The following is a 57,671-nucleotide window of genomic DNA, read 5'->3' on the forward strand; positions in this document are numbered from 1 at the left end:
TGTTAATTTGTCTATTATTTAGCCCATCAATCGACTTCAAACCGATTTAATCCCAATTCCAAGTCAGGTCAAAAAATAAAACCCTGACTAAATCCAAATTTAATCAGGGTTTGTCAATAATCTGAAAAGCCTCTTACGAGGCTTTTTTTATTTATTCAGGTTTTAAATGACGAGGTCTAAAGCCTGTGAGCAACAAACCAATGGCATATGCCAAAGCACCTGCTATACACAATGCTCCTAATTCAACAATTTTCATCCATGTCGACAAATGACCACTATAAAGATGTAGACCATACGCCAAAGCAGCGATCATACAAATATTGGCAATCGCATATTGGCTAAAGATTTTTTTCCAGTGCGCACCAAAACGGTAAATATTGCGTTTATGCAGGTAATAATACAGCATTCCTGCATTCACAAAAGCCGAGCCAGACGAGGCAATTCCCAGCGCCATATGCTCTGCTTCCCAATGAATCAATTTAAAGAAGCTAATTAAAATCACGTTTAAAATCGCATTGGCTGCAACCGCCATCAATCCAACCCGCACGGGCGTTTTGGTGTCTTGCTGTGCATAGAACCCTGGAGCAAAGACTTTAATCAACATAAATGCCAGCACACCACCACTCATACATTGCAATGCCAATGCCGTCATGCGTGTATCTTCTGCGGTAAATTCACCACGTTCAAACAAGGTCTGGATGATCGGTGTGGAGAGCATAAACAGTGCCACACTTGCAGGTACACCCACCATAATGATGACCCGTGCAGCCCAGTCAATCATGCCACGAAAGCGTTCTAAGTCTTGCTCGGCATGACGGGCAGAAAGTGACGGTAAAATCACCGTACCAATCGCTACACCAATTAAACCCAATGGTAACTCTGTCATGCGTTCGGCACTGTATAACCAAGACACCGAGCCACTTTGCATGAACGATGCCCAAATGGTATTTAACAATAAATTAATTTGCGTTACCGATACCCCGAATAATGCAGGCAGCATCAGTTTAAGAATACGCTCTACCCCTTCATGCTTAAAGTCGACACGTGGTGGAATCAGCAATTTTTTACGCCATAATTCAGGAATCTGAATGGCAAGCTGAATGATCCCTGCGGCAAGCACCGCCCACCCTAAAGACATAATCGGTGTTTGCAGATAAGGTGTTAACCACCATGCCCCTGCAATCATCACAAGGTTAAGTAAAACTGGTGAAAAAGCTGGACTAAAAAAAGACCCGTAACTGTTTAAAATACTGCTCGCAAATGCGGTAAGTGACATAAACATCAAATACGGAATCGTTAACCGAAACATGGTGACGGCCTGATCAAACTTTTCAGGGTCGCCATGAAACCCCGGTGCATAGATGTAAACCACAGCCGGTGCAATAATCATTGCCAGTAAGGTAATCGAAGACATCACCACCAGTAAGCAACCAAAAACCCGACTAATCAGAATTTGGACTTCTGCATGTACACGTCCTGAACGGTATTCCGTCAATACCGGAATAAATGCTTGAGAAAATGCGCCTTCTGCGAACAACCGCCGAAAAAAGTTGGGAATACGGAATGCAACCACAAAGACGTCAAACTCTTTACCCGCACCAAACACGTTGAGTAGCACCATATCTCGGACTAATCCTAGTACACGAGACAGCATGGTCATTGCACTCACCATAAAAGTCGACCGCCAGAGCGCCATCGCTTACACCTAAGTCAAATTTGAAGTGGCTATTTTAAAGAAAACCCAACTGAATTTCGTTAATTATTCTTCAATTTATGTGTTTTTCTTTGTGTAATAGATTTCGAAAGTGCATCCAGTCAAAATAAGGCCCCGGATCTGTTTTGCGTTGGGGTGCAATATCGGAATGCCCTGCCAAATGCTGCAAAATTTCAGGATATGCCTGCTGTAAACAAGCCACCACTTTCGCCAAAGCCTGATATTGCACTGGTTCAAACGCTTGATCATCCGAACCTTCAAGCTCAATCCCAATCGAATAATCATTACATTCTGGCAAGCCTAAATACCGAGAACGCCCTGCATGCCATGCACGGTCATTAAAATTAACAAACTGAATGACTTCGCCTGTGCGCAAAATCAGCAAATGAGCGGAAACCTGCATTCCTTCAATGCTTTTAAAATAAGGATGTGCATCCCAATCTAACTGGTTTTGAAAAAACTGCTGAATGTACCCGCCACCGAACTGATCTGGCGGCAAACTAATGTTATGAATCACCACCAATTGAATTTGGGTATTGGCTGGACGTTGATTAAAATTTGGAGAAGCAATAAATTTTGCCCCGAGCAGCATGCCCTCTTTGACTTGAAAAGAATGAGGTTCAGGCATGTACAGACTCCATAAAAAATCGTATTTAACTGGATTATAATACCAGTCTGACTCAAATCCAGTGCTTGTTTACATCTTATCCAAGAGATTGCACTGCGCTTATTTTTACTTTTTGTGCAACAACGATTAACATGCTCTTTCAATATTTTTCATTGTGGTCACCATGGATCAATATTCTCCGTACAAAGGCAAATCTGGCATTAAACGTATTATGAATGCCACAGGTTACTCCGTTGCAGGCTTTAAGTCCGCTTTTCGCCATGAAGCTGCTTTTCGTCAGATTATACTGCTCAATATTGTCCTACTTCCTATTAATTTATATTTAGATCTCAGTAAAATCGAACATCTAGTGCTGATTTTAATCGGGTTATTGGCACTCATTGTCGAGCTATTTAACTCTGCAATTGAAGCTGTTGTCGATCGGGTTTCGTTAGAAAAACATCCTTTGGCCAAAAATGCCAAAGACATGGGCAGTGCTGCTCAGTTTGTTGCACTTGCCATGATTGGTATAACATGGGGTGTGATTCTCTTGTTTTAAAATTAGAAAAGGCTTCCGAAGAAGCCTTTCATTTCAACAGCATTGGTATTTCAATTACCAGCCTAACGCTTCTTGCTGTTTTTGAATCAACTCTTTAATGCCTTTTTCAGCAAGTTCCAACATAGCATTGTTTTGGCTGCGTGTGAAAGGTTTATCTTCCGCAGTCCCCTGAATTTCGATGAATTCACCTGATTGTGTCATCACAACATTCAAGTCAGTCTGGCAATTTGAATCTTCTTCATAGCACAAATCTAGCAAAGCTTCATCTTGATAGATGCCCACTGAAATTGCAGCAACCAAACCTTTTAAAGGGTCTTTTTTAATTTTCTTTTGCTCAAGCAAGACATTCATGGCATCAACCAATGCCACTGCCGCACCTGTAATGGATGCTGTACGTGTACCACCATCGGCCTGAATCACATCACAGTCAATCGTAATTGTATTTTCACCCAGTTTTTTTAAGTCGACCATCGCACGTAAGCTACGGCCAATTAAACGCTGAATTTCTTGTGTACGACCTGTTTGTTTACCACGTGCTGCTTCACGGTCTGAACGTGTATGTGTTGAACGTGGCAACATGCCGTATTCTGCGGTAACCCAACCTTGCCCCTGACCTTTTAGAAAACGTGGCACACTGTGGTCAATACTTGCAGTACAGAGCACTTTAGTATGTCCAAATTCAACCAAAACAGAACCTTCGGCATAACGGGTATAGTTGCGCGTAATTTTTACATCACGTAATTGATCGAGTGCACGCTGGTCAAGACGCATAGTTTTTCCTATTGTGTTGCTGCAAATTGCGACAGATTATAGCAGAAAGCCACTGCCTTGCGTGGCTGTTGTTACCCATGCAATATGTAGAAAACATCTTCAATTATCATCATCTTTAACGCTAGCGCATCGAAATAACTCTAGGTAAACTATTTCTCAATTCTGACCAGAGATATTACGCATGTCGATACGTGCCGAACGCAAATTGCAAAGTCAGCAGTGTATTATGGAAACCGTATTGGCTTTAGGATATTCGGGACACAATTTTAGTAGCATCAGCCTACGTCAGCTCGCCCGTGAAGTCGGAATCGTTCCGAGTGCGTTATATCGTTATTTCCAAAATAAAGAGGCCCTTGCATCAGCATTGCTTGATCAGGTTGCGTTGGTCATTAAAAGTGATTTAGGTTTGATGATCGACTGTTTTTTTCAACATCCTACGTCTTTATCGCAACTACAGAAATTTTTTACTCACATCGAGCAACAGGCTTTATATTGGCATTTTTTTATTGCTGAACGCTGGGGCGGTTTTTCCTTATTGCAAGAAAAAATCGAACAGGAAATTGAGGATTTAACCGACAATCTTGCCCAAAGGCTGAAACGTCAAGCCTGTTTACCCGTGATCTACCAGCAACAAGAAAAAACCTTGGCAACAATTTTGCTGCCATTGTCTTTTGGATGGATCATGCGCTGGCTTCAAACCAGACACACACCACAAGCAATCGAAAAAACCCAACAACTTTTACAGCAGTTTCAATCACAAATGACGATTCTAAATAGGGTGTGATTAAAACCACTGTTCAATAAACATTTAGAATCTAAAGTTTTTTTGCCAACAAGGTCGCAAAGCGCTGTTTAATCCGTTGGCCATTTTCATCTAGACGATGCAGCCCTCCGACGTTCTCATTGTATTTTAAGATTGTCCAATCTTGATAATAATCACGTAACTCGCCCGTACTAAAGGCAAAAGGGAAAAATGGCTGTGCGGGATAATCTTGAGTATCCATAGCACAGACTATCAGGTTTAATCCCCCCGAAACAGTTGCCTGCTGCATCTGAGCAATCAATTTTGGGATCGTTTCGGGCTGTAAAAACATCATCACCACTGTACAGCAAATAAAGTTATAACTTTTTGTAATTTCAGGGTTTTGATTCAAGTCACGAATCTGAGTTTTTACATTCTGAATTTGCTCAGCATCTAAAATTTCATTTAATTGTTGGATGCTGTTTGGGTTAACATCCCACGCATCTAGATCAAAACCATTTTGGCTTAAAAATAAAGTATTACGTCCTGTACCACATCCGACATCGAGTGCTTGCCCTCCTTTTAGCTGAGGCAACGCTGCAAGAATTTCCGAGTGTGTTTCAGTTAGCTGATATTTTTTAGAAAAGTAAGCATCTTTTTCACAATAAAAACTGAGCTGACATTGGATATCAGCACTTGCAGCAACAATTTTGTGCCATGCCTGAGGCTCAATAAAAGGGGGTTGATGCTCTACAGAAAAATGATGCTCAGATAAAGTATTTCCCTGTTCATCCAACATTGCAAAATCTAAGTGCCCCGATAAAATCGTCAGCTTTGCCCATGTGCCTTTTTTTGTATTATGTTGGTCTTTAAAACCTTCTGGAATTGAGCTCAAATTCCAAACTGGCAATTGTTTATAGCAGAGAAGCTGTTTCATTATTTTATACACCCCATATTGATGGTCACTCAAAACTTAAAGTCCGTTCCGCTTTGTTCCTTTATTTTCCCTCTTCTTTAATTATAATTTGGTTATTTTAGACCTAAAAAAGGGAGCATTGCCCCCTTCTCTTCACTATTTTTATAAATTATTTCGCTTTACGCTCTTGGTTCACCAAGTAGGTAAGTACTTGAGTGACTTTACCATCTTCACCCTGAATCAGGTATTTACCATTGACCACAACCGCAGGCACACCCGTTAACTGATATTGAGCCGCTAATTTATTTGACTCTGCAACTTTGGCACTTACAGCAAATGAGTTGTAGGCTGTATTAAATTTGCTTTCAGGTATACCATATTTGGTAAAGAATTTTGCCGCAGAAGCCTGATCAAAGATTTGCTGGTTTTGCAAATGAATCGCATCAAATAATGCCAAATGAGTACGTTTACGGACACCCAATTGTTCAGAAGCATAATAGGTACGCGCACCAGATTCCCAAACAGGATTCATTGCCGCAGGTGAACGTACAAAGTTCACATCTTTTGGCATTGTTTTTAACCATGTTTGCATGTGCGGTTCTAATTTAAAGCAGTGTGGGCAGCCATACCAAAAAAATTCACGTACTTCTACTTTCCCTGGAACGCTCACTTTCCCCGGATTTTTTAGTATCGTATAGTCTTTACCTGCAACAAAGTTTTCTGCCATTGCGCTTGCAGAGAACGCCATAATCGCGGCTGCCAGACCGTGCATAACAAGTTTTTTCATGGACTCAATTATCCTGTTCAAGAATTTTTGGTTATCTTATTCTCTAACTATAAAACATCTATACAAAAAGCGTCTGTTTTCTGTGAACTTTTTTACAGCTTTTATCGCTTTTTTTCTAAGAAACGCTACACTAACCACTATTGAAAAAAACAAATGCTATAGATTAAGGTGAATGTCATGTCACAGCTGAATGTTGATCCACAGGAAATCGCAAAATTTGAAGCACTCGCAGAAAAATGGTGGGACCAGCATTCCGAATTTAAACCATTACACCAAATCAATCCGTTACGCTTAAACTGGATTGACGAACACGCAGAAGGCTTACGTGGTAAAAAAGTCCTTGATGTCGGGTGTGGCGGTGGAATTCTGGCTGAAAGCATGGCACGTCGTGGTGCAGATGTTCTCGGGATCGATATGGGTGAAGCACCTCTTGCTGTTGCACAACTTCATGCCCAGCAACATCAGGTGAATAACATTCAATACAAACAAATTCCTGTAGAACAGCTCGCAGAAGAACAAGCAGGACAATATGATATTGTGACCTGTATGGAAATGCTCGAGCATGTTCCAAACCCTGCTTCCATTCTTCAAGCTTGTCAACGCCTCGTTAAACCTAATGGTTATGTGTTCTTTTCAACCATTAACCGTAATCCAAAATCGTATTTATTCGCCATTATTGGGGCGGAATACGTACTACGGATGTTACCGAAAGGCACACATGATTATCACAAATTCATCCGTCCGTCAGAACTGGCTCAAGATATCAAAAACGCAGGGTTAGAACTCAAAGCCATGACTGGGCTACACTATAACCCACTCACCAAACATTATTGGCTTGCGCCCAATGTCGATGTGAACTACATGGTGTATACAAAAAATCTAGGTGCATAATGAAAGCGGTTTTATTCGATTTAGATGGGACACTCATCGATACAGCAGCAGACTTTATCCGCATTATTCAGCAAATGTGCAAAGAAGAGCAACGTGAAGTTGTCGATGCAGATGCCATTCGTATGCAAGTGTCTGAAGGTGCCCGTGCAATGGTCAAACTGGTATATCCAGAGTTGGCCGTTGATGACGCAACATTTTTGGCGCATCGCCAGCGCTTCTTAGACATTTATGCTGAAAATATTGTGATTGATACCGACCTTTTTGAAGGTATGTATCCTCTGCTGGCACAATTAGAACAACGAGGCATTCCGTGGGGCATTGTCACCAATAAACCACGTTCCTTGACTGAGTCTTTATTACAAAAACTACAATTAGAACGACGCTGTTCTGTATTAGTCTGTCCTGAGGATGTAGTACGAACCAAACCAGACCCTGAGCCGATGTTTCTGGCGGCTCAGCAGCTTGAGATTGATCCCCAGCAGATTATCTATGTAGGAGATCATCCTCGGGATATTGATGCAGGTCGTCATGCACAGATGTATACTATTTTAGCGGCCTATGGTTATTTACCACTTGAACACCGTCATGACCTCAAGGCATGGCAAGCCGACTGTATTATTGACAGTGTGCCGCAGTTACAGCAAATTTTAGAACAAAAGCTTCAACAATAAATAATGATTTACCAAGAACAGGAGGTTTCATTATGAAATATTCAGAATACCAACCTCGTCCTGACTTATTAAAAGACAAAATTATTTTAATTACAGGTGCAGGCGATGGGATTGGGCGAGCAGCTGCCATCAGCTATGCCTTACATGGTGCAACTGTCGTCTTACATGGCCGCACCTTAAATAAGCTCGAAGTGATTTATGATGAAATCGAAAGTCTAGGTGCGCCTCAACCTGCAATTTTACCCTTACAGCTTTCGACTGCATCCTCTCGTGAATACGAACATTTAGTGACCATGCTAGAAGAACAATTTGGCCGTCTGGATGGCATTTTGCACAATGCAGGCGTACTCGGCGCTCGTGTACCACTTTCAGATTATCCTATCGAAACATGGGATGAAGTCATGGCGGTGAATCTTCGCGCGCCTTTTGTTTTGACTCAGGCACTTTTGCCTCTTTTACAAAAATCAGAAAATGCTTCTGTTGTTTTCGCCACCTCTGGGGTTGGTCGTGAAGCACGGGCACTTTGGGGGGCATACTCTGTTTCCAAAGTCGCCATCGAAGCCATGAATAAAATTTTTGCGAGCGAAAATAGCTTCCCTAATATCCGTTATAACTGCTTAAATCCGGGGGCAACACGGACAGCAATGCGCGCCAAAGCCTACCCTCAGGAAGACCCTCTAAGCTTACCTACACCTGAAAGTCTTATGCCAGCCTATCTTTATTTAATGGGTGAAGATAGTGTGCATATGACAGGTGAAAGTATTGATGCACAAAATTAATTAATTTATTCATATATTAACACTTAGTATTATATCGGGTGCTGAGCCCTAATAAACAATAATATTTAGGCGATATTCATGTTTTATCCTGATTTTATTTTTGTTTTAAAAAAATGATGCCATGATCTTCACAGTTTCTCTGCATTTATTTTATACAGTACATACAGCACCCTGCTATTGGGTTAAAAGAAATTTTGAAGGTGTCGAATGAAACGATTTCTGATCACACTCATCATCAGTTTCTCGACATGGCTTAACTTTTCTGTCGTTTTTGCTAATCCACCTAGAGGCTATACAAACTTCGGTGAAAAATCTGACGGTGATACAGTCATGTATGGATCTCATTACGATCGCCGTGGTCCCCCAAAAGATATGTTTGAGGACTTACAAGAACGTCGTCGTCAACGAGAAGAACTCGGTTTTCAGCGTTTAAGACAAATGAAATGGCAAAAAGGTTATACCATGCCACAACATTATCGTGGTGATAGTTATAAAGTCGATTATTCGGAATATCGCTTGCCCCGACCTGAACGAAATCAGCAATGGTATAAAATCAATAATGATTATTTACTAATTGATTCAGGGAATAATGTCATTATTGATACTCGCTAAATCCTAGAAAATCAAAAAGCGCCATCAGGCGCTTTTTTATGATGAAAGCGTTTTTACATTAACTTAACGCCCTGCTGTCCCGCAGGTGTCACTTTAAAAATTTCGACTTCAAAAGTAATGTTTTTGCCCGCAAGCGGATGGTTAAAATCTACTTCGGTGATGTCATCATTCACTGTTTTGACCACACCAAACAAGTTTGATTTAGCTTTGTCTTCAAATTCAATCATATGCCCAATCACAGGACGCTGTTCAAACTTGACGGTATCAAAACGCTGAATGTTTTCTGGGTTCCACTCACCAAAAGCTTCTTCTGGTGGAAGATGAACCGTACGACGATCCCCAGCTCTTAGGCCAAACAATGCCTTTTCAAATCCTGGAAGGAGATTTCCATCCCCAATCACAAGACTTACAGGTTCTGGACGGCTACGGGTATTGTCAATTTCAACGCCATTTTCAATCGCAACTGAAAAATGCAAATCGACCTTTGCCCCATCGCTAATCCGAATTTCTTCTGTTGGATGAATAATCTCTGTCATGTTATTTCTTCACAGCTGCTTTGCGGTGTTTTTCCAAAAAGAAGGTATCAATTAATAATAAAATTGTACCTAAGGTGATTGCACTATCTGCAACATTAAAGGCTGGGAAATTATGGTTTTGGTAATACACATGAACAAAATCGACCACATAACCCAAAGTGACCCGATCAATCAGATTACCCAATGCGCCACCCAAAATAAGTGCAATGGCAGCAGGTAAGACTTTGATGGTCTTTGGCATTTTCATGAGCCAAAACACAAACACCAAAGAGACAGCACCTGCCAGCCCCATAAACAGGTATTGTTGCCAACCCCCTGCGTCAGATAGGAAACTAAATGCCGCACCGTAGTTATGCAGTAATGTCCAGTTTAGAAACGGTAACACATGTAGTGGTTCAGCATAATTTAGGTGTGTACTGGCAATGTGTTTTGTCCATTGATCCAGCACAATGGCAAGGACTGAAAGTCCAAGCCAAATTAAATTATGTGCATAAAAAACCACGCCTTTTTGTTGCGGATTAGGCATATTTTCTCTCTTCACCTTGACCTGCGACGTTGATAATACAACGCGAACATAAACCAGGATGTGCCGTATGTGTATTTACATCAGGTAGAACATGCCAGCAACGAGCACATTTCTCACCTGAAGCAGCCGTAACCTGTACCCGTAACCCTTCAAGCTCGGTTGCTTCACCTTGTTCGGCAAAGGCATGAACCTGAACCTGAGACGTAATGAGTACAAAACGCAATTCATCGCCCAAAGTATTCAACACGTTTTCAAGTGCAGCATCTGCCCATAATTCAACTTTAGCAGAAAGGTTACTACCGATGAGTTTAGCGTTACGCGCAACTTCAATCTGTTTATTTACTGCTGATTTTATTTGAATTAATGTTTGCCAATCTGCTTCAGAAAGTAAGTTTGTGGTTACTGTCGGAATTTCATACCACTCTGTTGTAAACACATACTGTTCAGATTGTTCAGGAATCAGCGGCCATGCTTCTTGTGCTGTGAAGCTTAGAATTGGGCTCATCCAACGAACAAAAGCCTGTACCAAATGATACAACGCGGTCTGTGCCGAATGACGTGCTTTTGAATCTGCCTTAGTCGTGTATTGACGGTCTTTGATGATGTCGAGGTAGAAACCACCCAAGTCATTAATACAGAAGTTCGTTAATGAACTACACACAACGTGGAAATTCATTTCATCATACGCTTGCGTAATCACCTTTTGAACGTCATTGGCACGTTGCAAAATGTACTGATCTAACGCAACCAACTGTTCTACTGGCAACAAATCTGTCGATGGTTTAAAACCATTTAAGTTCGCCAACAAGAAACGTAAAGTGTTACGAATACGGCGGTAGCTATCGCTGACACGGCTAAAGATTTCTTTTGATGCTGCAATTTCATAACGATAATCGCTTGATGCAACATACAAACGCAAACCATCCGCACCCAATTGCTTGATGATTTCTTCAAGCGGGATGTAATTACCTAAAGATTTAGACAGTTTACGACCTTTTTCATCTACCGTGAAACCATGTGTTAACAAGGCTTTATATGGTGCACGACCATTGATTGCCATTGAAGTCAACAATGATGACTGGAACCAGCCACGATGTTGGTCTGAACCTTCTAAGTACAAATCAGCAGGGCTATGTAGCTCTGGACGTTTTTCAAGTACTGCATAGTGCGTTGTACCAGAGTCGAACCAAACATCTAAGGTGTCGCGAACGCAGTTGTACTGTTCAGCTTCATCGCCCAAGAAATCTGCCGGAGTACGATTAAACCAAGCATCAATACCTTCTTGTTCAATCAGTTTGGCAACCGCTTCAACCAATTCAGCCGTGCGCGGATGTAATTCGTTGGTGTCTTTATGAACAAAGAACGGAATTGGAACACCCCACGTGCGTTGACGTGAAATACACCAGTCAGGACGACCATCAATCATCGACTCAATACGGTTTTGACCCCAGTTTGGAACAAACTGAATGTCATTTTCAATGGCGTTTAATGCGCCTTGGCGTAAACCTTGTTGATCCATGCTGATAAACCATTGTGGTGTCGCACGGAAAATAATTGGGGTTTTATGACGCCAGCAATGTGGGTAGCTGTGACGAATTGCTTCATGCGCCCACAGACGACCCAATTCGCCTAATTTTTCAATAATTTTTGGATTGGCTTTATAAATATGTTCGCCTGCAAACACAGGAGAAGTTGGTAAATAAACACCGTTACCACCAACAGGATTATCGACTGCCAAGTTATATTGCAAACCGACTTTATAGTCGTCCACACCGTGACCCGGTGCAGTATGTACTGCGCCTGTACCGCTTGTAGCAATAACGTGCTCACCTAAAATGACAGGGACTTGACGCTCAGCGATTAAAGGATGCTGTAATGATAACTTTTCAAGCGTTGCACCTACAAAGTCTGCAAGTACCACAGGGTTTTCAAGCTTGTAGCGTTCACACGCAGAAGCAACCAAGTCTTTTGCCAGAATCAGGTTTTGTAAACCTGTTGCGGTTTGAACTTGCACCAATTGGTATTCAATTTCGGCATGTAAAGCAACTGCTTGGTTCGCAGGTAATGTCCACGGTGTTGTTGTCCAAATCACCACATCGGTTGGGTTGGTAACAGTTACCCCCAAACGTGCAGATAAATCAGCAAGATCAACGACACTAAAGCCTACATCAATCGCATCAGATTTTTTATCTTCATATTCAACTTCTGCTTCAGCCAATGCTGAACCACAGTCTAAACACCAGTTGACTGGTTTTAGGCCCGGTTGAATGTGACCATTTTTCTGAATTGCACCCAATGCACGAACAATATCTGCTTCTTGCTTGAAGTTCATGGTGAGATACGGATTATCCCAATCACCCACAATACCTAGACGTTTGAAGTCTTTACGTTGAAGATCAACCTGTTCTAACGCATATTCACGGCAATGTTTACGGAAAGTTGAAGCATCAACTTTCTCGCCTACTTTACCCACTTTTTCTTCGACTTTAAGTTCAATTGGCAAACCATGACAGTCCCAGCCCGGTACATACGGTGCATCGAAACCATCTAAAGTACGGCTTTTTACAATAATGTCTTTTAAAACTTTATTGACAACGTGCCCAAGGTGAATCTGACCATTGGCATACGGAGGGCCATCATGTAATACGTATTTTTTCTTGCCAATACGCGATTCACGAATTCGCTGATAAATGTTGTCGGCGTACCACTCTTCTAACCATTTTTCTTCACGTACTGCCAAATTTGCTTTCATCGCAAAGTCAGTACCCGGCAGGTTTAATGTGGCTTTGTAATCCACTGCATTTTCAGGAGTTTGCTTATCGCTCATGCAAGTTACTTCCAGTTCTCTATCAGAGCTTTCTCTGATGCGTTATACAATCAAATCAATTTAAAAAGGAAACGTGTTGTTGTGCTCACGAAATACTCGCAATTGTACAACATCTTCATGAATTCCTGCTTTTAATGCTTCAAGCGAAGGGTAATTTCGTTCCCCATGCAGGTAGTTTAAAAACGTAACCCGCATTAATAAGCCATACAGATTAGCAGAAACCTCAGGAAAGTGTACTTCTAAACGCCATTCGGGATGTTGTTGCGCAATCGCAGGGCGTGTTCCCACATGACCCGCACCAAACAGACTATCATTTTGATAACCCAATATCCCTTGTTTATGTGGGTTTTCTTGTACTTTATTGACCAATGAAGTGGTTTCACACACCACATCAACGCCATAAATTCCATTTAAACACGGTCGATGTCGATTTAATCGCACATTAATGGTCGGAAAATCAAGCGTTCTTCCCAATTTGTCGCCATGTTGTACCCGACCTGTGATGCTATAAGGTCGCCCCAAAAGCTTTGCAGCCAACGCCAGATCGCCTTGTTGTAGTGTTTGACGAATGCGGGTCGAACTCACCCGTTCACCATCCAACAAAACCGTTTCCAGATTATTCACGTTAAAGCCATATTGCTTTAAAAAGTCACTATTTCCCTGACGGTTTTTCCCAAAATGGAAATCATCCCCAAGTACCAAATGCTGGGCATTTAAGGTGAACTTGAGTAAATCCGCAAATTCCTTTGCACTCTGGTTTCTAAAACTGTCATTAAATTTGGCAACTGCAATATAGTCGACGCCCAATTGCTTGAGATATTCAACTTTTTCACGTAATGAAGTAATTCTAGGCGGTGCGTCATGGCCTTTAAAGAACTCTAAAGGTTGAGGTTCAAAGACAATAACCAGTGTTTTTAACTGTTCAGCGTGTGCAACCTGTTTAAGCTGTTGAATCATCGCCTGATGCCCAAGATGAACACCATCAAAATTACCAATCGTGACAGCCGTTTTTGGTAACTCCAGATCAGATGCGAGTGCATGCAAACGAAGTAGCTTCATAGGTGATTTAAATCTAACCGATGTTTGAAAGTGGTCTATTTTGCCATATTCTCATTGATTCGTCTTGCTTGTTATTTTTGGCTCGGTTTATTTTTAAATAAAGCGACGAAAAACAAAATTTTAAGTCGCTTTATCTTGATTTTTTTGGATATAAACTACAGATTTTCAGCTTCTGATAATGCAGATTTTTCTGCTGTACAGCCACTGAGTAGTAATGCAACAGTATGCTGTATAGCACGCTGATGGAAATTACGGTTACGCAATGTTTTGCCTGTCAGTGCTTCAAACTGAATATCAAAATCGGCATAACTTTGCGTGATTGACCACAAATTGATGATGAAAATTTCAGGATCAATTTCTTTCGCCAGTTTGCCTTGTTCTTGCCACTGCTGTAACACTTTCACTTTACGTTTAAAATGTTTTTTGATTGAACCTTTTAAAACCGTGTGAATATACGGCGCGCCTTGAATAATTTCCAAAGCAAATAATTTAGATGCTTTCGAATGTGCTTTTGAGTATTCAATTTTTTGAATAATGTATTCTGAGAGAACATCTGCAGGTTCTCGATCAACTTCAAATAATTGCAAAGGCTCTAACCATTTTTGCAATACCAGCATCAATACTTCGACATAAAGTGCTTCTTTATTTTCGTAATAATAGAAAATATTCGATTTATGCATCTGCGCCAATTGTGCAATTTCGTCTAGACTTGCCCCACTAAATCCATAGACTGAAAAGACATCTAAAGCAGCGTTTAGAAGCTGATTTCGTTTTTGTGTACTCTTTTTTAGTTCCATTGCCAATCAATACAAACCCAGAGAAATTTAGCAGATAATTGTAGATTAATAATGCAACTTTGTGCAGACCAAGTTAGGTCTTTTCATGCTAACTTGGTCACAAAAAATTCATATTCATCAGAAAAATGCGAAAAGTTAAATTCTTTTCTTAAAAACCAATGAGTTTCGTTGATAGTTATACAAAGCTTGTCTTGCATTTGGCAGATCATCCACCGAAGCCGAGCTAAAACCATGCTCTAAAAACCAGTGGGCGGTTCGGGTGGTCAGCACAAAAAGTTGTTGAATTCCCTTCTCTTTTGCCTGTTCTTCTAAAAAGTGCAAAATCTGGCTGCCTCGGTTTGACTTTCGATAGCCCGGGTGTACCGCAACGCAGGCGATTTCAGCAGACGGAATTTCATTTTCTTGAACTGGAATTGGATACAACGCTGCACACGCCAAAATTGTTCCATCACGTTCAATCACTGCAAACTGATTAATTTCGTTCTCCAGACGCTCGCGTGAACGATACACCAAAATACCTTGTTCCTCTAACGGACGTAATAGATTGATCAGACCGCCAACATCCTGAATGTTAGCAATTCGGACATCTTCATAGTGTGCATCGGTTACCATTGAACCAATCCCGTCACGGGTAAACAGTTCTTGAATCAGTGCGCCATCGTGCGCAAAAGGTAACAGATGTACCCGTTGCACGCCATTTAAGGCCGCATCTCTTGCACCGACCAAATGCAAAGCCTGTATTGGATTTTCTTTTTGTAGGGTAGGAATGAATTCATCCAGTTGATGTGGGGTGATTTCCCGCAACAGTTTACCTTTCTGGTTCAAAATCCCGTGTTGTTGTCCCAGAAAAATTAGTTTATCCGCTTTAAGTGCAATTGCCGTTTTAGTGGCGACTTCTTCGGCCAATAAGTTAAAAACTTCACCTGTGGTTGAATAACCTGTCGGCCCTAAAATGACAATATTATGTTGTTCCAATAAACGGTGCATGGATGCCGCATCGACTGCACGGACTTCACCTGTAAGCTGAAAATCCACGCCATCATGAATCCCATACGGCTTTGCTGTTACCAGATTTCCCGAAATAACATCAATACGTGCCCCATACATCGGTGAGTTTGCCAACCCCATCGAGAGCAGCGCTTCAATTTGCATACGAATTGAACCCACAGCCCCTAACACACAAGGCAACGCCTCACGCGTGGTAATTCTTCGGTTTGAATGAAAAGGGGTGGTTTGCTGTTGTGCATTTAAATATGCATTGATTTGTGGGCGTGCGCCATGCACAAGAACCAAACGGATACCAAGTGAATGGAGTAAGGCAATATCATGAATAATATATTGAAAATTTTCATGCAGTATCGCTTCACCTTCAAACATGATCACAAAGGTCTTGCCCCGATGGGCATTGATATAAGGTGCTGAATTACGAAACCAGTGCAGATAGTCTGAAGTGTGATGGGGGTCTGTTGGCGACATCGTTCTATCCTGCATGAAAGCTTCTATCTAAAAATTTCTACTATATGCAATATCAGGGTCTGTTGACAATTCATCTCTGTACTCAATGCACAATTTTAGCAACGATATTCCCTTACCTTTGCACAGACACGTTGCCTATGACTGTTTTAAATGATGGATCAAAACGAAGATTCATTTTCAACATCAATAACTGTATGTCACACCAACATTCACTGCGGTGGCGTTCCTACGTCCGACAATCGGGCTATCTGCGGCATGGTCAGCCAATCTATTATATGTGCCACCCAATAACGTGCCCCAATGCTGATCTAATTGATGCATCCAGTTAATATTAAGTTGTGTGCCAAGGAGACCACCTTTGGCATGGTATTGGCGGTAGCCACTTCTTTGTTGCTGATTAAAATTCACCCCATAATAGGTATTCATATAACGATCATCCGCAGCCAAAATTACAGCTTGCACAGCCACGGTATCGTCCGAGGTTTGTAGCGGAATCAGCGTCAGGGATGCCTGAAATTGAGAGCCTTCACTTTGAGTTAAAGGCAGAGTGACTTTTATTTCTGGAATAAGCCAAGGTTTCATTTGCCATCCAAGTGCAACAGCCGTATTTAAACTGCCCTTGATTTCCCCCATGCCTTGTAAGTTCTTGGCTCCCTCCCGCCAGCTCGAATTTTTTTCTGCACGTCCAAACGAATATCCAAGTGTATGTTCTAAATAAAGACCATTTGCCGCTTGCAGGTCATAACCAATACCTTTGGTAGTATCAATAAAAAAAGCACCTTTTCGCATCTGAAACAGTGGATCAACTTGCCAAGTATTATCCTTAGAACCACTGTAACGCGGTGCAGATTGTCCCACGCCCCCAATCACTGTTGGTGGATCTTGTGGAATATCAAGGTTTTCTGCAAATATCGCGGGGCTAATTCCCAATTGAGCCAAAAGCAAAAAAGCATTCAATTTAGTGTTCATAAATTTCCCTTCAACTCGACTAAACACACTGTTATAGTTTTCACTGAGAAGAAGGATGTCGCACTAGAATCAATAGAGATTCAGGAAATATTCAAGAATGTGTCAAGGCAAATAAATGAAACAAAAAACTGCATTAGTCATTGAAGATGACCGTGACGCAGCCAGCGTTTTAGAGGCATATTTACAACGGGAAAATTTTGATGTCCTCTTGGCATACGACGGACAAAAAGGACTTGAAATTGCATTACAAACCAAGCCCGATATTATTTTACTGGATGTAATGCTACCGCGTTTAAATGGCACAGAAGTACTGGCAAGTCTGCGTAAAAAAATCAATACGCCCATCATTATGCTGACCGCTATGGGCGATGCGACCGATAAAATCGGAGCATTACGCTACGGTGCCGATGACTATGTGGTGAAGCCTTATCACCCCGGTGAAGTCATGGCACGGGTACAGGCCGTGCTACGTCGTACTCAAGCCGCACATGACACGGTTGATTTGCTTCGCTACAAATCATTAACGGTGGACTGTTCTGCCATGAGTGCCATTTTAACCACCCCTGAAAAACGGATTATTCTGGAACTCACGCCCACAGAGTTTAGCCTACTGACCACGCTGCTACGTGCGCCCTTAAAAGTCTTTACCCGCTTTGAACTTTTAGAAGCCTGTTTACCCGAAAGCAATGCCCTTGAGCGTGTCATGGATACGCATATTTATAATCTCAGAAAAAAACTTGAACAAGGCGGACTTGATGAGGTTTTAATTAATGTCCGTGGCATTGGCTATCGGTTTTCACAACTATGAAACGCCCCGAGTCCTATAGTTTATGGCGCTGGTTCTGCCTCAGAATATTTTCACTGGCAATTGGAAGTATCGTACTAATTGCACTGTGTATGTGGTTGCGCTATGTCTTTTTAAACTGGTGGGTGCTCAAACAAATGCCTTTGGTCACCCGACAGGAATTTTTGTATTTAAGAGAACATCCCAACGTCAATGCAGGACGTTTTAATCAACTGGTGGATATTTGGTATGGGCAGTCTTATTCAGACCCGTCTATTACTTCTACAGACTTGGGACTACTCGGAATTTTAGTCATTGTGGTCACCCCAATGATGGTGACTTTGGGCTTACGAGCAGCAAGACCACTCTCAAAACAGTTTAGTCATTTGGCAAAAGCAGCAAAGGCCGTAACCGATGGACATTTTGATGTCAGCGCCACACAGGAAAAACAAGCCCCGCAGGAATTACTTGAACTGACACATGACTTTAATGCCATGACTCGCCAACTGGCACGTTATGACAAAGAATTACGCACTTCTCACGTTGCTCTCGCGCACGAATTACGCTCGCCTCTCACCGCAGCAATGGGCAGATTACAAGGAATGCTAGATGGTGTTTTTCCAAGTGATCCCAAACAATTAACCATGGTCATGAATCAGCTACAGCATTTAAATCGGTTGGTGGAAGATTTACATTTTTTATCACTAGTCGATGCCAACCAACTGTTGCTCCATCAGGAAAATGTTGCGCTGTATGCACTGCTTCAAGAAAAAATTTTATGGCTCCAACCGCAATTTGACCAACTCCAGTTCCATGTCGAAAACCATGTACCGCCTTCGCTGACATTGCATGTCGATGCCCTTCGTTTAGGGCAACTATTTACGATATTGCTTGAAAATGCCTTACGTTATGCTGCCGATGGCAAAAAAATAACGGTTGATGCCATCGAAACATCTCAGAATTGGCAACTTTCTTTTCGAGATTATGGTCAGGGGGTAAGTGATGCCTTTCTTCCACAGATTTTTCAGAAATTTACCCGTGCCGATGACTCGCGTGCCAGACATTCTGGCGGTAGTGGTTTGGGACTATCAATTGCCAAAGCCATTGCAGAAGCACATGGCGGTTCGCTAACGGCAGAGAATCATCCTCAAGGGGGGTTACAGCTCTTGTTGCTATTACCGAAATGATGTTGCCGCCCTTACAGAAGAATAGATCTCCATCTTGATGATTTCTTGACAATACATCAATGATTCCTCGACGTGCTGTTGCTTCAATCGCAATATCTGGCAGAGGAATTGAACATGTTACAACGATACTTCACCCTATTATTACAACGCCCTTTTCAGCCCATCCCGTTTCTTGCAAAAATGGTCTGGTTGGTTGCGTTTAGTCTGGTGTTACTGGCCTGTGCCAAAGCACCTTCGGAAGATCAATCTCCTCCTCGCCCTGTACAGTATGTTGTGGCAAACAGCTTGCCCATGCAGCAACAGTTTCAACAAACTGGGGAAATTGCCCCACATACCAACACACCGCTGAGTTTCCGTGTCGATGGACGAATTTTACAATTAAATGTCGATGTCGGCGACCATGTAAAAGCGGGACAGGTATTAGCAACCCTTGACCCTCAACAAGGCATTCACCAACTCAGCGGTGCCAAGGCCACCGTGACCGATGCCGAAGCCACTGTGCAACTGACACAAAGTAATTTTAAGCGAATGTCTTTGCTTGCCAATTCGGGCGCAATTTCATCTTCAGAGCTAGATCAGGCAAAAACCAATTATCAATCTGCCTTGGCAAAACAAGAAAATGCGAGTGCTGCGCTCAAAAATGCACAGGATAATTTAGCTTATACCCGACTGATTGCCTCTAGTGATGGTGTTGTGCTGAGTCGTAGTGCCAATGCTGGACAAGTGGTGAGTTCGGGACAACAAATTATAGAAATTGCCACAGGGCAAAGCCGAGATGTTATTTTTCAAGTGCCTGAAAGTGAGCGTCTACTTTGGCAAAACACACACAATGTCACTGTACAACTTTTTAATCAGCCCAACATTCAGGCTCGGGCACAACTGCGAGATATCAGCCCACAAGCCGACCCACAAACCCGAACATGGCGTGTTCGAGCCACCCTCAACCATCCACCTGCCGAGATGGTTTTAGGGGCAACCGTGCTATTACAGTCCAATGCCACGGACACGCATTCTCAGATCAGCATTCCCAATACTGCACTCACTAGATCTGCGCAAAATCCTGCCGTTTTTATCATTACCCCGCAACAAACACTTCGACTACAACCAATCGCCATTGACCATTACACCGCATCCAGCATTGTTGTTGCGACAGGGCTTCGTGCGGGAGATCGGGTTGTCACCGCAGGGGTCAATAAACTCTTTTCGGGGCAAAAAGTCAGTTTACAGGAGGCGTTTTAATGCAAAATCAGCCTTCTGCACAGCGCTTTAATCTCTCAGACTGGGCGTTAAAACATCAACAACTCATTATATTTTTTATGCTGGTACTGGTCGTGGCAGGTATTTTGTCTTATCAACATTTACCCCGCGACGAAGACCCCGCCTTTACCATTAAAACAGCCGTAGTCTCAGCACGTTGGTCAGGTGCCAATGCACACGATATGGTGAATTTGGTAACCAATCAGCTTGAACAAAAAGTTCAGGATTTACCTTATTTAAATGACGTCCAAAGCTATACCCGTGCGGGCGAAACCACCTTATTTGTCAATTTGCGTGACGATACACCCCCCACAGAAGTGCCTAAATTGTGGCAAAAATTACGCAATGATATGAGCGATGAACAGGCCGACTTGCCCAGTGGCGTACAAGGCCCTGTCGTCAATGATCAATTTGATAATACCTATGGCACAATTTACGGTTTTGTCGCAGACCGTGGTTTTTCAAATCTACAATTACAAGACAAGGTCGACCATATCCGTCGAGAGCTGAAAAATATTCCCGATATCGGAAAAATGTCGCTGTTGGGGGTTCAAGACCCACAAGTGGTGATTCTGTTTTCACCGCAAAAACTGGCAACGCTAGGACTCGATTTAACGTCGGTCACAACAGCCATACAAGCCCAAAATAATATTATCCCGATTGGGAAATTACGCACAGTTCAGGAAAAAATTGCCCTCGATGTTTCAGGTGCTTATCAGAACCCGCAAGATGTACAGCGTATGGTGCTGCATATCGGACAACAATTTATTCCTTTAAGCGATATTGCTACAGTTTCAATAGAAGCCACCTCACCGCCTCAACCCATGTTCCGTGTCAACGGCAAACCAGCCATTGGACTGGCGATTTCGATGGCAAAAGGCGGCAATATTTTACAATTTGGACAAGACTTGTCACAAAAGATGCAACGCATTCAGCAACAACTTCCCATCGGGATTGAGGTCATCAAAGTGGCAGATCAGGCAGCTATTGTGCATGACGCAGTGAATGAATTTTTGCGTGTCTTGCTAGAAGCTTTGGTGATTGTAATTGCCGTTTCATTTTTGTCTTTAGGGATGCGTGCAGGCTTTGTGGTGGCAATGGCAATTCCACTGGTACTGGCGTGTACGTTTATCGGCATGCAGTTTGCGGGGATTGGCCTGCAACGTATTTCTCTGGGCGCATTGATTATTGCACTTGGGCTATTGGTCGATGATGCCATGATTACCGTCGAAACGATGGTTTCAGAACTTGAAGCGGGACGCTCGCGCTATGTTGCAGCCACGACCGCCTTTAAAACCACTGCTTTTCCCATGCTGACAGGAACATTGGTGATGATTGCAGGGTTTATTCCTGTCGGCTTTGCCGCATCCAGTGCAGGCGAATACTGTTATTCCTTGTTTATTGTGATTGTGCTTGCGCTCATCAGCTCATGGATTGTGGCAATTATGTTTTCACCTTTATGTGGAATCTGGCTGCTCAAACAACAACCACCGCATCAACCCACCAAACCCAATCGTTTTCTGCAAATTTACCCCACTGTTTTAGACTTCGTGCTGAAACATCGCATCAAAACACTGCTCAGTGCTTGTTGTTTACTGGCGGCATCACTCTGGGCAACCACCTTGCTTGAAGGTGAGTTTTTTCCTGCCTCAGACCGTCCTGAATTATTTGTGAGTATCGCACTCCCGCAAAATGCAACTCAACAGGTCACAGCGCAACAAATTTCCCGTATTGAACAGTTACTTAAGGCGAACTCCGATGTGGATCATTTTTCTAGTTATATTGGCTCTGGTGCTGTACGTTTTTACTTACCTATGGACGTACTGCTGGATAATGAAAATATTGGGCAACTCGTAGTGGTTGCCAAAAACTTACAGGCGCGGGAACATCTACAAACATGGCTAAATCAGCACATGGCAGCCCAGTTTCCCAACCTTGTGACCCGTATTTCTCCTTTAGAACTCGGCCCACCCATCGGTTGGCCGATTAAATATCGGATTAATGGGCCTGATCAAGATCAAGTCAGACAAATTGCCAATCAGGTTGCCAGCATGCTCAGTCAGCAACCTCAAACCCGAGAGGTTAATTTGACTGCGGGAGAACCTGAACGACGGATACATGTTGAGGTCAACCAAACACAGGCACGTGCCAGCGGCTTGAGTTCAGAACAAATTACCTCTCAAATTGCCACTATTTTTTCTGGGAAAACCATTTCCCAAATACGTGATGGAACGCACTTAATTGATATTGTGTTGAAAGGCGACGCCATTTCACGTCAAAGACCTGAAACGCTTAATCAGCTTATGCTCAGTAATGCCACAGGACAAAAAGTCCCCTTACAACAAGTGGCGACACTAAGCTGGAGCGTCGATGACCCGATTTTATGGCGAAGACAACGCTTACCATTTATTACGGTACAAACTGACATTGCCCCGCAGTTGCGTGCTGAAACCGTATCGGAACAGCTCGCGCCTAAAATCCAGACCATTCGGGCGCAACTTCCCGCAGGCTATAGCATCGATGAAGAAGGGAGTGTTGCAGAGTCTCAAAAAGGCAATACTTCTGTATATGCCGTTTTGCCTATCACTTTATTAATTATGCTCATTTTATTGATGATCCAGTTGCAAGATTTCTTAAAGGTCTTTCAAGCCATCATCATTGCCCCTTTCGGTCTGATTGGCATTGTTGCGGCAATGCTGCCCACGCATACGCCAATGGGTTTTGTCGCCTTATTAGGCATTATTGCGCTAAGTGGCATGATTATTCGTAATGCCGTGATTTTAATTACCGAAGTCAGTCGTCATGCACAGCAAAATATGCGTTATCCAGAAGCGATTAAAACAGCCGCATTACACCGCTTTCGCCCTATCCTGCTTACGGCATGTGCCGCCATTTTAGGCATGTTGCCTATTTCACAACAAGTTTTTTGGGGGCCAATGGCTTATGCGATTATTGGTGGCTTAATTGCCGCCACACTATTAACCTTAACGTTATTGCCCGTGGTGATGAGTCTGTCCCATGATTTAGCAAACTATTTGCGCTCTCCAAAACGCGAAGATGTCTAGGTTGGCAGCACTAAATTTTTTTAGTCACATCATCCTATTTAGATAGATAGACATTAAAAAACGGACTGATTGTCCGTTTTCTTAAATCTGATTTATGGCTGTTTTAAATAAGGCCATGCGGCACGCAAATAAATAAACATCGACCACAAGGTCAAAATTACAGCGGTATATAACAAAATATAAGCAAGTACACCTAAAGGCTGCCAGTTCAACAAAAAGACACTGATGGCAATCATCTGAAAAGCCGTTTTATATTTACCTACCGTAGAAACAGCAACATTGGTTCTTGCCCCAAGCTCTGCCATCCACTCTCGCAATGCCGAAACGGTAATTTCCCGTGAAATAATCACAATCGCAGCAAACGCCATAGTAATGGTCGGTTTCCACTGAACCAAAACCACCAAGGCAGCAGCCACCATCAGTTTATCTGCAACAGGGTCAAGAAACCGCCCAAATGCCGATGTCTGATTCAAGGCCCTTGCCAGATAACCATCGAACCAGTCGGTTACAGCAGCTAAAATAAAAATGGATGTTAACAATACATGACGGAAAGCACTACCTTCGTGTCCTGCAACACCAATCGCAGGTGGCCAATATGCAATCAATAGAAATACAGGAATAAGTACAATTCGTGCAATGGTTAACATATTTGGAATATTCAGGATTCGTCCTGTTGTCATAGACACCGCCAGTTTACCCCTGCATCCACAACACAATGGTGGATTTGACTGTATTTTAAAAAATAGATCTTTTGCACTTTATACGAAATGGCTGTCAGTGTCGACTGGTGAACAAATGCATATTGATCTTTTAAACAGCAAAAATAAACAAATGCCAGACAGCGTTTTACTGACATTTGATATATGGCTTTATTTTAAATAAAAAGAGATCTCTAACGCATCAATGTTAAATGGGGCTTACTCATGCAAAACCTTATAAATCGTTCGGGCCATTACCTCGCCCAACCCAGACACTAGCGTTAGCTCTTTTTCTGATGCTTTTAATACGCCTTGAATACCACCAAAATGGGTTAATAAATCACGGCGGCGTTTCGGCCCTAATCCCGGAATCACCTCTAAAACTGAACCTGCACGACGCTTATCGCGTTTTGCCCGATGGCGGGTAATGGCAAAACGGTGAGCTTCATCCCGAACCTGTTGAATCAAGTGAAGGGCTTTATGGTCTTCTGCAAGCTGTATCTTGGTTCCATCGGTAAAATGTAACGTTTCCAGACCCGGTTTACGGCCTTCTCCTTTTGACACCCCGACCATGAAAGCATCCAGACCCAGTTCCTGCATGACCTCCATTGCCATATGCAGTTGTCCCTTCCCACCATCAATCAATAATAAATCGGGCAACATGGCTTTTTTATAACGACGTGTTAATGCCTGACGCATTGCTGCATAATCATCCCCTGCCTGAATATCTTCAATAGAAAACTGTCGATAGTCACGCTTACGCGCCCCGCCCTGATCAAACACCACACACGATGCAATGGTCGCCTCTCCCATCGTGTGGCTAATATCAAAACATTCAATCCGATCTACGGGTCGACCAAGCACTTGTTCAAGCTGATAAAAGCGTTCATGCAATTCAAGATGATTACTCAATTGTCCCTTAATGGCATGCTGTACATTCATCTGTGCCAGTTCGAGCCACTCAGCACGGGTTTCACGAACATTGGGTTTAATTTTTATTTTTTTGTCAAAGTGTTGTTGCAAGGCCTGTTCCAGTTCCAAACGGTCTGGAATATCTAGATTAATAATCAATTCACTAGGAATTTCATCTGCAACCTGAAAATAAAAATTGGCAATAAAATCACTCAACATCTGCCCGAGGTCGTCACCCAGCATATCTGGAAAATAACTTTTTCCTCCAAGCATTTGTCCATTACGCACATACATAATTTGTACGCATGTCACTCCTGCCTGATGTGCAATGGCGAGAATATCCGCCTCACCTTTGATTTTATAAACTGCTTGCTGGGCTGAAATCTCTCGTAATAGTCCTAAACGGTCACGAAAGAACACCGCTTTTTCAAACTCGAGTTTTTCTGCGGCCTGTTCCATTTTCTGAATCAACTCCTGATTCAGTTCTTTGGTATCGCCTTGCAGAAAACGAATCGAATTTTGAACATCCTGCGCGTAATCTTCGGGGTTGATCAGCCCAACACATGGCGCACTACAGCGTTTAATCTGATATTGCAAACACGGACGTTTACGCTGTGCGAAATAACTGTTTTCACACTGGCGCACATTAAATAGTTTTTCTAACGTCAACAACGTATCTCTGGCGCTATAGGCACTCGGATATGGGCCAAAAAATTTTCCAACCTGATGTTTACCTTTACCACGCCCACTGGCAATTCGTGGATACGGCTGATCACTGGACACAAAAATATAAACGTAGGATTTATCATCCCGCAGCATAATATTATAAGGTGGACGATGTAATTTAATTAGATTTTGTTCAAGTAACAGCGCTTCAGTTTCAGAACGAACCACCAAAGTTTCAATGTCATAAATCCGCGCAACCAAAGCCTGTGTTTTAGGATGTTCTATGGTTTTAACAAAATAGCTTGAAACCCGATTTTTTAAATTTTTAGCCTTTCCAACATACAACAGTTCACCGTCTTTTCCCCGCATTTTGTACACGCCAGGAAGCTGGGTCATGTTGGCTAAAATTTTTTCGATATGGGGACGAGCGTTTGGGTTCACTATATTTGATCTGGCTACAGGCGAATATCACTAATGTGATGCTTTCAAATCCAGTTTTCAAGCGCTCAAACGTGACATTTCAATGCTCATTTCCAATCCCGTTATGATTCCAGACGGTAATAGGTATATTTCACATCTTTTTCTTTATACACCGCATAGTTTTTTTGACGGAAATCAGAGAACCAGCCATTTCCTGTATAACCTGCAATATGCCCATAAATATGATCCCCAGTTCGTTGGATAATATAAATATCCCCCTCTTGCGGACGATCAAAGGCAGGCTTGATTTTATGATAACCATTTTTTTCCAGCGTTTGTCCCCAGTCCGATGCAGCAATCGGATGCTGTGTAACATTCGCGCCTGCAACCTGTAAGGCAATTCGAATATGCTGAGCACACTTTTCAGTACTATGTCGTGCCGAAATACTTTCTAATTTTTTTGAAAATTTATGTAAATCAATATCTTTAGTAGGCTTTTTTGCATTATGATGCCGATCATGCGCTGACGATACAGTCAGATCATCTTCCTCAGATTGCTTGTCTTTCTTTGAATGACGAGCACGTGCATTTGCGCGCAATTGAACATGAAGCGCCTGATGTTCTGTGGTATGGACATGCACATGAGCTGGATGATGGTGAGCATGAATCATGATAATAAAACCTATTCTCGGTAAGCCCGCTGCGAAACCGCCTCATTCTAAAGGGCAAGTCTTTAAGGTTATTTTAATAGTTGTAACAGATTCTTATTAATTTTTAGCCATCTTGAAATATTTTTTAGATTTCCAAGCGTTAAAAGCATCCTTTTTAGGATGCTTTACAATTTTAGGTGGTTAACATATATAAAGTTGAATAAAAATAAGGCAAAACGTCCTCGACGCAAAGAATAACTTTTTAAATTTAATATAATATCTAATTATATTTTTACTCTGATCCAAATTTGATGAACATAACCAAATGCCGTGTTTTGCCCGCCAGTCGGTCACCTGCTTGATTAGGTAAGCACCCACATTTTGAATCAAACTCGACAGCCACCAACGTACCGAGCCATGCCATGATCTAAATTCTTTTTACGATCAACAAAAATAAGGCAAACGATACAGAAAATACAAATAAATCCTAGATAAAAGTAAAAATATTCTTTATATACAAAACTGCGATTAAATTTTTTGTATCTTTTAAAATCAAAAATAATCTTCTTATTTTTCCTTGACATAAACATTGTTTAACACATAACCACCTGTGTGTTTAAGCAATCGTGGGACGACCTAAATGGCTTTGAGCGTATTTGATCTTTTTAAAATTGGCGTTGGGCCTTCTAGCTCGCACACCGTTGGGCCAATGCGTGCTGCTCATCAATTTATTCAACACTTTAATCAACAGCAACTTTTTGAAATTGCACGGGTTCAAATCGTACTCTATGGCTCTTTAGCCTCGACAGGAGTTGGCCATGCAACAGATCAGGCCGCACTTTTGGGTTTAATGGGTTTTGACCCTGAAACCATTGATATTGCTCAGGGACAAGCATATTTGGCACAACTGTCTGAGCAGCAAAAACTAAAACTCAAAGGCCAACATGATATTCACTTTAATACCAAGCAAGATCTAGTCTTTAATGAAAATGCCTTGGCGTATCACCCCAACGCCATGTCGATCAGTGCTTATACAAAAAATGAGCAACTTCTTTTTACCGAAACGTACTATTCTGTCGGTGGTGGCTTTATTTTAAATGCACATCAAATTCATCAACACAGCAATCCAGATGAAGATGTTCAATTACCTTATCCTTTTCAGAACGCGGCAGAACTATTACAGCAATGTAAACAGCATCAACTTTCTGTTAGCCAACTGATGCTGGAAAACGAAAAAATTTGGCGTAGTGAAACTGAAATTCGCAATAAAATCATGCAAATCTGGCAAGTGATGCAGGAATGTATTCAGAATGGGCTTGAACATGAAGGAATTCTTCCTGGCGGATTAGATGTCAAACGACGTGCCAAAAAATTTCATCAAAAACTCTTGCAACGCAAAGACCTCAACCTGATTAGCACCACATTTAATGCTATGGAATGGGTAAATTTATTTGCGTTGGCGGTCAATGAAGAAAACGCTGCTGGCGGACGTGTCGTGACCGCACCAACCAACGGCGCAGCAGGAATTATTCCTGCGGTTTTATATTATTACCAAACTTTTGCTGACAATGTTTCCGAGGGGAAAATTGTCGACTTTTTCCTGAGTGCTGCTGCTGTCGGCATTTTATGTAAACTCAATGCCTCAATTTCAGGTGCAGAGGTCGGTTGCCAAGGCGAAGTTGGTTCTGCCTGTGCAATGGCATCGGCAGGTTTAGCTGAAATTTTAGGTGGAACACCTGAGCAAGTCGAACATGCTGCTGAAATTGGGCTTGAACATAATCTCGGGCTGACCTGCGACCCGATTGGCGGCTTAGTGCAAGTGCCTTGTATCGAAAGAAATGCCATTGCAGCGGTCAAAGCGATTAATGCAGCACAAATGGCGTTGCAAGATGAAGACGAACATTTTGTTTCTTTAGATAAAGTAATTCAGACCATGAAAGAAACAGGTCGGGATATGTCTGATAAATATAAAGAAACTTCAAAAGGTGGATTAGCCGTCAATAGTATTGAATGTTAATGTAATAATGTTATCGGGGCGGCAGTATCTTCTCCGATAACATACGACTCCGATATTATTATTCAATAAGTACTTTCTTATTATTTTCTGCGCGTTTTCTTGCATAGTTTGCCCTAAAATTAAAAGATATTAGAATTCAACTATTTGTTTTTATAAGAAAATAATTTTAGTTCATTTATTTATAGCTAAAAACTATTAATGAATTTCAAGCAGAATAGTCGGCTTTTTTTTCCTTTGCTAAAATAGCCATAATTTCTTCATCTTTTGATTTATGTTTATAACCATCATTTAGGATGAAATGGAATAAACAAACCACCTAAATCATCGATATAAACACTTCAACACCTGAAGAGACATACGACATCAGTATGACATTGATGTCTCCTCTTTCAATATCTCAGCATGAAGGCTTTTGTGTTTCTTTCTGAACAACTTCATGTAATTCATTCATATAGGCTTTTCTTATGAGCAACGAAACTGTCTCATCAGGAAAAAGTGTTTGGCTAAAGTTTTATCGTTTTCTGGTTATTCTGATCACTTTAGCAACAGCTCTATTTCTGATTATCGCAGGCTATAAACTCGTTTCTTTAGGTGGCTCAAGCTATTATATCGTAGCAGGTCTTGCCTATTTTATTGTTGCAGTTCTACTTTTCTTACGCAAACCATTGGGTTTATGGCTTTCGGGTCTCACCTATATTGCAACGGTCATCTGGGCTTTTTCTGAAGTTCAGGGACTAGACTACTGGCAGCTTATGCCACGTTTAGTTATGCCAACAGTTTTATTTGTACTCAGCCTTTGGTTAAGCTCAACGCTGTCTATTTCTCGCTCAAAAGTACGTATTGCCAATAATCTGGGTTTACTTGGTTTCTTTGGATTAATTCTGTCACTCGTTGCAGCGTTTTTCCCACATGGTGTCATTCATAACGATGTTGCATTGACGCAACAAGATAAAAATTTAAGTCAGGTTAATCCACAAAACCCTGAAAACTGGGAATATTTTGGTCGTAACTCAAATAGTACCCGTTTTGCGCCATATCAGGACATTACTCCTGAAAATGTCAAAGACCTTCAGGTTGCATGGACATATCGTACAGGTCGCCCAACCAAAATTGGAGTCGATGAAAATACTCCAATCCAAATTGGTTCAACACTGTATTCATGTACACCAACCAATATTGTGACAGCCATTGATGGTGACACAGGCAAAGCGCTTTGGAAATTTGACCCGAAAGCCACCTCTGCTGAACATGTGACCTGTCGTGGTGTAGCATATTATGATGCGACTCAGGACAAAACCGCTCCAGCAGCACAAGCATCTCAAGTGTGTCCACAACGAATTTTAACCTCAACTGTAGATGGTCGTTTAATCGCGCTTGATGCACATACAGGTAAACTTTGCCCAAGTTTTGGTGTCAATGGACAAGTCGATGTACTCCATGACATGGGGCCAACAGAAAAAAGTAAACGCTATCATCCAACTTCAACCCCTGTGATTGTCGGTCATGTTGCTGTGATTGGCGGCTGGGTACGCGATATTGTGCATGGTGAGCCTTCTGGCGTAGTCCGTGCCTATGATGTCAACACAGGTAAATTGGCTTGGGCTTGGGATGTTGGAAACCCAGAAAATACAGGTGAACCTCAAAAAGGAAAAACCTTCACACTTGAAACACCAAACGTCTGGACGGTTCCAAGTTTTGATAAAAATCTGAATCTGGTTTACTTGCCAACAGGGAATGGCCCTCCTGACTATTGGGGCGGTGACCGTAATCAGGTGAAAGAAAAATTTGGTGCAGCGATTGTTGCTGTTGACGCCTCTACAGGCAAAACCAAATGGGTTTTCCAAACTGTCCACCACGATGTTTGGGATTATGACTTACCTTCACAACCTGTACTCTTTGATGTTACCAATGCGCAAGGACAAAAAATTCCTGCTTTAATTCAAACCACCAAAACAGGACAAATCTTTGTACTCGACCGTCGTACAGGTAAACCTGTAACTGAGGTTGAAGAGCGTGCTGTCACCACTGCCCCTGCTGCACACGGTGAACGCCTTGCTGCGACACAACCTTTCTCTGTCGGTATGCCATCAATCGGTGCAGATCCGCTAAAAGAAAAAGATATGTGGGGCATGACCATGTTTGATCAGCTCATGTGCCGTATCGACTTTAAAGATTCAATCTATACGGGTGCATTTACACCACCAAGTGAAAAATCTTATATCGAATGGCCAAGTCTGCTTGGTGGAATGAACTGGGGCGGTATTTCAATTGATGAAGCACGTGGTTTAATGTTCGTCAATGATATGCGAATGCCACTGCGCATGCGTTTAGTCACCAAAGAAGAAGCGAAGAAATTCAAGGTATCTACAGATGAAGTCCCAGGCTTTATGGGAACTGTACGACCTCAAGTCGCTGGGATTTATGGCGGTGTGAAAATCGACATTCTACAATCTGTCTTTGGTGTGCCATGTAACAAACCACCGTTTGGAACCATGAGTGCGATTGACCTCAAAACCAAACAGCTTGTATGGCAAGTACCAATGGGAACTGTTCAGGATTCTGGCCCATTTGGAATCAAAACCCATCTTAAAATGCCATTAGGTATGCCAACTTTGGGTGGGCCAACTTCTACCGCATCAGGCCTAATTTTCTTTGCAGGAACACAGGATTATTATCTCCGTGCGATAGATTCTAAAACAGGAAAAATCGTCTGGAAAGCACGTTTACCTGTGGGTTCGGTTGCAGCACCATTGGTGTATAAATCACCAAAAACAGGCAAAGAATATGTCGTGATCTCGGCAGGTGGTGTAAGCCATTCTCCTGACTTAGGTGATTATATTATTGCCTATGCCCTCCCCGATAAAATCAAAAAATAAAAACTTTATTTTCTGATTTCAAGACCAATCCCTCGATACATCATCGGGGGATTGCTCATTCAGCAATGCTCATTCAGCAATGCTCATTCAGCAATGCTCATTCAGCAATGCTCATTTTTTCAAATTGGCTATTGGATCGATGGAAATGAATCAACATAAACTTCGCCATTTTTATCAGCACGTCTCTGACCATATCCCCCAAACCTGACTGTAGTTCTTTCAATTAAACCTAAAAAATAGGAATAGGTATCATTGCGATTTAAAAAGCAATGTCTACTTAACTTAACAAAAACCTGTATAACTTACATGTTAAGACCTTATTTATTTCTTACTTTCTGCTATCTAGTTCAGGAGTGATAAAATGAAAAAAGTGAAACTTATTTTAAGCGGAGTTGCGATTCTTTCCGTATTAAGCCTATCAGGATGTTGTCTGCTTGACCCATTTTGGTGGGATGGCCCACACGGTGGTTATGATCATCACGACGGTGACAGACATGGCGAGTGGCACGATAGAGGTCGCGGTGACTACCGAGGTCGTTGGTAATTCTTCATTATTTTCTTTTAAAAGCCTATCGAGATTTCGATAGGCTTTTTTTTATTCTTTAAATTGGCTCTCTCGGTTAGTACCAAAATGGCTCTCGTTTATTGAGTACCAAAACGACAAATTAATCTTATTAGAAGTATGCATACGGAAGCGTTGAAACGATTTCATTGTTCAATCAATACACCGATTGTAAAAATCGTTTTAACTAGAAAATTGAAATGGTGTTGATATTTCTTGATCATTTAATCAAGCAATATCAATCTCCTATAGGTTAAGGAAAATGGTATGGCAACACATCACAATGATTCTGGGGCTGCCTCCAAAGCATTAAAAAGCGGACTTCAATCCCGACACCTCACCATGATTTCAATTGCAGGTGTCATTGGTGGTTCGCTTTTTGTGGGTTCAGGAAGCATTATTTATAATACAGGGCCTGTTGTTTTTCTCACCTATGCTTTGGGTGGTTTACTGGTCTGGTTCATCATGCGGATGTTAGGCGAGATGGCTGTTTTGAACCCTGATAGTGGTTCTTTTTCAACCTATGCTGACCGTGCGATTGGTCGTTGGGCTGGTTTTTCAATTGGCTGGTTGTACTGGTGTACCTTGGCAATGCTGATGGGCTGGGAAGCCTATGTCGCAGGTAAAATTTTAAATAACTGGTTCCCATTTATCCCAATTTGGGCCTACATGGTTGTGGTGATTGGTGCCTTGGTTGCAGTCAATCTTCAAAATGTCAAAAATTATGGTGAGTTTGAGTTCTGGTTTGCGCTCATCAAAGTCATTGCAATTGTTATATTCCTCGTGATTGGTAGTTTAGCCATCATGCATTTATGGCCTTGGGGTAATCCTGCGGCATCAGGAATCAGCAATTTAACCTCTCAAGGTTTTATGCCAAATGGCGCATCGTCCGTGATTACCGCCTTATTGGGTGTGATGTTTGCCTATATTGGCGCTGAAATTGTAACCGTTGCAGCCGCAGAGTCAGAAAACCCTGCTAAAGAAATTCGTAAAGCATCCAACTCGGTGGTTTGGCGAATTATCTTGTTTTATGTAGGTTCAATGTTTGTCGCTGTATGTTTGATTCCGCACAATAATGAACTGTTAAAAGATTCAACTTGGGGAACTTATAGTGTGACTTTATCGGCGCTGGGAATTCCGAGTGCACGTCACATTGTAAATTTTGTGGTGTTAACTTCGGTATGTAGTTGCTTTAACTCAGCTCTTTATACGTGTTCACGCATGTTATTTTCTTTGGCAAAACGTGGGGATGCGCCAAAAAGCTTTGGGGCTGTGAACAGTAAAAGTAGTCCGTGGGTGGGCGTATTGGTGTCATGCTTATTCTCTGTCATTGCTGTCGTTTTAACCGCAAGCAAGAGCATGGACGTATATGACTTTTTCATGTTAACCACTGGGGCAGCGACCTTATATGTGTACTTAACCATCGCCTATTCACAACTTCGGATGCGTAAAAAACTCGAAGCCGAAGGGGTTAAAATTGACTTTAAAATGTGGATGTTCCCTTACCTAACCTATGTGGTGATCTTCGCCATTATTGGTGCCATTCTCACCATGTTAATTGAAGGGACTTATTTTAAAGAAGTCATCTACACCACAATACTCTTTGCTGTTATTGTAACTTTCGGGTTATTGGCACAAAAATTTGGTTGGGGTAGAGAACGTAGAACCGCTCATTTAACCCACCATGAAGAAAAACTGGTTTAACCCTCTGTTCTAGGAATAAAAAAAGAGAGTTTCTCATCGGAGACTCTCTTTTTTTCAATTTATAAGGTCTGTAATAATCTGCACCCCGAAAGTTAGACACTCTTAGTCTAATTTGAAGGGTGCTTTTTAATGACTCTTAATTCCCTAAAAATCAGTTACGAGTTGGAACGCCTGCCTCTCTTAAACATTGCAACAACGTTCCAAATGCCATGACCATATCTTTTTCATTTACACAGGAAAACCCCATCAGTAGCCCCCGCTGCGCACGTGCATGCGCATGTAAATAATATTGGGAAAGTGGACGTACCTTCACCCCACGTTGCAGCGCAACCGAGGCAATCGCAACATCATCACATTCTGCTGGAAGCTTCAAAACCAGATGTAATCCCGAGGCATTGTCATATTCATGCACATATTCCTGCCCCAAATAACGGTGAATCAGATCAATCAAAAATGCCCGACGTTTGCCATAAAGTAAACGCATACGGCGGATATGCGCTGAATAGTGCCCTTCCCGAATGAACTCAGCCAAAGCCTTTTGCAGCAACAAATGCCCACCCCGATACAGTTCGGCAGAAACAATCCTTAAGGGTGAAAAAAGCTGACGAGGAACAACCAAATACCCTAAACGCAAAGCGGGATAAATCGTTTTGCTAAAGGTGCCCATATAAATCACAGGTGCATTCGGCTCTAAACCTTGCAAAGAAGGATATGGCTGTCCTGAAAAACGGAACTCACTGTCATAATCATCTTCCACAATCCAGCTACCGTGCTGACGTGCGGTTTGTAAAAGTTGTTTACGCCGAGCCAAACTCAAATGAGAACCTAATGGATATTGATGAGATGGTGTGACAAAAATCAGTTTGGGAACACTATTGGCAGCATCAGGGATAATCCCCTCGGCATCGACAGGAATCGGCTGTAACTCCAGTCCATTCATTCGCAGGATGTTTCGCATGCCCCAATAAGAAGGGTCTTCAACCCAGACTTTATCGCCAATATCACTTAACGCACGAGAAACCAAGTCAATCGCCTGATGGATCCCTTCGGTAATAATAATCTGGTCGGCATCGCACTGTACCGAACGTGCGACACGTAAATAATCTGCCAGTGCCTGACGTAATTCAATACATCCCCCTGCATTGCTATAAATCAGGCGTTCCACATCAGGTTCACGGGACAACTTCGACTGGATACGGCTAAAAATATGATGAGGAAATTCCGTCACATCTGGCGCACCTGGAACAAATGCCCCCCATTGATGCGGAGAAGCAGCCGCATAGCCAATTAAACTCGAACCACGCTGTGACAGTGCATAACTATTTTTATCTTTCTTTTTATTTACAGGCGCATGAACTTTTGAGCCTGTCGTATTTAAAAAAGCTTCGGGCAAATGTTCTGCCACCCATGTGCCGTGCCCTGTACGTGCTTCGACATAACCTTCTGCTCGTAACTGTTCATACGCTGTGAGGATTGTATTGCGTGAAACTTGTAATTCCTGAGCCAGATCTCGTGAAGCCGGTAAGCGTGTTTTGGGTGGTAAGACACCTTCTAGAATCGCACTGCGCAAACAACGAAAGACACGTTGGTGTAATGTACCTTCGCTATCTTGTTGTAGGCGTTGCAGGACATGATCTCCCAGTAAACTACGCAATTGGCTCTCTCCTTAATTTAGAAATGGCTCTCGTCAGTTGTCAGTTAAAGCGAGAAATTACTGTGATAGACAGACATTGTAAAGCATCCTGAATTTGAATGATGTGATTGCAAACAATACTGTGATAAATGATGAAAAAATGAGGGAAATAACATGAGCACCAAACATTCTGCACTTAACGAACGCAAACAGCAAGCAACTCCACGTGGCGTTGGTGTCATGTGTCAGTGGTATGCAGAAAAAGCTGAAAATGCCACTCTTTGGGATGCTGAAGGGAATCAATTTATCGACTTTGCAGGTGGTATTGCAGTGCTCAATACAGGTCATCGCCATCCAAAAGTGATTGCAGCAGTGACTGAACAACTCACAAAATTTACCCATACCGCTTATCAAGTTGTGCCTTATGAAAGCTATGTTTCTTTAGCCGAACGTATCAATGAACGCGCACCCATTGCAGGCCCTGCAAAAACAACATTCTTCACCACAGGTGCAGAAGCAGTCGAAAATGCCGTAAAAATTGCCCGCGCTTATACAGGTCGTCATGGCATTATTACTTTTGGTAACGGTTTCCATGGTCGTTCATTCATGACAATGGCGATGACAGGTAAAACAGCACCTTATAAACGTGATTTTGGTGTGATGCCTGCTGGAGTTTTCCATGCACGTTACCCTGTGCCTGCAAAAGGTATCTCTGTCGATGACGCGATTGAAAGCATCGAAAATATTTTCAGTGAAGATGTTGCAGCGCATGATGTTGCAGCCATTGTACTTGAGCCTGTTCAAGGTGAAGGCGGCTTCAATGTTGTTCCTGCCGAGTTCCTAAAACGCTTACGTGCTTTGTGCGACAAACACGGTATTTTAATCGTTGCGGATGAAGTGCAATCTGGCTTTGCCCGTACAGGTAAACTGTTTGCCATGAACTATTTTGACACTAAAGCCGACCTAATCACGATGGCGAAAAGCTTAGGTGGTGGTTTCCCAATTTCAGGTGTAGTAGGTCGCTGTGATGTAATGGATGCGCCAAACCCAGGTGGTTTAGGTGGTACTTATGCAGGTAGCCCAATTGCAGTTGCCGCTGCACATGCCGTAATTGATGTCATCGAAGGTGAAAACTTATGTGACCGTGCTAACGAACTCGGTGCAGAACTGGTTGCTACACTTAAAGACATTCAAAAAGCATCGGGTGATGTCGTCACCGATATCCGCGCTTTAGGTTCAATGGTTGCGGTTGAACTTGAAACAGCAGAACAAGCCAAAGCTGTACAAAACTATGCCATGGAAAATGGTCTATTGCTTCTTACTTGTGGTAAATACGGTAATGTTATTCGTTTCTTGTATCCACTTACCATTCCTGCTGAACAATTCCGTCAAGGTCTAGACATCTTGAAACAAGGTTTTGCAGCATTGGTTGGCAGCAAAGCAACGGAGCAATCTGCATGATTCAAAACGATTTACAGCACTTACTCAAACACCCAGATATTACGTTTCAAGCACCTGCTTCAAACAATTATATTCAGGTTGATGATGCTGCAACTGGCGAAGCACTGGCATGGGTGAAAACCTATGACCGTGCAGGGGTCGAAGCGGCCATTGCACGCTCTGCTACAGCACAGGCTGCATGGAAAAAACAAACTGCTTTAGCACGTGCCGATGTCCTTTGGGCATGGTTTAACCTCATCGTTGAACACAAAGAAAATTTGGCGCAAATTTTAACAGCGGAACAAGGCAAGCCTTTAGCCGAAGCCCGTGGTGAAATCGGCTATGCTGCGTCTTTTATTCGCTGGTTTGCCGAGCAAGCACGTCGTGTCGATGGTGACGTACTCTCACCAACTTTGCCAAATCAACGCCTTTTGGTGATTAAACAAGCCATTGGTGTGACGGCAGCCATTACCCCTTGGAACTTCCCTGCGGCGATGATTACCCGTAAAGCAGCACCTGCTATTGCGGCAGGCTGTTCAATGTTGGTAAAACCTGCGGAACAGACCCCGTTAACCGCCTATGCACTCGAAGTTTTAGCCCTTCAAGCGGGCTTGCCTCAAGATATTCTAATCAATATCAGCGGTGATTCTAGCGAAGTCGGTAAAACCCTCTGTGAAAATGACACTGTGCGTAAACTCAGCTTTACAGGGTCAACTCAGGTTGGCCGTATTCTGATGCAACAATGTGCCACAACCATCAAGAAACTATCACTTGAACTTGGTGGCAATGCGCCAGTGCTTGTGTTTGACGATGCCAATCTTGAACAAGCTGTTCAAGGCATTATGGCAAGCAAATATCGCAACAGTGGTCAAACTTGTGTGTGTGCGAACCGTATTTATATACAAGATGGTATTTACGATGCGCTGGCTGAGCGCTTGGTTGAAACCGTTGCCAAACTACAAGTTGGTGATGGACGCAAAGAAGGTTCAACACAAGGGCCACTCATTAACGAAGCTGCCATCAACAAGGTTCTATCTCACATTGATGATGCAACTGCCAAAGGTGCAACTGTACGTATTGGTGGGAAACGCTCGGCTTTAGGTGGCACATTCTTTGAACCAACGGTTTTAACTGGCGTGACTCAAGACATGAAAGTTGCAAAAGAAGAAACTTTTGGCCCACTTGCACCGCTCTTCCGCTTCAAAACTGAAGAAGAAGCGATCAGCATGGCAAATGATACCGAGTTTGGTCTGGCGGCTTATTTATTTACTCAAAGCACAGCACGTCAATGGCGTGTGGGTGAAGCACTTGAGTACGGAATGGTTGGAATCAACACAGGTGCCATTTCCAACGAAGTCGCACCATTTGGTGGTGTAAAACAATCTGGCTTAGGACGTGAAGGCTCTAAGTTCGGCATTGATGAATATTTGGAAATGAAATATCTCTGCGTCGACTTATCAGAATAATTTCTGCCCCACGCTTTAAAGAACCAACCATGCCCATTCATGGTTGGTTTTTTTATTTCGATGCAAAAGGATTCCATCCTACCGAATCCAGATGTAGATCTCTCAAGCTCAATCTACAGCGCTGATTGGAGGGATTTTAGTAATCCACGGTTGTTGCTGTTCTAACAGCTTCATATATTTATAAAAAAGCATTTTAAGGATTCAAAATAACTTCAGATAACACACGCTGTACCCCTGCCGCTTGCATATCGCCCCACGCCTGCTGCAAAGACACGTTTAAATCGATTGCGCCTGTAGCATCTTCAATCACAAAAGTATTAAAACCAAATTTGCAGGCATCAATTGCTGTCCATGCCACACAAAAATCTGTCGCGATTCCCACCACATAAACCGTCGTTATACCATGCTCTCGTAAATACCCTGTTAAGCCCGTTGGCGTTTTTTGGTCAGCTTCCATAAATGCTGAATAACTATCAATGTGTGTATGAATTCCTTTACGGATAACCAACTGCGCATGTGAAATGTTTAAATCAGGATGAAATGCTGCATCATGCGTTCCTTGTACACAATGGCTCGGCCATAAAACTTGCACACCATAATCAAGATCAATAGTTTCAAACGGTTGTTTCCCAACATGGTTTTCAGCAAAAGAAATATGATCGGCGGGATGCCAGTCCTGCGTCAAAACCACATGCTCAAATTGACCTGCTAACCGATTAATTAACGGAATAATCAAATCTGCGTCAGAAACAGCCAACTGCCCACCCGGAGTAAAACCATTTTGTACATCGACCACAATTAAGGCTGTTCCTTGCTGATTGATCACTAATTTCTCCCTATTCCATCAATTGTTAAAAACCAACTGGTCACAATATCACGATTTTTTTTACAGTATCCATTGTATTTTTAACGCATTTTTATGTAATAACGACGTCAGTGCGCCTGATCAAAAAATAATAATAAAAGTTTTCCAACCTTTAACGAAAGTATATTGTTCTTCCCGACACGTTCAGTCATAATTTGAACAAGTCATATTCAACGTCGCTTTCATTTCGTTGAATTTTCGCTTAAATTCAAAACTACAGCTACCATTCTTTCTCTTTTCCTCTGTGAATGGTCAAATAGGATAATTTTTTAAAATGACTCAGCTAGCTCAGAATATTCAAGGCTCAATTGTCGCACTTGTCACCCCCATGTTTGAAGATGGCAGCGTAGATTGGAAGAACCTTGAAAAGCTCGTTGAGTGGCACGTAGAACAAGGTACAAATGCGATTGTTGCAGTCGGCACTACAGGCGAACCCTCTACGCTGAGTATGTCGGAACACACACAAGTCATTAAAGAAGTCATTCGTGTGGTAAACAAACGTATTCCTGTGATTGCTGGTACTGGTGCAAACTCAACACACGAAGCCATTGAACTTACCAAAGAAGCTCAGACTCTTGGTGCGGATGCCGCTCTTTTGGTTACACCTTATTATAATAAACCGACACAAGAAGGTTTATATCAACATTTTAAAACCATTGCAGAAGCGGTTGACCTTCCGATTATTCTCTACAATGTCCCAGGTCGTACTGGTGTCGATATGAGCAATGATACTGTCGTTCGACTTGCAGATATTGAAAATATCATTGCAGTCAAAGATGCAACAGGCGATGTTGCCCGCGGCAAACAACTCATTGATGCCTTAAATGGTCGCATGTCTGTATTTTCAGGCGATGACGAAACAGCCGCAGAGCTGATTGCACAAGGTGCTAAAGGCAATATTTCTGTGACTGCGAATGTTGCACCTAAGATCATGAGTGAGATGTGTGCAGCAGCTTTACAGAAAAATCAGCAACTCGCTGGTGAAATTAACAGTAGAATTGCAAATTTAAACAATATTTTGTTTTGCGAATCGAACCCAATTCCTGTGAAATGGGCGCTCCATGAAATGGGCTTAATTGGTTCAGGTATTCGCTTGCCATTAACTCCACTTGCAGAACAATATCGCGCACCGTTGCGTGACACCCTAAAAGCAACGGGTATTATTTAAAGAGCACAATATTATGCAATTACGTTTAGGTTTAACTCTTGCACTTTCAGTTTTCAGCTTAGCTGGTTGTAATATGCTTAGCATTAATAATGGTTCCCTGAACTATAAAAAACCAGATACAACCGAACCTCTAAAATATCCTGAAGGTGCGTCAGTTAGACCTGCAACGCCTTTGTACCCTGCTCCAATTATTGACCCACTTGCTTTACAACATGCCCCAGATTATGAAAATAAAAAGGGCAATCGATTTGCTATGCCACGTCCAGGTGAAGTGGTTCCCAATCGTGCTTTGGCTGAAGCAAGTGAAAACTATCCAAAACCTGTCGTAATTGTTGATGGAAATCAAAATCCATTACTGAAAGTTACTGGTAAGTCTGATACAATTTGGCAGTACACGCTTGCAACACTAAGCAGTCTAAATTACAGCGTAGTAAGTCAAAGCCAGACGCGTTATGAAGCGACCATTAAAGTCGACAATCAGACCTATGTCTTGAAACTTTCCGCTGTTGGTAAAACCAATACCCTCGTTTTATTTAACCCTGACAACAGCTTTGCTGATCAGGTAAAAGCGAAAGCATTGTTAGACCAGATTTCTCAAAATTGGCCAGCCTAGTCATATCATCTAGGTATATTTTTGAAAACAGGTTCATCCCATGTTAAAACAAACCTTGCTCTACACCGGTAAAGCGAAATCTGTTTATGAAACAGATAGTCCCGACCACTTGATTTTAGTCTTTCGTGACGATGCTTCGGCGTTCAACGGCGAAAAAATTGCACAACTAGATCGTAAAGGCAAGGTGAACAACCGTTTTAATGCCTTTATTATGGAAAAACTGGCAGCAGCAGGCATTGAAACCCATTTTGAGAAACTGCTCACTCCAACAGAAGTTTTAGTTAAAAAACTAAAAATGATCCCTGTAGAGTGCGTGATTCGTAACTATGCAGCAGGTTCTTTATGCCGTCGTTTAGGCGTAGAAGAAGGTAAAGAGCTTGTTCCACCAACTTTCGAATTGTTCTTTAAAGATGACGCTTTGGGTGACCCAATGGTCAACGAATCTCAAGCGATTGCTTTAGGTTGGGCAACTGCTGAACAGTTAGAACAAATGAAAGTTTTAACATACAAAGTCAATGATGTTTTAAAAGCATTATTTGATGCAGGCAACATGCTACTTGTTGACTTTAAACTTGAATTCGGTGTGTTCCACGACCGTATCGTATTGGGTGACGAATTCTCTCCAGACGGTTGCCGTTTGTGGGATAAAGACACCAAGAAAAAATTAGACAAAGACCGTTTCCGTCAAGGTTTAGGCGGTGTTGTTGAAGCATATGAAGAAGTTGCTGCACGTCTAGGTATCGATTTAACAGATATCTAAGCACTCTGCTTCAAAGCGAAAAACCGAGTCTTGTGGCTCGGTTTTTTTAATTTGGATTAAGCACTAAGCTTGGTATTGCTCAATCACAAATGGCTCGGCCAAATAACTTTCCACTACAGCAATAAACTGATCCCAATGTGGTGTCTGCTTATGCAAGGCAATGGCTGCTGCATCATCCCAATGTTCAATCAATAAAAAAGAATATTCATCTAAAATATCTGCTCCCAACTGATAATGTCGACACCCAGCCTCTTTTCTGGATTCTTGTACCATGTGCGTTAGGGTCTGAATGAAATTTTGCTTTTGTTCAGGTTTTACTTTGAAGAATACATTTAAAATAATCATAATATGAACTCTTTTTTGCAATATCTTGATGATGATTCAGGATCGGTATATCTTGAAATTATTAAGTGTAGTTTAACGATAAAAATATTACTTTGAGCCCACGACATGACATATTCAATACAAAGAATTTATCAATATACAGGACAAAAACCTGCAATTTTTGTGGATCGTTTATGGCCACGAGGTATTCATAAAGAAACGCTGGCAGATATTCCGTGGATGAAAGAAATTGCACCCAGTTCCATGTTACGAAAATGGCTGCATGAAGACCGAGTGAATCATTATGCTGAATTTTGCCAACGCTATGAACAAGAGTTAAAAACACCTGAGCAACTCGAACAACTCAAGCAAGTCAAACAGTTACAACAACAAAATGGTACTTTAACCCTGCTCACTGCGGCAAAGGAACCTGAGCTGAGTCATGTTCCTGTCCTGATTCAAGTCTTACAAAAGATTTAGTTTACTGTTGCTGCTGTTGTTGCATCTGCTGCCAACGGCGTTGTTGTAGACGTTCAGCCTCAACTTCACGTTTGTTTCGTGCCGACTCGTACAGTCTGGTTCCTTTAAGCTCTGGCGGCAAATAGTCTTGCTCTACAAAATGCTCAGGATAATCATGTGGATATAGATAATCCACACCATAACCCTGTTGTTTCATCAACTTAGTTGGCGCATTACGAAGATGAAGCGGTACAGGAAGGTTTGACGTTTTATCCGCCAACTCCAAAGCCCGATTAATTGCCAAATAAGTGCTATTACTTTTAGCACTGGTGGCTAAATAAACCGCACATTGTCCAAGCAAAATACGAGATTCGGGCATACCAATCACTTGTACCGAACGGAAGCATTCACCCGCAAGCAACAACGCATTCGGATTCGAGTTCCCAATATCTTCCGATGCTGCAATGAGCATACGACGGGCAATAAACAGTGGATCTTCACCGCCTTTGAGCATACGTGCCATCCAATACAAAGCAGCGTCAGGGTCACTCCCCCGAATCGACTTAATAAAGGCAGAAACAAGGTCATAATGCTGTTCGCCAGATTTGTCATAGCGAGCAATATTTTGTTGTGCGACTTTCACAACCAACGCATTATTAATATGATTTTCTTGATCTGGATCAAAAGTACTGGCAACCAAGTCCAGTAAATTTAGCGCTTTACGTGCATCCCCTGCCGAAAACTGGAAAAAAGCATCAAATTCATCAATCAGGATATGGCGTTTTTCTAAGAAACTGTCTTTTTGAATCGCACGTTGTAATAAGACTTCAATCGCTTGAGCATCTAACGCCTGCAAGGTATAAACCTGACAACGCGAAAGTAACGCACTGTTAACTTCAAATGAAGGATTTTCGGTGGTAGCACCAATCAAGGTGATTTTGCCCTTTTCGACTGCGCCGAGTAGTGCATCCTGCTGTGATTTATTAAAACGATGAATTTCATCAATAAATACGACAGGCGTCAGTAAGTCACCACTTTCTGCAATGACTTCGCGTAATTCCTTTACCCCAGTATTTAGCGCGGATAGACTCACAAAAGGACGGTCGACTGCTTGTGCTAAAAGCAGTGCAATCGTGGTTTTTCCAACCCCTGGTGGCCCCCAAAAAATAATCGAAGGCAAATGCCCCTGATCAATCATTTGACGTAAAGGCGCATCCGTTCCTAGCAAATGGTCTTGTCCAATGATTTCGGATAAATCTCTTGGGCGTAAGCGTTCAGGTAAAGGAATATGCGTTTCTGACATAATCTAGTTTTCATTATCAAACAGGCTTCATAGTTTACTATGTAATACAACTCAGACCGAAATGAAACTTTTATTTGTGATTATGCAGCGATAACACCGCACAAGCTGAACATTGCAATGGTTTAATATTGTGGTTTTTCAAAATCTCTGAAAAATCCCACTCACTGCATCCACGACCTTTTGTCAAAGATTAACGTACCCAACGGACAATATATTCATCAATATCATCTTCTTGGATTTGTGTTTCAGAAATACAACGCCCTGCAACCGACTTTTTAGCCTTAATCACACTTTGGCGGGAACCTGTATTTAAATAATGCCATGAAGGCAAGTTTTTCCCTTCATAAAGACGGCGATAAGCACAGCTTGAAGGTAACCAATATAAATGAGGTAAATTCTCAAGCGTAAGCTGAATACAATCGGGAACCTGTTGTTTACGGTGGGTATAATCCTGACATTGTCCTGTCTTACAATCCAGTAATTTGCAGGCCACTTTGGTATAGGCAACTTCCTGAGTGTCTTCGTCCTCAAGTTTGACCAAACAACATAAACCACAACCATCACACAATGCTTCCCATTCAGCATTGGTCATTTGTTCTAGCGGAATATTTTTCCAAAATTGTGTTCGTAACGACATGAAAAATGATAAAAAAGATAATAACGTCCCAGTATAACATGCTCATCGAGTGACTTTGTGCCAGAACACTTGATTTAAATGACTGCCGATCATTGAAACAATATGCACATATTTTGAACAAAAACTAACATTTCCCGTCACCGAGCATTGCTAGACTGAAACAGGAAAAACATATCAAAGGAGAATAATAATGTTCCGTTGGGCGATTATCTTTGCTGTGATTGCATTACTCGCCAGCCTCCTCGGTTTCGGTGGTGTTGCAGGTCTATCTAAACAATTTGCTGTTATCTTACTTGTTGTTGCCGTCATTCTTGCCGTCATCGGATTTTTCTCTCGAGGGCGAGGTTAAAAAAACTCACAAAAAAGGAAGGCGGTTTTGCCTTCTTTTTTATGCTGTATTTTCCCAATATAACGTATGGTGTTTTGCGTGGTAAAACAGATAAAATCCAGTGTAAATCAAAGATTCGAATTCTTTATAAACCAATCATTTTAAGGACAATATAACGATGAATACTTCACTCATCACTCGCGAAATTTCCTACACAACTGCAGATGGGAAAACCTTGGTTGGTTTCTTTGTTGCGCCAAAATCAACAGTGCCTGTTGCAGGTGTATTGGTGGGGCCAGAATGGTGGGGACGTAATGACTATGCCATACAACGTGCAACTGAACTTGCTGAAAAGGGTTATGCAGCGTTGGCAATGGATATGTACGGTGATAAGAAAACCACTGAACAAGCGAGTTTGGCGAGTGAATGGATGACGGAAGTTTTTCAAGCACCCAATACCCTTTTAGACCGTGCGCAAGCAGCTTTGGAAACACTGAAACAACAGCCCGAAGTCGATGCAACACGTTTGGCTGCGATTGGTTTTTGTTTTGGAGGCAAAGTCGCACTCGATTTGGCACGTGCAGGTGCACCATTAAAAGCGGTTGTTTCATTACATGGTAATTTATCAGCCCAAACACCAGCCAAAGCAGGAACCGTTCAATCGCACATTTTGGTGCTGCATGGTGAAAAAGACAGTATGGTTTCTTTAGATGATGTTGCACATTTTGAGCAAGAAATGAAAAATGCACACGTGCAATATCAAGTCAAAGTTTTACCCAATGCCAAGCATGGTTTTAGTAACCCACTTGCAGACCAACGCGCCAAAGCCAACGGCATTGATTTAGCCTATAACGCCGAAGCAGAGAAAGATGCTATTGATACAATGTACACATTTTTAGGCAGCCAACTTGCTTAAATAAAGTGTCGTATTGGTGTCATACAAGTGATATAAATTAGGAATTGATAATAAGAGGGAATCTACCATGACCAAACAATGTGTTTACTGTGACTATGATGAATACAACATCATTGCCAAAAATGATTTTGGTGCAGTCTTTCCTGAACCAAATCCATTATCACAAGGCCATGTAGTCCTCGTTCCCTTACGACATATCGATTCCTTTTTTGACATTACCGATAAAGAACGTAAAAGCCTACTTTCATTGCTAGAACAGGCACGAAATGAACTACAAATCCTTCACCACCCTGAAGGGTTTCATATCGGTTTTAATGATGGCAATGTATTTGGTGAACATGCCGAACATTTACATATTCACATCATCCCGCGTTATAAAAACCAGCAATTAAAACTGGATGAACGCTGGGGTATTATCAGCGAAGATTAATTTCAAAAATCTTGACTTAGGTCAAAGTAAACACTCACTTTGACCTTATCACGATTGTCATTTCTTTTTTATTCCGTGGTTGGCTATACTAGCGCCCTCAGTTTTGGCTAGGCATGTATGTCCACATTTTCATTTTCTGATGCTTTACTCACATGGTTTGATCAATATGGTCGCCATGACCTCCCTTGGCAAGTTGCAGATGATCCCTATAAAGTTTGGGTATCAGAAATTATGCTACAACAAACCCAAGTCAAAACTGTCCTGCAATATTTTGACCGCTTCATTCAACGCTTTCCAACCGTTGAAGCCCTTGCTCAAGTTTCATGGGATGACGTCGCACCGTACTGGGCAGGTTTAGGCTACTATGCCCGCGCCCGCAATCTGCATAAAGCAGCGCAAATCGTTGCAACGCAGCCTCAGTTTCCACAAACGCTTGAAGATTGGATTGCCCTTCCGGGTATTGGTCGCTCTACCGCAGGGGCACTGATGTCATTAGGGCTCAGACAATACGGCGTGATTTTAGATGGCAATGTGAAACGTGTTTTGGCTCGTTTTTTTGCCATAGAAGATGATCTGAGCAAGCCCGTTCACGAAAAAGAAATGTGGCAGATGGCTGAAAATTTGTGCCCGACCCAACGCAACCATGACTACACACAGGCGATTATGGATTTGGGTGCGACCATTTGCACACCGAAAAAACCGCTCTGTTTGTACTGCCCCATGCAAGCGCATTGTCAGGCACATTTACAAGGTTTAGAAGCCGAACTGCCCTACAAAAAACCGAAAAAAGCAGTTCCTGTCAAAACAGCACAAGTGCTATTACTGCAACATCAAGACCTTTGGTTGTGGCAACAACGCCCAAGTTTAGGTTTATGGGGCGGTTTATGGAGTCTACCAATTTTTGATGATGAATCAGCACTGCAACATGTAACCGCAGGACTCGGACTTGAAGCTCGTCAATCTTTAGGCATGATTCGGCATAGCTTCACCCACTTTACATGGGAACTGCATGTCCAAAAAGTAACGGTAGATGCAGACCAGATGGAACACTTACTCATTGAGCTGGATGGCCTATGGCTTACAGCCGAACAAGCTGAAAATAAAGGTATTCCAACAGCCATGAAAAAGGTCATTCAACTGAAAAACCAGTAAGATAAAAGCCAGATTCATGCAGGTTACTCAGTAAAATTGTCAAGCCAACTGAACTGTGCCATAGTGAAAAACGCATTCTATACGTAGCCAAAATCAGGAAGGTTTTTTCGTGTTTCGTCCAGTTGCTTCCTTTATTCTTATTCTCAGCGTGATTGTATTAGCAGCCTGTAGTACAACGCCAAAAAAATCTCCAGTGCTCCCGAGCCAAGAGGTTTCAAGACTCAAATCAATGCCTTTAAATTCGCATTTGCCTATTCCTGTACAACATGTGTCGGTACGGCAATTACAAGACACTTGGGGCAATGCCCGAAGTATGGGGCGCAGACATGAAGGCATTGATATTTTGGCTCCACGTGGAACCAAAGTCACCAGCACTACCGAAGGCATCATTGCCAGCCTACAAGGCAATCCTTTAGGAGGCAATGTGGTGTGGATTTTAGGCCCCGCAGGGTCTTGGCATTATTATGCCCATTTAGAAAAACATAAACGTGGTTTAAAGGTGGGTGACACCGTACATAAAGGCGATGTGATTGGCTATGTCGGCAATAGTGGCAATGCACGACATACCGTCACACACTTACATTATGGTATTTATTTAACAGGTAAAGGACGTGGTGCAACCAATCCTTATCCTTATTTACGTTACTAGGAAAGACACATGTCTGAAGCAATTATCGAGCGTCTCATTCAATTTGCTGAATCAGGAAATCAACAGCGTATTTTACTTAATGGTCAACTTTATCAGGGTTGGATTATGGAAATTGGTGAAGATGCGCTCCTCATCAGCACAGGCTATAATGACAAACACGGCAAAGATGTCTGGCTCAGTTTTCACGACCTAAGCCAAGCCGAACTTTCTTTTTGGGATACAAAACAAGACCAATGGCTTCAATTCAAATTACATTAATGCCATAAGGAGATCTCGATGCAACCTTCTATCCAACGCTGTCGCTGGTGTTCAAACGATCCGCTTTATATCGACTACCACGACCACGAATGGGGAAAACCTCTTTTCGATGAAAAAGCACTGTTTGAATTGTTATGTTTAGAAGGTCAGCAAGCGGGTTTATCTTGGATTACAGTACTCAAAAAACGAGAGACGTATCGTCAACAATTCTTTCAATATAGCATTGAAGAAATTGCCAATTTCACCGATGACGATTTACAACTCAAAGTACAAGATGCTGGACTGATTCGACATTTAGGCAAACTCAGAGCAATTCGGGGAAATGCACAAGCATGGCTGAAACTGCAAGCTGAACATGGCAATGTCGCCACATGGTTATGGCAATATGTCGAACATAAAACCATACACAATGACGTTCCCAGCTACAGCACTGCACCCGCCCAAACGACCTTGAGCGAGCAACTTTCAAAAACATTAAAACGACATGGATTTAAGTTTGTCGGCCCCACAATTTGCTATGCTTTTATGCAGGCATGTGGCATGGTCAACGACCATGAAAATGACTGTTTTTTAAAATATTAAAATAATGAGGGATCTTTCATGAGCGACAATACAATCCGCGGTTATGCTGCTTTAGCGGAAAAACAAGTCTTAGTTCCTTACGAATTTGATGCAGGCGATTTACAACCGCATCAAGTTGAAGTCAAAGTTGAATATTGTGGTTTATGTCATTCTGATATTTCCATGATCAATAATGAATGGGGCGTATCTCAATACCCACTCGTCGCAGGTCATGAAGTCATTGGAACCATTATTCGTTTAGGCTCTGAAGCCAAGGGGCTCAAAATCGGACAACGTGTCGGCATTGGCTGGACAGCAGAAAGCTGCCAAGCTTGTGACTACTGCATTGGTGGGCAGCAAGTGCTGTGTACAGGCGAACAAAAAGCCACTATTGTTGGTCATGCAGGCGGTTTTGCCGATAAAATCCGCGCGGGTTGGCAGTGGGCAATTCCCCTTCCAGATGACTTAGACCCAGAAAGTGCGGGGCCACTACTCTGCGGTGGTATTACGGTTTTTGATCCATTACTCAAACATCAAATTCAAGCCAGACATCATGTCGGGGTCATCGGCATTGGAGGCTTGGGGCACATGGCGATCAAACTGCTCAAGGCATGGGGCTGTGAAATTACCGCGTTTACCTCTAATTTAGACAAATCAGACGAACTCAAAGCTATGGGCGCTGACCACATTGTCAACAGTCGGGATGCTGATGCCCTGAAAGCGCAATATGGAAAATTTGATTTAATCCTGAGTACAGTCAATGTCACGCTCGACTGGAAAAGGTATTTAAATGCCCTTGCACCCAACGGCACCATTCACCTGTTAGGGATTCCTCTTGAACCCATTGCAACCCCTGCAACGGCGTTAATTAGCGGTGCAAAATCAATTACAGGTTCTCCGACAGGTTCGCCAGAGGCTTTACGTACCTTATTAAAATTTGCTGCGCGTAAAAACATTGCACCACAAATCGAACTTTATCCAATATCACAAGTCAATGATGCCATTGAACGTCTAGAGTCAGGTAATGTGCGTTATCGTGTTGTGTTAAAAGCCGATTTTTAAATTTATTCTTTTCGGTTTCCTTCTTTAAAACAAGAAGGAAACCTTATCGACAAACCTTAAAACCATCTTTGAGTTTTTCAGCAACATAATCGATAAACAGTCGAATCCGTTTGGGCAAATGTTCTTGCTGATAATACACCGCATGAATATGTTGCTCACGTATCTCGATTTGATCTTCAAACAAAGCGACCAGCCTGCCCTGTTCAATATCTTTCCACACCATAAACTCAGATAAACAGGTGATGCCATGCCCCCGCAATGCCAATTGTCGGACGGTTTCGCCATTTGACGCTTTGAGTTTAGGTTTGGCACTAAAATATTGATCGTCTATTTTTAAAGGCCAGTTGTTTAAATGGGTCGGACGCGTAAATCCGATTAACGTATGTTGCTCTAAATCCTGTACCTGTTCAGGAGAACCCGCCTGTTGTAAATAAGTAGGGCTTGCCACCAGATATAAGCGACTTTTACAAATCAATTTGGCGTGTAAAGTTGAATCATTCAGTTCACCAAAACGAAATGCCACATCGGCTTTTTGTTCAAGTAAATCAATTACCTGATCATTACTATTCAGTTCAATTTCAATCGCAGGATAACGCTGCTGAAAGTCGTGGATCAATGGCGTGATAATATGCAAAATAAATGGCGAGGCTGAATCGACCCGTATCACACCCGTCACATCCTGATCGGATTTGAGCAGCGCATCTTCCGCTTCAGCCAAATCATGCAAAATTTTACGTGCCTTGACTAAAAATAACGCCCCTTCCTGACTCAATTTAATTTTTCGGGTCGTGCGTTCAATGAGTGTGACATTTAATTTTTTTTCTAAACGACTCAATGCCCGACTCACCCCCGAAGAGGTCTGAGCCAATTGTTCGGCAGCCGCAACAATTGTGCCTGTATCTACAATTGCAATAAATGCCTGTAATTCTTCAATGGTCGATTTCATTCGCTGGTTATTCTTGACGGTTTTTCAACAATATATTGCACAAATTCATATTTTTCAGCAACAATAAATCCCGCATGATGGTTCTATCAATAAAACTCATTTTAAGGTGACTCATGCGTATTCCTGCATTTGGTTTAGGAACATTCCGTCTAAAAGATCAAGTCGTAATTGACTCGGTTAAAACAGCGCTTGACGTTGGCTATCGTGCTATCGATACAGCACAAATTTATGAAAATGAAGCCGAAGTTGGTCAAGCGATTGCCGAAAGTGGTGTGTCACGTTCTGAACTGTTTATTACCACCAAGATTTGGACAGAAAATTGCAATGCAGAACAATTGATTCCAAGTTTAAAAGAAAGCTTACGTAAATTAAGAACCGATGCGGTGAATCTGACCCTCATCCACTGGCCTGCACCAAAACTTGGGCTAAATATCCCTGAAACCATGCAAGCCTTATTAGAAGCAAAACAGCAAGGTTTAACTGAACTGATTGGTATTTCAAATTTTAATATCGCTCAAACCCAACAGGCCATCGACAGCATTGGTCTAGAACACATCGCCACCAATCAAATTGAACTGAGTCCTTATTTGCAAAATCAAACGCTGGTCAATTTTTTACAAGCACATAATATTGATGTCACATCGTATATGACGCTTGCTTATGGCAAGGTTTTAGCCGACCCAGTGCTTGGCGAAATTGCTGCACAACATCAGACATCTACGGCGCAAGTGGCTTTGGCTTGGGCATTACAACGTGGTTTCGCGGTGATTCCATCCTCGACCAAACGTGAACATTTAATCAGTAATCTAAACGCACAGCAAATTCAACTAAGTGCAGATGAGATGCAACGGATTGCCACACTTGAACGAAATAGCCGTGAGGTCGATCCCGAACAACTCGCACCGGCATGGGACTAAATCAGGTATATGAAAATTAATTTTCCACTACTGGCTTTGGCGGTTGGAGCATTTGCCATTGGGACTACAGAATTTTCCCCGATGGGACTACTTCCCAATATCGCGGCTGATCTTTCAATGAGCATTCCTAGTACAGGGATGCTGATTACAGGTTATGCGCTTGGGGTGATGATTGGTGCACCACTGATGACACTGTGGTTTGCACGCTTTCCACGGCGAAAAGCACTGATTTTGCTGATGTTGATTTTCACATTGGGCAATCTCATCGCGGCCATTGCCCCAAACTATATGAGCCTGATGGCTGCACGTTTGCTTACCAGCCTGAACCACGGGGCTTTTTTTGGAATTGGCTCGATTGTTGCGGCAAGTGTTGTGCCTAAAAACCAACAAGCCAGTGCGGTTGCCACCATGTTCATGGGGCTAACCATTGCCAATATTGGCGGTGTTCCACTGGCAACATGGGTTGGTCAGCACATTGGCTGGCGAAGTTCCTTCGCTGCAATCTCCGTTTTGGGCATCATCACCATGCTGTCATTGTGGAAAGCCCTTCCTCAAGGTAGCGTGGGACAACAACCCAAAGTTGGTCATGAACTTCGGGTTTTAACCCGCCCGATGGTGGTTTTGGCATTATTGACCACGGTGTTTGGGGCAGGTGCAATGTTTGCACTCTATACCTATATTGCACCGAGTCTACATACCTTTACCCAAGCCTCCCCAACATTTGTCACGTTAATGTTGGTACTCATTGGTGTTGGTTTTTCAATTGGCAATCACTTTGGTGGAAAATTTGCAGATCTGTCGATCAATAAAACCTTAATCACGTTTCTTATTGTTCTCATGGTCATGATGGTGACTTTCCCTCTTCTTGCCCAAAGCCAACTTGGCGCAGCCATTGCTTTGATCATTTGGGGTGCTGCTGCATTTGGTTTGGTTCCGCCTTTGCAAATGCGTGTGATGTCCGTTGCCCATGAGGCCTCTGGATTAGCTTCTTCGGTAAATATTGGGGCATTTAATCTGGGTAATGCACTAGGTGCGGCAGTCGGTGGAGCAGTCTTGAGCTTAAATTGGGGTTATGTTGCAGTATCTGTAAGCGGTGCGGTTTTAGCTGCTATTGCACTGGTTTTGGTGATGATTCAAATTCGAATCGGTCGTCAAAGCTAACATATTATTGTCCTGTTCTGACCCAAAAAATCAAAACAGGACATTCTCATTTTAGATTTTATTTAAATCCAAAACATCTTTCATATCGTATTTTTGTGCATCACGTCCCACCACCCAAGCAGCAGCACGAACAGCACCCGAAGCAAAGTTCATACGGTTGGTCGCTTTATGTGTCACTTCAACACGCTCACCTTCGCCAATAAACATGACAGTATGTTCACCGACAATATCACCGCCACGAATCGTTTCAAAACCAATGGTTTGACGCTCACGTGGGCCTGTATGTCCTTCTCGACCATATACTGCAACTTCTTTTAAGTTACGCCCCAAAGTATCCGCAACTGCTTCGCCCATCATCAACGCTGTACCAGATGGTGCATCGACTTTATGACGATGGTGCGCTTCAATAATTTCGATATCGACAGTATCACCAAATACTTTTGCCGCCAGTTCAAGCAATTTAATCGAAACATTCACCCCAACCGAATAGTTGGCTGCATACACCACGGGAATCTGTTTTGCAGTTTCATTTAAAAATTGTTTTTGTTCGTCAGATAAACCTGTTGTTCCTATCACCATCGCAACGCCTGCGTCACGACACAATTTTAAATGCTGTTCTGTAGCAGCAGGTGCAGTAAAGTCAATCACCACATCACACACATCCAAAACACTCGCCAATCCAGCAGAGATTTTGACACCAATTGCCCCGATTCCCGCAAGTTCCCCTGCATCCGCTCCGACCAAACTACTTTCTGGACGTTCTACTGCTGCCGCAAGTTGATAACCTGCTTGCTGTACAGCCTGAATCAAAATGCGACCCATACGGCCGCCAGCACCTAAAATCCCAATGCGTGGTGATGTAGACATGTTGTTATTTCCTGAACATTTAAACAATGTGGTTACTATAGCAAAACTTGCGAGACGGGTTAAAAATCTTGCATAAAAAAACCCGCCAACTCATCATTGGCAGGTTTTTTTAAATTCGTCAGGCTTAGTCAAACAAACGATCAAAGAATGATTTTTTCTTTTCACTCGAATGTTGGTCATTGCCATCCATCGAAGCCTGTAATTCTTTTAACAATTCACGTTGACGTGAAGTTAAATTCACTGGCGTTTCAACCACAATACGGCAAAGCAAATCGCCAACCATACTGCTACGCACAGGACGAACACCCTTGCCACGTAAGCGGAAGACTTTACCATTTTGTGTGCCTTCAGGAATTTTTAAGCTCACACGACCATCAAGCGTTGGGATCTGAATTTCTTTACCCAAAGCAGCATCCGCCATGTTCACAGGTACATCCATATACAGGTCTGCACCGTCACGCTGGAAGATTTCATGCTCGCGCACCACTACTTCAACGTATAAATCGCCTGCTTGACCATCGCGAATCGCTTCGCCTTTACCTGTTAAGCGAACACGGTCTCCGTTATCCACCCCAGCAGGAATCGTCACTTCAAGCGTTTGCTGACGTTCATTTACACCAGAACCATGACATTTTGTACATGGGTTTTTAATGATTTTACCCTGTCCACGACATGTGCTACAGGTTTGCTGCACAGAGAAAAACCCTTGCTGCATACGAACCTGACCCGCACCATGACAGGTTTTACAGGTTTCAACATCGTTCGGATTTTTAGAGCCTTTTCCGTCACATTCATCACACGGTGCAGGCGCTGTAAATGTAATGGTTTTTTTCACCCCTTTGATGGCTTCTTCAAGGGTTAAATCCATCACATAGCGTAGGTCTGAACCACGGCGTTGACGTTGTTGCGAACGACCGCCACCACCAAAAGCACCACCGAAAATGTCACCAAACTGGCTAAAAATATCTTCTGCACTAAAGCCGCCGCCAAAACCACCGCCAGCGCCACCAAAACCGCCCTCAAAGGCACTATGTCCCATACGGTCATATGCACTGCGCTTTTCTTGGTCACTTAAAACTTCATACGCTTCAGATGCTTCTTTAAATTTATCTTCAGCTTCAGCATTATCAGGGTTACGGTCAGGATGATACTTCATCGCCAACTTGCGATAGGCTTTTTTAATTTCATCATCACTTGCGGTTTTAGAAACGCCTAAAACCTCATAATAATCACGTTTAGCCATGACAGGCGATGCTCCTCACGGAATTTTTAAAATACGACAACATCCGTTTAAAATTGGGACGCTTACAGGTTTTACAAGGGGATTTGCTGAAAAAATAATAGATTTAGAAAACAGCTTTATGTTTGAAATACTTAGACAAGCCTTTAATAAAGCAGTTCAAAAAATACATCCACGCAATAAATGCAAAAACAACGCCAGCAACCACACAGCCCGTCACCCACTGGAACGCATTCCATGGGTAAAAACACAAAGGAATAAACCATAGGGCAGCAAAAGCAGAAAGTAGGATAAAGAACAGGACGTTACGCATGACCCAAAGCGCATGTGTATGTAACCAGACCTCTACATCGTTTGTACGTGACACTTTTGCCGCAAGAAAATAAGCAATCAGCCCCGTAACAACGGTGAACAGTGCAAAGAACATAAACACATAAGCAAGCGAAATCATACGTCGTTGCTGTGTAATAATGTCTTTTGCCATCTTTTTTAAACCCCTATCCAGCACATTTTTATCTTTCAATGTCGCTGATGCATTGCGCATTTTTTTGTGTTGAAAAATCAGCTGCTACTATATTGAATTTTTCAATATTTCGCACCCTTTTCTTCATCAAATGTTCACCAAAATATGTTGGTTTTTTATAGAAACCGTTCAGCGTATCCTATATTTTTAAATATGACCTTTTGATATAATTTTTTCAAATATTATCTCTGCACGAACAATTCTAAAATCCGTCCCTGTCTGACTCATTTTAACGCTCGCTCTGCCATATTTTTGATCTTTTTTATTTACATCGCAATACCCTAAATAAATTGCTGCTTTTGAAAAGAATTTATTTACGCTACACGACTATTGGCTAAGAGTTTTTCCTGAAATTTTTGTTATGTTTAAACAAACTCTCCCGTTCCTTCAAGTCAACGACACATTGTCTACACTTGTCATTGCGGACCATTGTTCATCCCATAAGGAAATTTAACATGGCACAACATATCGATGCCCCATTACGTGAAGATGTCCGTTTATTGGGTAATCTTCTAGGCGAAACCCTAAAAGCCCATGCAGGTGATGCACTTTTTAATCGGGTTGAACAAATTAGAACCTTGGCAAAAGGTGCACGTGATGGACAAGTCGAGGCAGAAAAGCAACTTGAACAACTCTTCTTAAGTTTAGAAGACACGGAAATTTTGCCATTAACACGCGCATTTACCCATTTCCTAAACTTTGCCAATATTGCCGAGCAATACCATGTTGTACGTAGTCGTCGTGCCAGTGAATTCGACCCTGAACGTCCATCTCCAAATCCATTAGATCCTTTATTTGAAAAATTTAAACAAAAACAGATTTCTACCGAACAGCTTTATCAACAAATTTGCGATCTAAAAATTGAGCTCGTTCTGACTGCACACCCAACCGAGGTCAGCCGTCGAACACTCATTCAAAAATATGACGATATTAACCGTTGTCTCGAACAGCTTGATCAGCAAAAACTCACCCCAAAACAGCGTGAAGAAGTACTGCTTAAACTGAAACAACTAATTTGTTCGGCTTGGCAAACAGATGAAATTCGTCAAAATAAACCGACCCCAATTGATGAAGCAAAATGGGGATTTACGGTCATTGAACAAACCTTGTGGCATGCAATTCCAAAATTTTTCCGCGAACTGAATGACCTCACGCTTGAACATTGTGGCAAAGCACTGCCACCCCATGTCACCCCGATTCGTTTTGCTTCGTGGATGGGCGGTGACCGCGATGGTAACCCGAATGTTACCCATAATGTTACTCAACAGGTGCTTTGGTTCTCACGCTGGCAAGCCACCGAACTGTATTTAAAAGACATTGAAAGCCTACGCTGGGAACTTTCTATTCAGGAAGCATCTGATGAGTTGCGCCAGAAACTCGGACATACACATCCTGAACCGTACCGCGAATTTTTACGTGAAACACGTCAACGCCTCCAAGTCACCAAACAGTGGCTTGCCGATAAATTACAGGGCAAAGAAACCATTGATGATCCTCAAGTCATTCATCATAAAGATGAATTACTTGAACCGCTTATGGTTTGCTATCGCTCATTACTCGAATGTAATTTACCTGAAATTGCCAATGGCAATCTGCTCGACTTTATCTATCGGGTACACTGTTTCGGCATCGAACTGTTAAAACTTGATATTCGTCAAGAATCAGGACGTCATCGTCAAGCCATTTCAGCCATTACTGAATATTTGGGTTTAGGTAATTTTGAAACATGGACAGAACAAGCTCGCCAAAACTTTTTGCTAAATGAATTGCAAAGTAAACGCCCGCTGTTACCTAAAGTGTTAAAAGAGCCTTCGGACAGCCTGATCAATCATCCTGATGTTCAGGAAGTTTTTGCTACCATGCGCACGCTGGCAGAGCAACCTGCGGAATCTTTAGGGGCTTATATTATTTCCATGGCGGAACATCCAAGTGATGTGTTGGCCGTGTTACTTTTAC

At 42.3% G+C, this 57,671-nt stretch carries 54 protein-coding genes (1 of these 54 running past the window's edge); 30 read left to right on the top strand and 24 right to left on the bottom strand.

The genetic code is table 11. The annotated features are described in order from the left end of the window. Window positions 1-151 precede the first annotated feature (151 nt). Together murJ and ampD are read right to left on the bottom strand one after the other, a co-directional pair. Window positions 152-1,696 (bottom strand): murein biosynthesis integral membrane protein MurJ, encoded by a 1,545-nt coding sequence (gene murJ / locus ABDV70_RS11000; protein WP_343597742.1) that lies wholly within the window; start codon window positions 1,694-1,696, stop codon window positions 152-154. A 70-nt stretch (window positions 1,697-1,766) separates the two neighbouring features. After that, window positions 1,767-2,342 (bottom strand): 1,6-anhydro-N-acetylmuramyl-L-alanine amidase AmpD, encoded by a 576-nt coding sequence (gene ampD, locus ABDV70_RS11005; RefSeq protein ID WP_343597743.1) that lies wholly within the window; start codon window positions 2,340-2,342, stop codon window positions 1,767-1,769. 163 nt (window positions 2,343-2,505) lie between these two features. Here ampD and ABDV70_RS11010 point away from each other — a divergent pair, with 163 nt between their 5' ends. Then, window positions 2,506-2,880 carry a diacylglycerol kinase gene (locus ABDV70_RS11010; protein ID WP_343597745.1) on the top strand — a complete coding sequence of 125 codons (375 nt, stop codon included), beginning with the start codon at window positions 2,506-2,508 and terminating at the stop codon, window positions 2,878-2,880. A 54-nt stretch (window positions 2,881-2,934) separates the two neighbouring features. On the opposite strand, the gene rph is transcribed toward ABDV70_RS11010, so the two are convergent. Then, window positions 2,935-3,651 (bottom strand): ribonuclease PH, encoded by a 717-nt coding sequence (gene rph, locus ABDV70_RS11015; RefSeq protein ID WP_343597747.1) that lies wholly within the window; start codon window positions 3,649-3,651, stop codon window positions 2,935-2,937. Between the two features lie 181 nt (window positions 3,652-3,832). Between rph and ABDV70_RS11020 the strand changes: the two genes are divergently transcribed. Further along, window positions 3,833-4,435: a TetR/AcrR family transcriptional regulator gene (locus ABDV70_RS11020; RefSeq protein WP_343597749.1), complete on the top strand. Its 603-nt coding sequence runs from the start codon at window positions 3,833-3,835 to the stop codon at window positions 4,433-4,435. A 31-nt stretch (window positions 4,436-4,466) separates the two neighbouring features. On the opposite strand, the gene tehB is transcribed toward ABDV70_RS11020, so the two are convergent. Together tehB and ABDV70_RS11030 are read right to left on the bottom strand one after the other, a co-directional pair. Beyond that, on the bottom strand, window positions 4,467-5,330 hold the full coding sequence (gene tehB, locus ABDV70_RS11025; RefSeq protein WP_343597751.1) for an SAM-dependent methyltransferase TehB: 864 nt from the start codon (window positions 5,328-5,330) through the stop codon (window positions 4,467-4,469). A gap of 148 nt (window positions 5,331-5,478) precedes the next feature. Then, a complete protein-coding gene (locus ABDV70_RS11030) occupies window positions 5,479-6,096 on the bottom strand; it encodes a thiol:disulfide interchange protein DsbA/DsbL (RefSeq protein WP_343597753.1) in 618 nt (205 codons plus the stop codon). A 177-nt stretch (window positions 6,097-6,273) separates the two neighbouring features. On the opposite strand from ABDV70_RS11030, the gene ubiG reads away from it, so the two are divergent. From ubiG to ABDV70_RS11050, 4 genes are all read left to right on the top strand, one after another. Next, window positions 6,274-6,987 carry a bifunctional 2-polyprenyl-6-hydroxyphenol methylase/3-demethylubiquinol 3-O-methyltransferase UbiG gene (ubiG, locus tag ABDV70_RS11035; RefSeq protein ID WP_343597755.1) on the top strand — a complete coding sequence of 238 codons (714 nt, stop codon included), beginning with the start codon at window positions 6,274-6,276 and terminating at the stop codon, window positions 6,985-6,987. Next, window positions 6,984-7,658, top strand: a complete 675-nt coding sequence (locus tag ABDV70_RS11040; RefSeq protein WP_343597820.1) for an HAD-IA family hydrolase — start codon at window positions 6,984-6,986, stop codon at window positions 7,656-7,658. Before ubiG ends, ABDV70_RS11040 begins: the two co-directional genes overlap by 4 nt. A gap of 32 nt (window positions 7,659-7,690) precedes the next feature. Then, window positions 7,691-8,437 (top strand): YciK family oxidoreductase, encoded by a 747-nt coding sequence (locus ABDV70_RS11045; RefSeq protein WP_343597757.1) that lies wholly within the window; start codon window positions 7,691-7,693, stop codon window positions 8,435-8,437. 207 nt (window positions 8,438-8,644) lie between these two features. Next, window positions 8,645-9,049, top strand: coding sequence for an RcnB family protein (locus tag ABDV70_RS11050; RefSeq protein ID WP_343597758.1), 405 nt, complete (start codon window positions 8,645-8,647; stop codon window positions 9,047-9,049). Window positions 9,050-9,102: 53 nt separating this feature from the next. On the opposite strand, the gene ABDV70_RS11055 is transcribed toward ABDV70_RS11050, so the two are convergent. From ABDV70_RS11055 to ABDV70_RS11085, 7 genes are all read right to left on the bottom strand, one after another. Next, window positions 9,103-9,585, bottom strand: a complete 483-nt coding sequence (locus tag ABDV70_RS11055) for a peptidylprolyl isomerase (RefSeq protein ID WP_343597760.1) — start codon at window positions 9,583-9,585, stop codon at window positions 9,103-9,105. 1 nt (window position 9,586) lies between these two features. Beyond that, window positions 9,587-10,111, bottom strand: a complete 525-nt coding sequence (lspA, locus tag ABDV70_RS11060; protein ID WP_343597762.1) for a signal peptidase II — start codon at window positions 10,109-10,111, stop codon at window positions 9,587-9,589. After that, on the bottom strand, window positions 10,104-12,938 hold the full coding sequence (gene ileS / locus ABDV70_RS11065; protein WP_343597764.1) for an isoleucine--tRNA ligase: 2,835 nt from the start codon (window positions 12,936-12,938) through the stop codon (window positions 10,104-10,106). The genes lspA and ileS overlap by 8 nt, the downstream gene beginning before the upstream one ends. A gap of 60 nt (window positions 12,939-12,998) precedes the next feature. Then, window positions 12,999-13,997, bottom strand: coding sequence for a bifunctional riboflavin kinase/FAD synthetase (gene ribF, locus ABDV70_RS11070; RefSeq protein WP_343597765.1), 999 nt, complete (start codon window positions 13,995-13,997; stop codon window positions 12,999-13,001). A gap of 155 nt (window positions 13,998-14,152) precedes the next feature. Then, window positions 14,153-14,794, bottom strand: coding sequence for a TetR/AcrR family transcriptional regulator (locus ABDV70_RS11075; protein WP_343597766.1), 642 nt, complete (start codon window positions 14,792-14,794; stop codon window positions 14,153-14,155). A 135-nt stretch (window positions 14,795-14,929) separates the two neighbouring features. Continuing rightward, window positions 14,930-16,285, bottom strand: coding sequence for an amino-acid N-acetyltransferase (argA, locus tag ABDV70_RS11080; RefSeq protein ID WP_343597767.1), 1,356 nt, complete (start codon window positions 16,283-16,285; stop codon window positions 14,930-14,932). Window positions 16,286-16,453: 168 nt separating this feature from the next. Further along, window positions 16,454-17,239 carry a MipA/OmpV family protein gene (locus tag ABDV70_RS11085; protein WP_343597768.1) on the bottom strand — a complete coding sequence of 262 codons (786 nt, stop codon included), beginning with the start codon at window positions 17,237-17,239 and terminating at the stop codon, window positions 16,454-16,456. Window positions 17,240-17,354: 115 nt separating this feature from the next. Here ABDV70_RS11085 and ABDV70_RS11090 point away from each other — a divergent pair, with 115 nt between their 5' ends. The 4 genes from ABDV70_RS11090 (at window position 17,355) to ABDV70_RS11105 (ending at window position 23,532) form a co-directional block, all read left to right on the top strand. After that, window positions 17,355-18,047, top strand: coding sequence for a response regulator (locus ABDV70_RS11090; protein WP_343597770.1), 693 nt, complete (start codon window positions 17,355-17,357; stop codon window positions 18,045-18,047). Continuing rightward, a complete protein-coding gene (locus tag ABDV70_RS11095; protein ID WP_343597771.1) occupies window positions 18,044-19,210 on the top strand; it encodes an ATP-binding protein in 1,167 nt (388 codons plus the stop codon). The genes ABDV70_RS11090 and ABDV70_RS11095 overlap by 4 nt, the downstream gene beginning before the upstream one ends. Window positions 19,211-19,282: 72 nt before the next feature. Beyond that, on the top strand, window positions 19,283-20,449 hold the full coding sequence (locus ABDV70_RS11100; RefSeq protein ID WP_343597772.1) for an efflux RND transporter periplasmic adaptor subunit: 1,167 nt from the start codon (window positions 19,283-19,285) through the stop codon (window positions 20,447-20,449). Next, window positions 20,449-23,532 carry an efflux RND transporter permease subunit gene (locus ABDV70_RS11105; RefSeq protein ID WP_343597773.1) on the top strand — a complete coding sequence of 1,028 codons (3,084 nt, stop codon included), beginning with the start codon at window positions 20,449-20,451 and terminating at the stop codon, window positions 23,530-23,532. The genes ABDV70_RS11100 and ABDV70_RS11105 overlap by 1 nt, the downstream gene beginning before the upstream one ends. A gap of 92 nt (window positions 23,533-23,624) precedes the next feature. Here the strand turns inward: ABDV70_RS11105 and pgsA are convergent, their stop codons facing one another. The 3 genes from pgsA to ABDV70_RS11120 form a co-directional block, all read right to left on the bottom strand. Next, complete coding sequence (gene pgsA, locus ABDV70_RS11110) at window positions 23,625-24,212, bottom strand: CDP-diacylglycerol--glycerol-3-phosphate 3-phosphatidyltransferase (RefSeq protein WP_343597822.1); 588 nt, start codon at window positions 24,210-24,212, stop codon at window positions 23,625-23,627. Window positions 24,213-24,449: 237 nt separating this feature from the next. Next, window positions 24,450-26,249, bottom strand: a complete 1,800-nt coding sequence (gene uvrC, locus ABDV70_RS11115) for an excinuclease ABC subunit UvrC (RefSeq protein WP_343597775.1) — start codon at window positions 26,247-26,249, stop codon at window positions 24,450-24,452. 101 nt (window positions 26,250-26,350) lie between these two features. After that, window positions 26,351-26,899: a CHAP domain-containing protein gene (locus ABDV70_RS11120; protein ID WP_343597777.1), complete on the bottom strand. Its 549-nt coding sequence runs from the start codon at window positions 26,897-26,899 to the stop codon at window positions 26,351-26,353. A gap of 619 nt (window positions 26,900-27,518) precedes the next feature. Here ABDV70_RS11120 and ABDV70_RS11125 point away from each other — a divergent pair. The 3 genes from ABDV70_RS11125 to ABDV70_RS11135 all read left to right on the top strand — a co-directional run bounded on the left by ABDV70_RS11125 (window position 27,519) and on the right by ABDV70_RS11135 (window position 34,037). Then, window positions 27,519-28,895: an L-serine ammonia-lyase gene (locus tag ABDV70_RS11125; protein WP_343597779.1), complete on the top strand. Its 1,377-nt coding sequence runs from the start codon at window positions 27,519-27,521 to the stop codon at window positions 28,893-28,895. Between the two features lie 464 nt (window positions 28,896-29,359). Next, complete coding sequence (locus tag ABDV70_RS11130; protein ID WP_343597780.1) at window positions 29,360-31,771, top strand: membrane-bound PQQ-dependent dehydrogenase, glucose/quinate/shikimate family; 2,412 nt, start codon at window positions 29,360-29,362, stop codon at window positions 31,769-31,771. Window positions 31,772-32,600: 829 nt separating this feature from the next. Next, a complete protein-coding gene (locus tag ABDV70_RS11135) occupies window positions 32,601-34,037 on the top strand; it encodes an amino acid permease (RefSeq protein WP_343597782.1) in 1,437 nt (478 codons plus the stop codon). 151 nt (window positions 34,038-34,188) lie between these two features. On the opposite strand, the gene ABDV70_RS11140 is transcribed toward ABDV70_RS11135, so the two are convergent. After that, on the bottom strand, window positions 34,189-35,691 hold the full coding sequence (locus tag ABDV70_RS11140; RefSeq protein WP_343597783.1) for a PLP-dependent aminotransferase family protein: 1,503 nt from the start codon (window positions 35,689-35,691) through the stop codon (window positions 34,189-34,191). Window positions 35,692-35,844: 153 nt separating this feature from the next. Here ABDV70_RS11140 and gabT point away from each other — a divergent pair, with 153 nt between their 5' ends. Together gabT and ABDV70_RS11150 are read left to right on the top strand one after the other, a co-directional pair. Then, complete coding sequence (gabT, locus tag ABDV70_RS11145; RefSeq protein WP_343597784.1) at window positions 35,845-37,131, top strand: 4-aminobutyrate--2-oxoglutarate transaminase; 1,287 nt, start codon at window positions 35,845-35,847, stop codon at window positions 37,129-37,131. Beyond that, a complete protein-coding gene (locus ABDV70_RS11150) occupies window positions 37,128-38,576 on the top strand; it encodes an NAD-dependent succinate-semialdehyde dehydrogenase (RefSeq protein WP_343597786.1) in 1,449 nt (482 codons plus the stop codon). The genes gabT and ABDV70_RS11150 overlap by 4 nt, the downstream gene beginning before the upstream one ends. 193 nt (window positions 38,577-38,769) lie before the next feature. Here the strand turns inward: ABDV70_RS11150 and pncA are convergent, their stop codons facing one another. Then, window positions 38,770-39,399, bottom strand: coding sequence for a bifunctional nicotinamidase/pyrazinamidase (gene pncA / locus ABDV70_RS11155; protein ID WP_343597823.1), 630 nt, complete (start codon window positions 39,397-39,399; stop codon window positions 38,770-38,772). A 316-nt stretch (window positions 39,400-39,715) separates the two neighbouring features. Here pncA and dapA point away from each other — a divergent pair, with 316 nt between their 5' ends. From dapA to purC, 3 genes are read left to right on the top strand one after another with little or no spacing between them, the layout of a single operon-like run. After that, window positions 39,716-40,609, top strand: coding sequence for a 4-hydroxy-tetrahydrodipicolinate synthase (gene dapA, locus ABDV70_RS11160; RefSeq protein ID WP_343597787.1), 894 nt, complete (start codon window positions 39,716-39,718; stop codon window positions 40,607-40,609). Window positions 40,610-40,622: 13 nt separating this feature from the next. Continuing rightward, window positions 40,623-41,222, top strand: a complete 600-nt coding sequence (locus ABDV70_RS11165) for a lipoprotein-34 precursor (NlpB) (protein WP_343597788.1) — start codon at window positions 40,623-40,625, stop codon at window positions 41,220-41,222. A 40-nt stretch (window positions 41,223-41,262) separates the two neighbouring features. Next, window positions 41,263-41,982, top strand: coding sequence for a phosphoribosylaminoimidazolesuccinocarboxamide synthase (purC, locus tag ABDV70_RS11170; protein WP_343597790.1), 720 nt, complete (start codon window positions 41,263-41,265; stop codon window positions 41,980-41,982). Window positions 41,983-42,045: 63 nt separating this feature from the next. Here the strand turns inward: purC and ABDV70_RS11175 are convergent, their stop codons facing one another. Beyond that, window positions 42,046-42,327 (bottom strand): putative quinol monooxygenase, encoded by a 282-nt coding sequence (locus tag ABDV70_RS11175; protein WP_343597791.1) that lies wholly within the window; start codon window positions 42,325-42,327, stop codon window positions 42,046-42,048. Between the two features lie 105 nt (window positions 42,328-42,432). Here ABDV70_RS11175 and ABDV70_RS11180 point away from each other — a divergent pair, with 105 nt between their 5' ends. Next, on the top strand, window positions 42,433-42,786 hold the full coding sequence (locus tag ABDV70_RS11180; protein ID WP_343597792.1) for a DUF488 family protein: 354 nt from the start codon (window positions 42,433-42,435) through the stop codon (window positions 42,784-42,786). A 1-nt stretch (window position 42,787) separates the two neighbouring features. Here the strand turns inward: ABDV70_RS11180 and ABDV70_RS11185 are convergent, their stop codons facing one another. After that, window positions 42,788-44,068, bottom strand: coding sequence for a replication-associated recombination protein A (locus tag ABDV70_RS11185; protein WP_343597793.1), 1,281 nt, complete (start codon window positions 44,066-44,068; stop codon window positions 42,788-42,790). A gap of 190 nt (window positions 44,069-44,258) precedes the next feature. Beyond that, complete coding sequence (locus tag ABDV70_RS11190) at window positions 44,259-44,705, bottom strand: YcgN family cysteine cluster protein (protein ID WP_343597794.1); 447 nt, start codon at window positions 44,703-44,705, stop codon at window positions 44,259-44,261. A gap of 190 nt (window positions 44,706-44,895) precedes the next feature. Between ABDV70_RS11190 and ABDV70_RS11195 the strand changes: the two genes are divergently transcribed. The 8 genes from ABDV70_RS11195 to ABDV70_RS11230 all read left to right on the top strand — a co-directional run bounded on the left by ABDV70_RS11195 (window position 44,896) and on the right by ABDV70_RS11230 (window position 50,061). Further along, window positions 44,896-45,054: a DUF1328 domain-containing protein gene (locus ABDV70_RS11195; RefSeq protein WP_343597795.1), complete on the top strand. Its 159-nt coding sequence runs from the start codon at window positions 44,896-44,898 to the stop codon at window positions 45,052-45,054. A 157-nt stretch (window positions 45,055-45,211) separates the two neighbouring features. After that, on the top strand, window positions 45,212-45,949 hold the full coding sequence (locus ABDV70_RS11200; RefSeq protein ID WP_343597796.1) for a dienelactone hydrolase family protein: 738 nt from the start codon (window positions 45,212-45,214) through the stop codon (window positions 45,947-45,949). 43 nt (window positions 45,950-45,992) lie between these two features. After that, window positions 45,993-46,379, top strand: coding sequence for an HIT domain-containing protein (locus tag ABDV70_RS11205; RefSeq protein ID WP_343597824.1), 387 nt, complete (start codon window positions 45,993-45,995; stop codon window positions 46,377-46,379). Window positions 46,380-46,496: 117 nt separating this feature from the next. Beyond that, window positions 46,497-47,531 carry an A/G-specific adenine glycosylase gene (mutY, locus tag ABDV70_RS11210; protein WP_343597798.1) on the top strand — a complete coding sequence of 345 codons (1,035 nt, stop codon included), beginning with the start codon at window positions 46,497-46,499 and terminating at the stop codon, window positions 47,529-47,531. A gap of 109 nt (window positions 47,532-47,640) precedes the next feature. Next, entirely contained in the window at window positions 47,641-48,180 is a 540-nt protein-coding gene (locus tag ABDV70_RS11215) for a M23 family metallopeptidase (RefSeq protein ID WP_343597799.1), read from the top strand. Between the two features lie 9 nt (window positions 48,181-48,189). Then, window positions 48,190-48,438 (top strand): hypothetical protein, encoded by a 249-nt coding sequence (locus tag ABDV70_RS11220; RefSeq protein ID WP_343597800.1) that lies wholly within the window; start codon window positions 48,190-48,192, stop codon window positions 48,436-48,438. Between the two features lie 18 nt (window positions 48,439-48,456). Beyond that, window positions 48,457-49,020 carry a DNA-3-methyladenine glycosylase I gene (locus tag ABDV70_RS11225; RefSeq protein ID WP_343597801.1) on the top strand — a complete coding sequence of 188 codons (564 nt, stop codon included), beginning with the start codon at window positions 48,457-48,459 and terminating at the stop codon, window positions 49,018-49,020. 18 nt (window positions 49,021-49,038) lie between these two features. Further along, the gene (locus tag ABDV70_RS11230) at window positions 49,039-50,061 is read left to right on the top strand and encodes an NAD(P)-dependent alcohol dehydrogenase (RefSeq protein ID WP_343597802.1); all 1,023 of its coding nucleotides are present in this window, start codon (window positions 49,039-49,041) and stop codon (window positions 50,059-50,061) included. A gap of 43 nt (window positions 50,062-50,104) precedes the next feature. Here ABDV70_RS11230 and ABDV70_RS11235 read toward each other — a convergent pair whose 3' ends face one another. After that, window positions 50,105-51,007, bottom strand: a complete 903-nt coding sequence (locus ABDV70_RS11235) for a LysR family transcriptional regulator (RefSeq protein WP_343597803.1) — start codon at window positions 51,005-51,007, stop codon at window positions 50,105-50,107. A 113-nt stretch (window positions 51,008-51,120) separates the two neighbouring features. Between ABDV70_RS11235 and dkgB the strand changes: the two genes are divergently transcribed. Both dkgB and ABDV70_RS11245 read left to right on the top strand, forming a co-directional pair. Continuing rightward, the gene (gene dkgB / locus ABDV70_RS11240) at window positions 51,121-51,924 is read left to right on the top strand and encodes a 2,5-didehydrogluconate reductase DkgB (RefSeq protein WP_343597805.1); all 804 of its coding nucleotides are present in this window, start codon (window positions 51,121-51,123) and stop codon (window positions 51,922-51,924) included. A 9-nt stretch (window positions 51,925-51,933) separates the two neighbouring features. Beyond that, window positions 51,934-53,085 (top strand): MFS transporter, encoded by a 1,152-nt coding sequence (locus tag ABDV70_RS11245; protein ID WP_343597807.1) that lies wholly within the window; start codon window positions 51,934-51,936, stop codon window positions 53,083-53,085. A 51-nt stretch (window positions 53,086-53,136) separates the two neighbouring features. Here the strand turns inward: ABDV70_RS11245 and dapB are convergent, their stop codons facing one another. The 3 genes from dapB to ABDV70_RS11260 form a co-directional block, all read right to left on the bottom strand. Continuing rightward, entirely contained in the window at window positions 53,137-53,952 is an 816-nt protein-coding gene (gene dapB / locus ABDV70_RS11250; protein ID WP_343597808.1) for a 4-hydroxy-tetrahydrodipicolinate reductase, read from the bottom strand. Between the two features lie 124 nt (window positions 53,953-54,076). Beyond that, complete coding sequence (gene dnaJ / locus ABDV70_RS11255; protein ID WP_343597810.1) at window positions 54,077-55,195, bottom strand: molecular chaperone DnaJ; 1,119 nt, start codon at window positions 55,193-55,195, stop codon at window positions 54,077-54,079. Window positions 55,196-55,298: 103 nt separating this feature from the next. Continuing rightward, entirely contained in the window at window positions 55,299-55,676 is a 378-nt protein-coding gene (locus ABDV70_RS11260; protein WP_343597812.1) for a hypothetical protein, read from the bottom strand. A 494-nt stretch (window positions 55,677-56,170) separates the two neighbouring features. Here ABDV70_RS11260 and ppc point away from each other — a divergent pair, with 494 nt between their 5' ends. Then, window positions 56,171-57,671, top strand: the 5' portion of a protein-coding gene (ppc, locus tag ABDV70_RS11265) for a phosphoenolpyruvate carboxylase (RefSeq protein WP_343597813.1). 1,187 nt of this gene lie beyond the right edge of the window; the window shows 1,501 of its 2,688 coding nt (coding positions 1-1,501); the start codon lies at window positions 56,171-56,173; the stop codon falls past the right edge of the window.

The organism is Acinetobacter sp., assembly GCF_039596015.1.
Taxonomy (GTDB): Bacteria; Pseudomonadota; Gammaproteobacteria; order Pseudomonadales; family Moraxellaceae; genus Acinetobacter.

Bases quoted from the DNA above. Each gene is read 5' to 3' on its own strand.
- ABDV70_RS11125 (WP_343597779.1), top strand. From the start codon at position 27,519: ATGGCTTTGAGCGTATTTGATCTTTTTAAAATTGGCGTTGGGCCTTCT.
- dkgB (WP_343597805.1), top strand. From the start codon at position 51,121: ATGCGTATTCCTGCATTTGGTTTAGGAACATTCCGTCTAAAAGATCAA.
- ABDV70_RS11010 (WP_343597745.1), top strand. From the start codon at position 2,506: ATGGATCAATATTCTCCGTACAAAGGCAAATCTGGCATTAAACGTATT.
- ABDV70_RS11165 (WP_343597788.1), top strand. From the start codon at position 40,623: ATGCAATTACGTTTAGGTTTAACTCTTGCACTTTCAGTTTTCAGCTTA.
- ABDV70_RS11135 (WP_343597782.1), top strand. From the start codon at position 32,601: ATGGCAACACATCACAATGATTCTGGGGCTGCCTCCAAAGCATTAAAA.
- ABDV70_RS11150 (WP_343597786.1), top strand. From the start codon at position 37,128: ATGATTCAAAACGATTTACAGCACTTACTCAAACACCCAGATATTACG.
- ABDV70_RS11030 (WP_343597753.1), bottom strand. From the start codon at position 6,096: ATGAAAAAACTTGTTATGCACGGTCTGGCAGCCGCGATTATGGCGTTC.
- lspA (WP_343597762.1), bottom strand. From the start codon at position 10,111: ATGCCTAATCCGCAACAAAAAGGCGTGGTTTTTTATGCACATAATTTA.
- pgsA (WP_343597822.1), bottom strand. From the start codon at position 24,212: ATGACAACAGGACGAATCCTGAATATTCCAAATATGTTAACCATTGCA.
- ABDV70_RS11235 (WP_343597803.1), bottom strand. From the start codon at position 51,007: ATGAAATCGACCATTGAAGAATTACAGGCATTTATTGCAATTGTAGAT.
- ABDV70_RS11095 (WP_343597771.1), top strand. From the start codon at position 18,044: ATGAAACGCCCCGAGTCCTATAGTTTATGGCGCTGGTTCTGCCTCAGA.
- ABDV70_RS11120 (WP_343597777.1), bottom strand. From the start codon at position 26,899: ATGATTCATGCTCACCATCATCCAGCTCATGTGCATGTCCATACCACA.
- ABDV70_RS11230 (WP_343597802.1), top strand. From the start codon at position 49,039: ATGAGCGACAATACAATCCGCGGTTATGCTGCTTTAGCGGAAAAACAA.
- ABDV70_RS11260 (WP_343597812.1), bottom strand. From the start codon at position 55,676: ATGGCAAAAGACATTATTACACAGCAACGACGTATGATTTCGCTTGCT.
- ABDV70_RS11175 (WP_343597791.1), bottom strand. From the start codon at position 42,327: ATGATTATTTTAAATGTATTCTTCAAAGTAAAACCTGAACAAAAGCAA.
- gabT (WP_343597784.1), top strand. From the start codon at position 35,845: ATGAGCACCAAACATTCTGCACTTAACGAACGCAAACAGCAAGCAACT.
- argA (WP_343597767.1), bottom strand. From the start codon at position 16,285: ATGCAGGATAGAACGATGTCGCCAACAGACCCCCATCACACTTCAGAC.
- ABDV70_RS11195 (WP_343597795.1), top strand. From the start codon at position 44,896: ATGTTCCGTTGGGCGATTATCTTTGCTGTGATTGCATTACTCGCCAGC.
- tehB (WP_343597751.1), bottom strand. From the start codon at position 5,330: ATGAAACAGCTTCTCTGCTATAAACAATTGCCAGTTTGGAATTTGAGC.
- ABDV70_RS11075 (WP_343597766.1), bottom strand. From the start codon at position 14,794: ATGGAACTAAAAAAGAGTACACAAAAACGAAATCAGCTTCTAAACGCT.
- dapA (WP_343597787.1), top strand. From the start codon at position 39,716: ATGACTCAGCTAGCTCAGAATATTCAAGGCTCAATTGTCGCACTTGTC.
- ABDV70_RS11045 (WP_343597757.1), top strand. From the start codon at position 7,691: ATGAAATATTCAGAATACCAACCTCGTCCTGACTTATTAAAAGACAAA.
- ABDV70_RS11050 (WP_343597758.1), top strand. From the start codon at position 8,645: ATGAAACGATTTCTGATCACACTCATCATCAGTTTCTCGACATGGCTT.
- ABDV70_RS11130 (WP_343597780.1), top strand. From the start codon at position 29,360: ATGAGCAACGAAACTGTCTCATCAGGAAAAAGTGTTTGGCTAAAGTTT.
- ileS (WP_343597764.1), bottom strand. From the start codon at position 12,938: ATGAGCGATAAGCAAACTCCTGAAAATGCAGTGGATTACAAAGCCACA.
- ABDV70_RS11220 (WP_343597800.1), top strand. From the start codon at position 48,190: ATGTCTGAAGCAATTATCGAGCGTCTCATTCAATTTGCTGAATCAGGA.
- ABDV70_RS11225 (WP_343597801.1), top strand. From the start codon at position 48,457: ATGCAACCTTCTATCCAACGCTGTCGCTGGTGTTCAAACGATCCGCTT.
- ABDV70_RS11245 (WP_343597807.1), top strand. From the start codon at position 51,934: ATGAAAATTAATTTTCCACTACTGGCTTTGGCGGTTGGAGCATTTGCC.
- ABDV70_RS11055 (WP_343597760.1), bottom strand. From the start codon at position 9,585: ATGACAGAGATTATTCATCCAACAGAAGAAATTCGGATTAGCGATGGG.
- ABDV70_RS11105 (WP_343597773.1), top strand. From the start codon at position 20,449: ATGCAAAATCAGCCTTCTGCACAGCGCTTTAATCTCTCAGACTGGGCG.
- dnaJ (WP_343597810.1), bottom strand. From the start codon at position 55,195: ATGGCTAAACGTGATTATTATGAGGTTTTAGGCGTTTCTAAAACCGCA.
- murJ (WP_343597742.1), bottom strand. From the start codon at position 1,696: ATGGCGCTCTGGCGGTCGACTTTTATGGTGAGTGCAATGACCATGCTG.
- ABDV70_RS11200 (WP_343597796.1), top strand. From the start codon at position 45,212: ATGAATACTTCACTCATCACTCGCGAAATTTCCTACACAACTGCAGAT.
- ABDV70_RS11190 (WP_343597794.1), bottom strand. From the start codon at position 44,705: ATGTCGTTACGAACACAATTTTGGAAAAATATTCCGCTAGAACAAATG.
- ABDV70_RS11180 (WP_343597792.1), top strand. From the start codon at position 42,433: ATGACATATTCAATACAAAGAATTTATCAATATACAGGACAAAAACCT.
- ubiG (WP_343597755.1), top strand. From the start codon at position 6,274: ATGTCACAGCTGAATGTTGATCCACAGGAAATCGCAAAATTTGAAGCA.
- ABDV70_RS11090 (WP_343597770.1), top strand. From the start codon at position 17,355: ATGAAACAAAAAACTGCATTAGTCATTGAAGATGACCGTGACGCAGCC.
- ribF (WP_343597765.1), bottom strand. From the start codon at position 13,997: ATGAAGCTACTTCGTTTGCATGCACTCGCATCTGATCTGGAGTTACCA.
- mutY (WP_343597798.1), top strand. From the start codon at position 46,497: ATGTCCACATTTTCATTTTCTGATGCTTTACTCACATGGTTTGATCAA.
- ABDV70_RS11185 (WP_343597793.1), bottom strand. From the start codon at position 44,068: ATGTCAGAAACGCATATTCCTTTACCTGAACGCTTACGCCCAAGAGAT.
- dapB (WP_343597808.1), bottom strand. From the start codon at position 53,952: ATGTCTACATCACCACGCATTGGGATTTTAGGTGCTGGCGGCCGTATG.
- ABDV70_RS11020 (WP_343597749.1), top strand. From the start codon at position 3,833: ATGTCGATACGTGCCGAACGCAAATTGCAAAGTCAGCAGTGTATTATG.
- ABDV70_RS11085 (WP_343597768.1), bottom strand. From the start codon at position 17,239: ATGAACACTAAATTGAATGCTTTTTTGCTTTTGGCTCAATTGGGAATT.
- ampD (WP_343597743.1), bottom strand. From the start codon at position 2,342: ATGCCTGAACCTCATTCTTTTCAAGTCAAAGAGGGCATGCTGCTCGGG.
- purC (WP_343597790.1), top strand. From the start codon at position 41,263: ATGTTAAAACAAACCTTGCTCTACACCGGTAAAGCGAAATCTGTTTAT.
- rph (WP_343597747.1), bottom strand. From the start codon at position 3,651: ATGCGTCTTGACCAGCGTGCACTCGATCAATTACGTGATGTAAAAATT.